Source organism: Bacillus sp. A260 (assembly GCF_009861435.1).
Classification (GTDB): Bacteria; Bacillota; Bacilli; order Bacillales; family Bacillaceae_G; genus Bacillus_A; species Bacillus_A cereus.
Genome location: NZ_CP046398.1, coordinates 4,362,081 through 4,419,751 on the forward strand (window position 1 = coordinate 4,362,081; position 57,671 = coordinate 4,419,751).

Sequence of the window (57,671 nt, forward strand, 5' to 3'; positions counted from 1 at the left end):
TCATTTGTTCTATTTAGTTAAAATTGTAAATAACAAAGTTCTTTTTGTCAATTATAATTGTCATTACGACAATAAAACTTGTCAAAACAGCTATTATTATTTTGCTCATCTTTCTAATATAGGACATACTACTATATATACAAAAGACAATATGCAAATGTTCATATAAAAATATTATATTTTAATATATAATATAAAATGATTTTCTAACATCAAGGAGGATACATATGAAGATGAAGAGGGGCATTACCACTTTATTATCTGTAGCGGTTCTATCTACATCACTTGTAGCATGTTCAGGAACACCAGAGAAAACAGTGGCGAAAGAAGAGAAAGTAAAATTAACAGAACAACAATTAATGGCTGATTTATGGTATCAAACAGCCGGTGAAACGAAAGCACTTTACTACCAAGGGTACAACATTGGTCAATTAAAGCTTGATGCAATTCTTGCAAAAGGGACAGAGAAAAAACCTGCTATCGTCCTTGATTTAGACGAAACTGTTTTAGATAACAGTCCTCATCAGGCAATGAGCGTAAAAACAGGCAAAGGCTATCCTTACAAATGGGATGATTGGATTAAAAAAGCTGAGGCTGAAGCCCTTCCAGGCGCAATTGATTTCTTAAAATATACAGAGTCTAAAGGTGTAGATATTTACTACATCTCAAATCGTAAAACGAATCAACTAGATGCAACAATTAAAAATCTTGAGCGTGTAGGTGCTCCTCAAGCAACGAAAGAACATATATTACTACAAGATCCGAAAGAAAAAGGAAAAGAAAAACGCCGTGAACTCGTTTCTCAAACCCATGATATTGTCTTATTCTTCGGTGATAACTTATCTGATTTCACAGGTTTTGATGGAAAATCTGTAAAAGATCGTAACCAAACAGTAGCAGATTCAAAAGCACAATTTGGTGAGAAATTCATTATTTTCCCGAATCCAATGTATGGCGATTGGGAAGGCGCTTTATATGATTATGATTTCAAAAAATCAGATGCAGAAAAAGATAAAATCCGTCGCGACAACTTAAAATCATTTGATGTAAAATAAAAGAGGATGGCATTCGCCATCCTCTTTTATTTTACTTTCTCTGTTAAAGGCAAGATAAATACTTCCACACGTCTATTCTTTGCCTTTCCTTCTTGTGTATCGTTTGGAGCAATTGAACGGTATTCTCCGTATCCAATCGCACTAAATTTTTCTGGTTGTAATTCTTTATTTTGCAGTAATACTTGCATAAAATTAACTGCCCGCTGCGTACTTAATTCCCAATTCGACGCAAACTGCGCATTGGCAATAGGGACATTATCCGTATGACCCGATACTGTAATTTCACGAGGTGACGCTGAAACAAGTAAGCTAGACATCTCTTTTGCAATCCCTAAAGATTCTAATTTCACATCTGCTTTCCCCGAATCAAACAGTATATTTTCTAATATTGTCACCATTAATCCCTTTTCAGTTAATTTAGTTTGAAAAGAAGAAGATAATTGTTTTTCATTAATATATTGATCAATCTTTTTTTGTAATGCTTTCAATTCATCCATCTCTTTTTTTTCTTTAGCTCTAGCTTCTTCTTGTTTTTTTGCTTGTTCTGCCTCAAGGCTACTTGCTGATAATTCTTTTTCATCATTTGGCTTTTGATCACTTAAAAATTCTTTGTTACCTGTTCCCCCAGCTAATTCACTTCGAAAAGCAACTGCCATCTGTTTAAACTTCGCAGCATCTATACTACTCATTGCGAATAAAACGATAAACAATGCAAATAACAACGTTAACATATCAGAATATGGGATTAACCACGTTTCATCGATATGCTCATCATGTTTTTTCTTTTTGCCTCTTCTATTTTTCTTACTCCGCATTTTTTTCTGCTCCTTTTTCTAGCTTTTTACGCTCAGTTGCAGAAAGTGCACCTAAAATGCGGTTCTTCATAATAAACGGATATGTACCTTCTTGTAACATTAATAAACAATCAATGATTAAACGTTTTTTCTCAATTTCAGCTGAAGATTTTTGCTTTAACTTATTTGCAAATGGATGCCATAATACATAACCTGAAAAAATACCAAAAATCGTTGCAATAAACGCACCCGAAATAGCATGACCTAACTTTTCAATATCAGTTAAGTTACCAAGCGCAGCTACAAGACCGATAACAGCACCTAAAACTCCTAATGTCGGTGCATACGTACCAGCTTGTGAAAAAATAGCAGCTCCCTTTGCATGTCTTTCTTCAATTGCTTCTAATTCAGATTCCAAAATCTGCTCTAAATCTTCTGCGGATACGCCATCAATCACAAATTTCATACCGCGCAAAAGAAATTCATCTTGAATTTTGTCTAATTGTTGCTCTAAAGACAAAATACCGTATTTTCTACTTTCAGATGTCCAATGAACAAATAATTCTAGCAACTGTTCATAACTTAAATCCTTTTTATTTGAACCAAAAAGAACTTTAAATAGTTTTGGAACCCTTTTTAGTTGATTCATCGGAAATGCAATACATACTGCAGCAAATGTACCGATAAAAATAATTAATGCTGCGGCAGGATTTAATAAGGCTGTTACGTCAGCGCCCTTGACGACCATCCCTACTACCACTGCTACAAATCCTAAAATAAGTCCAATAATTGTTGCAAAATCCATTCCCATTCACTCCTAGTCTATACAAGAAGTTCTTTATTCTCGATAATCGCTACATCTTCTTATGTATATATATTACATAAAAAATGCAAATCATGAAAGATAAGAAATGAATTATATAAAAAAATACTACAAATTCACACATTTTCTGACATTTTCTTTGCATTTCTATTACGTTATGACTCTTATATTCCTTTTCCAACAAACTAGATTTATAATAAAAAAACAATACACATTTTATGAAGAAGGGACTGTGATTACAAGGCATCATGAAAAAGATAATAATTATTTCTGCCACTACTATTGTAATCGGGATCACATCTTTCGCTTACTTTGGTTCTAAAACACCACTACATAATGAAGCAAAAGCTGTAGAAAGTCAAAAGCATAATAACCATAAAAAAGAAGAGATTCCTGCTTTTCCAAAAGCTGATCATAATGCAAAGAAAATAGACAATGACTTTTCAGTTGTAACAAATCCAAAATCTAATCTTGTCTTAATTAATAAACATCGAAAACTACCAGATGGATACATTCCTGAAGACTTAACGAGACCAAATGTACCATTTATTAGTCCAAAAGATAAAGAAAAAACATTGCTGCGCAAAGATGCTGCCGAGGCACTTGAAAACATGTTCAAAGCTGCGAAAAAAGAAGGGCTTGATCTTACAGCTGTATCTGGTTATCGTTCATACAAACGCCAAAAATCGTTGCATGATACATACGTTAGACGTCAAGGAAAAGCCGAAGCTAATTCGGTAAGCGCAATTCCTGGTACAAGTGAACACCAAACGGGTTTAGCAATGGATATTAGTTCAAAATCAGCTAAATTTCAATTAGAGCCTATCTTCGGAGAGACAGCAGAAGGAAAATGGGTCGCGGAACATGCTCATGAATTCGGCTTTGTCATTCGTTACTTAGAAGATAAAACAGATACAACAGAATATGCCTATGAACCATGGCACTTACGCTACGTTGGTAATCCATACGCTACATACCTATATAAACATCACTTAACATTAGAAGAAGCGATGGAAGACAAAAAATAAGAGAGCAAATTGCTCTCTTATTTTTCTTTCACTCTATTATTGTAGTAATTTCTTCTTCCATTCTTCAGGCCATGGTTCGCCTCTTCCTGTTTTTTTCGAAGCTTGAACCATCATTCCGCGACCTACTAAACAAACCTCTCCTGCTGCATTCTTCACCATATAATGTAAATCTAAAGAAGAATTCCCGACCGATCCTGCCTTTACATACACCTTCAGCTGTTCATCAAAATATATTTGCTTAATAAAATTACATTGTAAATCCGCAACAACGATCATCGTTTCTGATGATGCATGTGTCCACTCTTGCATAAATCCAAGTTCTTTAAACAACGCAATACGAGCTTCTTCAAAATAAGTAAAAGCAACGACATTATTTACATGTCCAAACATATCTACTTCACCAAAACGAACCTTTACAGGGTTGTAAAACGAAAAACCACTTTCCCATTGCTCAAAGTCTTCAATATAAGAAATCCTCTTCATTGTTATCTCTCCTTTTCACCTTGAAATAAACAGAATAAACAGAAAAATAAAGTTATAAATATTGCCTCTTCGATATGAAGAGGCAATATTTATTAATAGTTATTATCGCTACCAAAGAAATCTTTGAACGATTGAATTGTTGTATCACGGTTTAATGCCGCAATTGAAGTTGTTAAAGGAATACCCTTCGGACATGATTGCACACAGTTTTGAGAGTTACCACAGTTTGCTAGTCCTCCATCTCCCATAATTGCACGTAAGCGATCTGCTTTATGCATTTCACCCGTTGGATGTGAGTTGAATAAGCGAGCTTGTGATAACGGTGCTGGTCCAATAAAGTCAGACTTACTGTTTACGTTTGGACATGATTCTAAGCAAACACCACATGTCATACATTTTGAAAGCTCATAAGCCCATTGACGCTTTTTCTCAGGCATTCTTGGTCCTGGACCTAGGTCATACGTACCATCAATTGGAATCCACGCTTTAACGCGTTTTAGAGCATTAAACATGCGACTACGATCAACTTGTAAGTCACGTACAACCGGGAATGTCTTCATCGGTTTTAAGCGAATTGGTTGCTCTAATTGATCGATAAGTGCCGTACATGATTGACGTGGTTTTCCGTTAATCACCATCGAACATGCACCACATACTTCCTCTAAGCAGTTCATATCCCAGGCAATCGGAGTTGTTTGGTTCCCTTTTGAATCAACAGGATTACGACGGATTTCCATAAGTGCTGAGATAATATTCATATTCGGACGATATGGAATTTCAAACTCTTGGTCAAACGCTTGCGCATCTGGCCCGTCTTGTCTCGTAATGATGAGGCGGATTGTTTTCTCAGACATGTTGTTTATCCCCCTTCTCTTCACCCTTAGCAGCTACATCGTGTTTTGAAGAATAATCACGTTTACGCGGTTTAATTAACGAAATATCAACGTCCTCGTAATGGAATGCTGGTGCATTTCCTTCTCCCTCAAATTTTGCCATCGTAGTTTTTAAGAAGTTTGCATCATCACGATTTGGGAATTCAGGTTTGTAATGCGCCCCACGGCTCTCATTACGGTTATATGCGCCAATTGTAATAACACGTGCTAACTCAAACATATTTGCAAGTTGGCGTGTAAATGAAGCACCTTGGTTACTCCATCTTGCTGTATCGTTAATGTTAATACGTTTGTAACGAGCCATTAATTCTTCAATTTTCGCATCTGTTTCTAATAATTTTTTATTTTCACGAACTACTGTAACGTTATCTGTCATCCATTCTCCAAGCTCTTTATGAAGAACATACGCATTTTCGTTACCATCCATCGTTAAAATATTGTTAAATTTCTCTGTTTCGATTAATTCATTTTGCTCATATACAGTAGATGAAACAGCATCAGATGATTTAGAAAGACCTTTCATATACTCAATTGCGTTTGGTCCTGCTACCATACCACCATAAATTGCTGATAATAGTGAGTTCGCACCAAGACGGTTACCACCGTGCATAGAATAATCACACTCACCTGCTGCAAATAAACCTGGAATGTTTGTCATCTGTTTATAATCAACCCATAGTCCGCCCATTGAATAGTGAACAGCTGGGAAGATTTTCATCGGTAGTTTACGAGGATCATCCCCTGTAAATTTCTCATAGATTTCAATAATTCCACCTAGTTTAATATCTAGTTCTTTTGGATCTTTATGAGAAAGATCTAAGTACACCATGTTTTCACCGTTAATACCTAGTTTTTGCTCTACGCAAACATCAAAGATTTCACGCGTTGCGATGTCACGAGGTACAAGGTTTCCGTAAGCCGGATATTTTTCTTCTAAGAAGTACCATGGTTTACCATCTTTATATGTCCAAACACGTCCACCTTCACCACGTGCAGATTCACTCATAAGACGTAATTTATCGTCTCCAGGAATTGCCGTTGGGTGAATTTGAATGAACTCACCGTTTGCATAATATGCGCCTTGTTGATATACAGCAGAAGCTGCTGTACCTGTATTGATAATGGAGTTTGTTGATTTTCCGAAAATGATACCAGGGCCCCCTGTTGCCATAATCACGGCATCTGCTCCGAAACTTCTAATCTCCATAGTTTGTAAGTCTTGTGCAACGATTCCTCGGCACACACCTTCATCATCAACAACAGCTCGTAAGAAATCCCAACCTTCATATTTCGTTACAAGTCCTGCTACTTCGTGACGACGTACTTGCTCATCTAATGCGTAAAGTAATTGCTGTCCAGTTGTTGCACCAGCAAATGCTGTACGGTGATGTTGCGTTCCACCAAATCGACGGAAATCAAGAAGTCCTTCTTCCGTACGGTTGAACATAACACCCATACGGTCCATTAAATGAATGATACCAGGTGCTGCTTCACACATTGCTTTAACTGGTGGTTGGTTCGCTAAGAAGTCCCCACCATAAATTGTATCGTCAAAGTGGATCCATGGAGAATCCCCTTCACCTTTCGTATTTACGGCACCGTTAATTCCGCCCTGAGCACATACAGAATGTGAACGTTTTACTGGTACTAAAGAAAACAGTTCAACATTTACTCCTGCTTCTGCCGCTTTAATCGTTGCCATTAAGCCAGCCAAGCCACCGCCGACTACTATAAGTTTCCCTTTCATGCTCTCCCACTCCTTACTGGTTTGCTAGCTGTGGATCGATGAACGCTAATAATGCACTCACACCTACATAAGATAAACCTAAGAAAATAGCTAATGTTACATAAGTAGAGATTCTTTGTGAACGTGGAGATACTGTAATTCCCCAGCTGATGCAGAATGTCCATAGTCCATTTGCAAAGTGGAAAATTGTTGAAACAACACCAACTAAGTAGAATGCAAACATAGCTGGATTGTTTAAAATATCTGCCATCATATCATAGTTTACCTCTTTACCTAACATTGCTTGAATACGAGTTTCCCAGACGTGCCAAGAAATGAAGATCAGCGTAACGATACCTGAAATTCTTTGGAAGACGAACATCCAGTTACGGAAATAACCGTAAGAAACCGCATTGTTCTTAGCTGTAAATGCAATATATAAGCCATATATAGCATGGTACAGTATCGGTAAAAAGATGATGAAAATTTCTAGCGCATACCGGAATGGAAGGAGCTCCATAAAGCCTGCAGCTTTGTTAAAAGCCTCTGCTCCTCGTGTTGCAAAGTTGTTTACAATTAAATGTTGCGTCAAAAAGACACCAACCGGGATGACCCCCATTAATGAGTGCCACTTACGAAACGTATACTCGCGGCCTTTCATGTCCCCATTACCCCCCTTGAATGTTTGACTGCTGTTTTCAGATTAGTTTATGACAATAATGTTTTTTCACTATTGGCATAAGAAAAACTGAAAAAATTATTCGAAATATTTCAGCATAATTTGATACCAAGTTCATTTTACTCCTATTTTTGTCGAAGCGTCAAGAAAACGTATACATAATTTGCATATAATTTGCCAATTCTTTTTTTCTTCTTATATATTCAGATTTTCCTAAAGAAAAATCTGTTTTTATAAATGTGAAATGTTATATAATAATCCCTATAGAAAGAGGGGAATATTGTGAGTAAAAATACAATCGATACAACATCTTTAGAAGATGTTTCATTGAACGCCTTCGCTTATGAATTGCTACGTGAAGAATTACTACCTGATTTAATCGGCAACGATTTAGATGGTATTTTATACTGGTCTGGTAGAAACCTTGCAAGAAAATATCCGCTAGAAACAATTGAAGAAGTCATTCAGTTCTTTGAAAAGGCTGGCTGGGGCACTTTAAGCATTGTTGAACATAAGCGTCGTGAAATGCAGTTCCAACTTAAAGGCACACTCATCGCAGAACGTCAAAAACAAAAACGACATTCTTCTTATCAACTAGAAGCCGGATTCATCGCTGAACAAATCCAAAAGCAACGGAACGTCGTTGCAGAGTCATACGAAGAAAAGAAAAAACGTTCTGACTCTATTACATTTCTTGTAAAATGGGATATAAAAGATCTCATTGAAGTGTAAGCATTACCTACAGTCAACTAGACATATCAGTTTAGTTGACTTTTTTGTATTTTCATTCAGATGAGTTTATTTTAAATCTTCAGAAATTATACCAAAAAACAGAAGACGTTGTAAACTACAACGTCTTCTTATCTGTTAAATACGTATAAATCGTCTCCGCGACATTTTTCGGCATACCCGCTTCGACAAATTCCTCTATAGAAGCTTCTTTCATCTTCTTTAATGAACCAAAATGTTTTAACAATACCTTTTTCCGTTTATCACCGATTCCTGGAATATCATCCAATGCTGATTGAATGACAGATTTCCCATGTAATTGACGATGGAATGTAATCGCAAATCGATGCACCTCATCTTGAATACGCTGCAATAAATAAAATTCTTGGCTATTTCTCTCAAGCATCACAGGTTCCGGTGGATCCCCAATAATTAAATGGGAGGTTTTATGTTTATCATCTTTTACAAGACCTGCCATCGGAATATATAATCCGAGCTCATTCTCTAAAATATCACTTGCAGCCGCTAGATGGCCTTTTCCTCCATCAATAATAATCAAATCAGGTAAAGGTGAATTTTCTTTAAGCGCCCTTGTATAACGGCGCCTCACAACTTCCCTCATAGACTCATAATCATCTGGCCCTTGAACCGTTTTAATTTTATATTTTCGATACTCTTTCTTCGCCGGTTTCCCATCGATAAAAGCAATCATTGCAGAAACGGGATTTGTTCCTTGAATATTTGAGTTATCAAACGCTTCAATACGATACGGCGTTTCAATCCCAAGCTGCTTCCCTAAATGATCTACCGCTTTAATCGTTCGTTCTTCATCACGTTCAATTAAGTAAAACTTCTCTTCAAGAGCAATCTTCGCATTTTTATTTGCCAATTCTACAAGGTCTTTTTTCTTACCACGTTTCGGCTGCGTCGCTTCCACTTCTAAAAAGCGCTCTACTAATTCCGAGTCTATACTTCCTGGAACGACAATTTCCTTCGGCTTAAAATGACTACTGTTTTCATAAAATTGGCCGATAAACGTTAAAAAACCCTCTTCTGGTTCATCGTAAATTGGAAACATAGAAACATCACGTTCAATTAGCTTTCCTTTTCGAACGAAGAAAACTTGAACACACATCCATCCTTTATCCACTGCATATCCAAACACATCACGATCTACTAAGTCACTCATAATCATCTTTTGTTTTTCCATAATCGCATCAATATGAGCAATTTGATCACGCAACTCTTTTGCACGTTCAAACTCTAGTTTCTCTGAGGCCTCATACATTTTTATTTCTAGTTCTGAACGAACTTCTTTATGTCCACCATTTAAAAACTTAATAATTTCATCTACAATTTCTTTATTTTGTTCTTCCGTCACTTCTTTCACACAAGGCGCTAAACATTGACCCATATGATAATACAAACAAACTTTATCTGGCATATTCGTGCATTTCCGAAGTGGATACATACGATCTAGCAGTTTTTTCGTTTCATGAGCAGATTGTGCATTTGGATAAGGACCAAAATATTTCCCTTTATCCTTTTTTACGTTTCGAGTAATGAGTAAGCGCGGTTGCTTCTCCGCCGTAATTTTAATAAAAGGATATGTTTTATCATCTTTTAATTGAATATTATATTTCGGATCATATTTTTTAATTAGATTTAACTCTAAAATAAGTGCTTCTAAATTCGAAGAGGTTACAATATATTCAAAATCAACAATTTCTCCTACAAGCCGCAGTGTTTTCCCATCATGTGAACCAGTAAAGTACGAGCGCACACGATTTTTAAGCACTTTTGCCTTTCCGACATATATAACCGTTCCTTGCTTATCTTTCATCAAATAACAACCAGGTTGATCTGGTAAAATAGCCAACTTCTCTTTCAAATGTTCGTGCACTCGTCTCCCTCCATTTCTACATACTTAGCATTTTTATTTTCCCTTGAAAACATACTATGCCCAAACACCCAACATACGTTCTTTTATTGTAACGGAAAGACTGTAAAAAAGAAAATAAAAAAAGCTACCAAATGGTAGCTTTTTTTATTTTAGAAGTGTTTAGAAACTAATTCTACTAACGCTTCTTTCGGTTTGTAACCTAACGCTTGATCAACTACTTTACCGTCTTTTAATACGAAAAGAGCTGGAATGCTCATTACTTCGAATTGACGAGCAGTTTCTTGGTTTTCATCAACGTCTACTTTTACTACTTTTACTTTTTCGCCTAGTTCTGCATCAATTTCCTCTAATACAGGAGCGATCATTTTACAAGGTCCACACCAAGGTGCCCAGAAATCTAATAATACAACACCTTCGCTAGTTTCTGCTGCGAAGCTTTGGTCATTTGCGTTTACAATTGCCATTTTATTTCCTCCTTCAAGTATATTCTACCAAGAGTATATCATTAACTTATATACGTGGCGAATAATATGTATCGTTATGTATTGTAACAAAAAAATGTTCCTTTATACTATATAAAAATACGGATTAAATACTAAAAAGATGAGAGACAGGGGATCTCTCACCTTTTTCTATATATAGGGGTACTTCACTTGGAACTCAAGGGTACTTAAATCATGAATGTACTTTTAACTTTTTAAACTCTTCTGTTAAAAGAGGTACAACTTCGAATAAGTCACCGACAATACCATAGTCAGCTACTTTAAAGATACTTGCTTCTGGATCTTTATTAATCGCAACGATTATTTTTGAGTTAGACATACCTGCTAAATGCTGAATCGCACCAGAAATACCACATGCAATGTATAAGTCTGGCGTAACAACTTTACCAGTTTGACCAATTTGTAATGAGTAATCACAGTATTCAGCGTCACAAGCACCACGAGATGCCCCAACAGCACCGCCTAGTACGTCTGCTAACTCTTTTAATGGCTTAAAGCCTTCTTCACTCTTCACACCACGTCCGCCAGCGATAATAACTTTTGCTTCAGAAAGATCCACACCTTCTGCTGTTTTACGGACAACATCTTGAATGATTGTACGTAAATCTTTCACATCAACTGTAATAGAAGATACGTCACCGCTGCGAGACTCATCTTTTTCCAGAGTTGCAATATTATTTGGACGCACTGTCGCAAATAAGATGCCGTCTGTTACAATCTTCTTCTCGAATGCTTTACCAGAGTAAATTGGACGAGTGAAGATAACATTTCCACCTTCAACCTCTAAAGCAGTTACGTCAGAAACTAAACCAGCTTCAAGCTTCGCTGCTAATTTTGGTGATAAATCTTTACCAAGTGCTGTATGTCCAAAAACGATACCTTCTGGATTTTCTTCAGCATGTACAGCTAAAAACGCTTGTGCATAACCATCAGATGTATATGATTTTAATTTATCATTTTCAACTGTCACAACGCGATCTGCACCGTAATGAATCAATTCATTTGCAAAAGAGGCAACGCTGTCTCCAATTAGAAGACCTACTACTTCACCGCCTTCTGCAATTGTTTTTGCTGCTGCTACCGCTTCAAAAGAAACGTTACGTAGCGATCCATCACGAACTTCACCCATTACTAATACTTTACGAGCCATAGATTTTCCCTCCTGCATATATAATTTCGTATTTTATTAGATTACTTTCGCTTCTGTATGGAGCAACGATACAAGTTCTTTTACTTGATCTTGCAGCTCGCCTTGTAACACTTTTCCTGCATCTTTCTGAGGAGGCAAATAGATTTCAATTGTTTTTGTCTTTGCTTCCACATCATCTTCTTCTAAATCTAAATCATCTAATTCTAATTCTTCTAGCGGCTTTTTCTTCGCTTTCATAATACCTGGAAGCGATGGATAACGCGGTTCATTTAAACCTTGCTGTGCTGTTACTAAAACTGGTAATGAAGTTGCAATCACTTCTGTATCACCTTCAACATCACGCTCAATCTTCACATTTGTACCGTCAATTTCAAGTTTTGTAATTGTCGTTACATACGGAATATTTAACGCTTCAGCTACGCGTGGTCCTACTTGTCCAGATGCACCATCAATTGCAACGTTTCCGCCTAAAATTAAATCTGCATCTTTATCTTTTAAATATTCAGCAAGCACTTTTGCTGTCGTGAACTGGTCACCATTTTCTACATCATCTTCAATATTAATTAATACCGCTTTATCACAGCCCATTGCTAATGCAGTACGAAGTTCTTTCTCACTATCTTCGCCACCGACTGTTACAACTGTAACTTCTCCACCTTGTGCGTCTCTTACTTGAATTGCTTCTTCAATTGCATATTCATCGTAAGGGTTGATGATGAATTCCGCTTCGCCATCGTAAATTGCACCGTTTTTAATTACGATTTTTTCTTCTGTATCAAATGTTCGTTTCATGAGTACGTAGATGTTCATTCCATTTACCCCCTTGTTTTTCAGAAAGATTCTATCAATTTTAATTTTCTGTTAATTTATATTAAAAAAATAATTGAACTACCTGCCACTAAATGAAGGTTTACGCTTTTCTAAAAATGCGGCTACACCTTCTCTTCCATCTTCACTCGTAAATACTTCACCAAAAATTTGTGATTCACGTTGTACACCTTCATAGTAATGAGACGATTTTGTCGTTTGCAATAACTCTAGTACAGCACGAGTTGTTGCTGGACTTTTTCCAGCAATTTGTTTTGCAACTTTAAGCGTATCATCTAAAAGAGATTCTTCAGAGAACAATCCGTTAACAAGTCCCCACTTTAATGCTTCTGCACCAGTAATTGGTGTACTTGTTAACATCATTTCACAAGCTTTCGCTTTCCCAACATAACGTGGTAAGCGCTGTGTACCTGCAAAGCCAGGAATTAATCCAAGTGTTAATTCAGGTAAACCAAGTTTTGCACTTTCAGTTGCAAAGCGCATGTGGCAAGACATAGCAAACTCAAGGCCGCCGCCCAGTGCCGCTCCATGAATTGCCGCAATAACTGGTTTTGAACATTTTTCAACACGCTCAAACGTAACTTGTCCAAGCTGTGCTAATTCTGTTGCTTGCTTCGCTTCAGTAACAGATGTAAATTCTTTAATATCTGCTCCTGCTGAGAAGAAACGTCCTTCACCGTGAATAACAACAACACGAATGTTATCATCCTTTTCCACTTGATCAATTAATTCAGTAACGTCATGCATAACTTGTGAAGACATCGCATTCGCTGGTGCGTGATTTAACGTCGCCACCGCGATATGATCTTCAACTCTTACAGATAGGAATTTCAACATGATCCCTCCCATTATTGACGATAACCACAAGCTGCAATAAGTAGCCCGTGTACCGTTTTTGAAAGTGCGACCAGATCATACTTATGATCGCTCATTACCCAATTGGTCACAACTTCATCTACTGTTCCAAAGATCATTTGTCTTGCCACGCGAACATTTAAATCTGCTTGAAATTCACCTTGTTTTATACCAGTCTCTAAAATCTCATCCATAACTTGTAAGTAGCCTTTTAATACTTCATTTATTTTAAGGCGCAAGTCTTGATTGGACTGCCTTAGCTCTAATTGCGTAACGATAGCAAGCGGATCATTTTGCGACAACAGCAAGAAGTGCGTTTCTACCAACATGAATAACTTCGATACAGCGCTTTCAATTCCTGCTGTTTTTTGACGAATTGTTTCGACAAATTCTCCCATCTTCTCTTGGAATAAGGATATTAATATATCTTCTTTATTTTTAAAATATAAATAAATCGTGCCATCAGCTACCCCAGCTTGCTTTGCGATTTTAGAAACTTGCGCTTGGTGGTACCCATTCTCCGCAATCACAATGACTGCCGCATCAATAATTTGATTGTATTTCGGTCTATTTTTCTTCACTTTACTGTCCCCTTCAAGAAGATGACTGAATGAATAGTCATTCATATTCTTATAATACTGACTATTTAGAAAAGTGTCAATCCTATTTTTTCAAAAAGAAAGGGCCTTAGCCCGTTTGCTCATCCTCATTCTTTCTCTTCTCTTCATCTATTAGAACACGGCGTAAAATTTTCCCTACTGTCGTTTTTGGCAATTCATCTCTAAACTCATATACTTTCGGCACTTTATAAGCCGCTAAATATTTACGTGCAAACTGATTTAATTCTTCCTCAGAGCACTCCGTACCTTCTTTTAACACAACAAATGCTTTAACCGTCTCTCCTCGGTACGGATCTGGAACTCCAATTGTCACTACTTCTTGCACTTTTTCATGCTCATATAATACTTCTTCAACTTCACGAGGATACACATTAAATCCACTCGCAACAATCATATCTTTCTTGCGATCTTTTACATAGAAGAATCCATCTTCATCCATGTAGCCAACATCACCTGTATGGAGCCAGCCATCTTGCAATACAGCCGCTGTTTCCTCTGGCTTATTCCAATATCCTTTCATAATTTGAGGGCCTTTCACTACAATTTCACCTATTTCTCCTGGCGGTAATGCCTCACCAGTTTCAAGCGACATAATGATTGCTTCTGTATCTGGCCACGGAACTCCGATGCTACCTGGCACTCGCTTTTCCCATAAAAAATTACTATGTGTAACCGGAGAGGATTCTGTTAAACCATATCCCTCTACTAGTTTACCACCTGTAACTTTTTCGAACTTTTCCTGTACTTCTACTGGCAGTGGTGCTGATCCACTAATACAAGCACGAATAGAAGAAATATCGTATTCTTTTAAAAGCGGACTATTTAAAAGAGCGATATAAATAGTTGGTGCCCCTGGAAACAATGTCACTTTATGCTTCTTAATCGCTTCAAAAACCATTTTCATATCAAACTTTGGAATAAGGACCATTTTGTATCCTTGCATAATACTTAAATTCATAACAGCTGTCATACCATAAACATGGAAAAATGGAAGAACCCCAAGAACGACTTCTTCTCCTTCTTTGCAATTATATAACCATTGAACTCCCATTAACGTGTTAGAGACGAGGTTTTTATGCGTTAACATAACTCCTTTCGGAAATCCGGTTGTTCCTCCTGTGTACTGTAAAAGAGCTAGATCATTTTCAGGATCACAAGGCACCTCAACATTCGTATTCACTTCTTTTTCTACTGAATTCCAAAGATGAATCGTTTCACTCTCTGATACTTTCACAACTAAATTCGACTGTTTTTTCTGCACAAATGGATACAATAGATTTTTAGGGAATGGTAAAAAGTCTGCAATACGAGTTACGATAATATGCTCAATTTTTGTAGCAGATTGAACATTCGTTACTCTTGGAAACACTAAATCGAGACAAAGAATTACTTTTGCTCCCGAGTCATGAAGCTGATATTCTAATTCCCTTTCTGTATACAGTGGATTGGTTTGTACTACGATACCTCCCGCAAGTAATGTACCGTAATAACCAATTACAGCTTGCGGACAATTCGGCAACATAATAGCAACTCGATCACCCTTTTCCACACCGAGCTTTTGAAGATAATTTGCAAACCGCTTCACCTTATCATGGAAGTCCGAAAACGTAATATCCTTCCCTAAAAAGTGAAGCGCTTTCTTTTCTGGGTAGCGAGAATCCATCTGTTCTACATATCTATGAAGCGGCTGAATATCATAAGAAACCGTACTCGGAATTTCCTCTGGATAACTTTTCAACCATGGTTTTTCCACCTTCATTCCCCCTTCAAATACATAAAAAATAAATGAATGTTCATTCATGATGGTTATTTTCATTATATTATAGTCACCATAGCGTTACAATCATAATATTCTGACTTTTATATGACTATGCTTTACTTCATTAACTTCTTATTATATGTAGAAACTCTCTTAATCTTAAAAGAGTAAGAGAGTTTGTCATTAACTTAATCTTATAATTGTTAATACCGCTCCTGGGGTAGTTGTTGATAATGTTGCGACAGCTAACAAACCAAATAATTGTAAGCTAATAGCATCTCCTGCTGCAAGAGTTGTAATAATTGTTGCACTAAATGATGTGGTTGCTACCGCAGGAGAATTTATTGTCCCAGCAAGTGCCCCTCCATTAATTGTAATCCGTGAACTGACTAATAATGAAGCCGTTATATTAATTGTATATGAAATATAATAATTACCAGCATTTGCAACCGTAAATACTGTGTTTCCACCAGAAACAGTAATTCCTGGACCGATGTTTTGATTATTTGGAAGCGGGACATTCGTTCCACCAAGAACTACCGATATCGCTGTTCCTGACGTATTATTTGCAAATGCATATGTCGCCGTGATACTTGTACCTGTAGCCCCGGTTGAACCCGTTGAGCCCGTCGCTCCTGTTGCTCCTGTTGCTCCTGTCGGACCGGTTGAACCCGTCGTTCCCGTTGGACCTGTTGAGCCTGTTGCTCCCGTTGGGCCTGTCACTCCTGTTGAACCCGTTGCTCCCGTTGCCCCTGTTGCTCCCGTCGGACCCGTTGCTCCTGTTATTCCTGTCGCTCCCGTCGGACCTGTTGAACCTGTCGCTCCCGTTGGACCTGTTGAACCCGTCGCTCCCGTTGCCCCGGTTGAACCTGTCGCTCCTGTTGGGCCTGTTGGACCCGTTGCCCCTGTTATTCCTGTCGCCCCCGTTGGGCCTGTTGCCCCTGTTATTCCTGTCGCTCCTGTTGGACCCGTTGCCCCTGTTATTCCTGTCGCTCCCGTTGGGCCTGTTGCTCCTGTTATTCCTGTCGCTCCCGTTGGACCTGTGTCGCCTGTTACTCCTGTCGCCCCCATTGGGCCTGTGCCACCTGTTGCTCCTGTTGCTCCCGTTGGGCCTGTGCCACCTGTTGCTCCTGTTGCCCCCGTCGGACCGGTTGGACCAACCTTAGGAACTGTCCCATCGCAACTAAAACAGCATGAATCAACATGTACACCATTTTGATTATTACACCCACAATATCCATTTACGTTATTGCTCCATGAAGACATGTTGATCACTTCCTTTACATTCGATCTTTTTAGCGCAATCACCGACTTAAAAAACACCTATCTAAATAACAAAGAAATACTTTGCCTAGTCGGGGATGAAACACAGATTTCCTCCATACATTCTAGTAATTATTACATGCGATTCACTCTCCTTTTGCTTGTACTTTCGCCTTATCTCCACAGACTATTAACAATACACATTACACTATCGTACACAGCCACTTTCCCATTTAAACTTTCCACATTCGCCAATATTTTTAGTAAAGAGGCTTATTCTTCATAAATAGCGACTATAATATATAAAAATCCGTATAATTCGTTATTTTTCGTCAAAATTTTAAAAATATATTGACACTTAAAATACCCTCATAGTATGATTTGGGTGTTGTAATTGATAACCATTTTCACTTATGGTACTAGTTACAAAAAACACTTAATTTGGGGGCAGAAGATGAAGAAAATTCTCAGTATTTTCATAGTAGTTCTTCTATTCGCTGTTGGATGCGGACAGCAAAAAGAGGAGAAAAAAGAAACAAAAGCGGACAATAAAAATCAAGCTATAACAATTAAACACGCTGAAGGGGAAACGAAGTTAAATAAACCAGCGAAAAAAGTAGTTGTACTTGAGTGGGTATATTCAGAAGACTTATTAACACTTGGTGTTCAGCCAGTAGGGATGGCAGACATTAAGAATTATAATAAATGGGTAAATACAAAAACAAAACCGAGTAAAGATGTTGTAGATGTAGGGACACGTCAACAACCAAACTTAGAAGAAATTAGCCGTTTAAAGCCAGACTTAATTATTACAGCTTCATTCCGTGGTAAAGCAATTAAAAATGAATTAGAGCAAATTGCACCAACAGTTATGTTTGATCCATCAACAAGTAATAACGATCACTTTGCTGAAATGACAGAAACATTTAAACAAATTGCAAAAGCAGTTGGAAAAGAAGAAGAAGGTAAAAAAGTATTAGCTGATATGGATAAAGCATTCGCTGATGCAAAAGCAAAAATTGAGAAAGCAGACTTAAAAGATAAAAACATCGCAATGGCACAAGCATTTACTGCTAAAAACGTACCAACATTCCGTATCTTAACTGACAATTCTTTAGCTTTACAAGTTACAAAAAAATTAGGTTTAACAAATACTTTTGAAGCAGGAAAATCTGAGCCAGATGGTTTCAAACAAACAACTGTAGAATCATTACAAAGTGTACAAGATTCAAACTTCATTTACATTGTAGCGGATGAAGATAACATTTTTGACACGCAACTAAAAGGCAACCCTGCTTGGGAAGAATTAAAGTTCAAAAAAGAAAACAAAATGTATAAATTAAAAGGCGACACTTGGATTTTCGGTGGTCCTGAGTCTGCAACATCTTTAGCAACACAAGTAGCAGATGTAATGACAGCGAAGAAGTGATTACACAATGAATAGCTTACAACATACACTTCGAGCAAGTCTTGTATTCGGAGGAGGAGCAGCTCTCTTGCTCCTCCTTTTCTTTATTCATATCGGACAAGGTCAAGCAAACATTTCCTATAGTATGATTATTGATGCTCTTATCTCACCGAACCAATCGCTAGAACATCAAACTTTAATCATGCTTCGATTACCTAGAGCTGTAATTGCCATTTTAGCTGGAGGCGCTCTTGCTGCATCAGGGGTTATTTTACAAACGTTAACGAAAAATCCACTTGCTGAATCCAGTACAATGGGTATTCACTCTGGCGCATATTTCTTTCTAGTAGCGGCTACAATTTTCTTACCGAAAGGTTTACAAATTAATTCTCTTCTGTTCACATTTATCGGCGGTGCTATTACTGCTTTATTTGTATACCGTATTTCTGGTGGAAAAAAGGGAACCCCACTTAGAATGGCATTAGCTGGTATGGTCGTTACATTAATGCTCTCTGCCTTTACCGGAACGATGCAGCTTTTCTATGAAAATGAAACAGCTGGTTTATTTTTATGGGGAGCTGGCTCTCTTATTCAAAATAACTGGGATGGCGTTCAATTTGCTTTTCCATTTATCATTATTTCTTTCCTAGTTTTACTATTTATGTCTCGTAAACTCAACATTCTCTTACTTGGTGATGATGTTGCTATTTCTCTTGGTGAAAAAACAGCAGTAACACGTCTTATCGCCTTCATTGCTGCAATCTTTTTAACAGCAGTAATTGTTACTGTTGTTGGACCAATTGGCTTTGTCGGCTTAGTTGCACCTCATTTAATGCGCCTTATCGGATACCGTCAACACTTTACTCTTCTTCTCTCTTCTTTCTTATGGGGGGCAGTATTATTGCTTGGAGCAGATGTTGTCGGTAGATTAATAGATTCAACCGGTGCAGAACTTCCTGTTGGGGCAGTCACAGCAATGATTGGATCTCCTTGGCTTATTTACTTAGTGTATCGAATGATGAAGTCGAAACAATATATGAATGATAACGGTGCGAATGCAGCTGGAGCTAGTTCCCGCTATTACTCTTATAAAAAGGTAATCATTATATCTATCACACTTTGTATTGTGACGATTGCTCTTGGTGTTACAATCGGTAGTAACGCTTATATCGAAAGCATTACTAATGTTATATCAGGTCAATTAACACAATTTGACAAAAATATGATGATGAATCTTCGTTTACCAAGAATGCTCGTTGCTGCTATTGCTGGCGCATGCCTTGCAATAAGTGGGCTTGTTTTCCAAAGTATATTACGAAACCCACTTGCCGATCCTTCTATTATTGGTATTTCATCGGGAGCTGGTGTCGGTGCTTTAACGATTATGTATGTCTTTCCTGCACTTCCTGGTTTCTTCCTACCAATTGGTGCATTTATTGGCGGACTACTTGCAGTTGGAATTGTCCTCTTCTTCTCTTGGAAATCAGGATTTAGTCCAACAGCTCTCGCTTTAATAGGGATTGGTATTTCTGCGCTTGGCTCAGCAATTATTCAAATCTTTATCGTTAGAGCCAATTTGAATGTTGCCGCTGCTTTAACATGGTTATCTGGCAGTACGTATGCAAGAGGGTGGAATCACTTAGAAAATATCATTCTATATCCATCTCTAATTCTTGTATTCATTATCTTTTTCTTAATAAAACAACTTGACGTTCTCGTACTGGGAGACGATTTAGCAACTGGACTTGGGCAACCAGTAAATAAAACACGTCTTGCTCTAATTGTGCTAGCGACACTACTTGCGTCAGTAAATATCGCTGCTGTCGGTACAATTGCCTTTTTAGGCCTTGTCGCACCTCACTTAGCAAGAATTGTTGTTGGTATGAACCATCAAAGACTATTCGTTTGCTCAGCACTGTTTGGAGCAATTCTTCTTTCCATTGCTGACTTACTCGGCCGAACAATTGCATATCCGAAAGAAATTCCTTCTGGTCTTGTCGTCGCTGTACTTGGAGCACCTTATTTCTTATGGTTGATGAGGAAGAGTGGGAAGAAAGTTAATTAAAAAGGAGGCTTCTTGTTAGAAGCCTCCTTTTTATATACTAAATAAAGTGAAACTTTAATTAGTGGGGGGGTTCTTCATCCCCACTGATTATTAACCCAAACCAATTGGGCTTTTATGAGCAGTGGATCTCCCACCTAACTTCTTTGCTCCAGCCGAATCTTGAGGTGGGAATTTTACTGCAGGTGAATAGCGGGATAAATTACTCTGATCTCACTAATTTCACAGATTCAGTACTCCCCATAAACTCATGATATACAGTTAATGTGTTCTCCTCAATTTTCAAATCAGCCTTATGCTTTATTTCCCCCACTAAAAATACAAGCTCTACAGAAATAATCCCTTGGTCCACACTTAATATTCGAAAGTCTCCTATAGTAGTCCCTTTCCCAAAAATATTATGTTCCATAAATTCTCCGCCTGTTTTCTCACTATTAATAGATTCTATTTCCAACCCAACTGGCCTGTCTGTACTTTCTGATGACATCCAAGACCCCTTTAACTTTCCAATATCAGCCTCTTTTTTCTTTTCATTTTTTAACTCTTCCTCTTTTTTCTTAACTTCTGCTTGTTGAGTTAGTAAGCCATCTATTTGCTTATTCAGCTCTTCGGCCCGTTGATTTTCCGAAATAAATTGTTGATTTTGGCCAGTATCGTTAACAATTTTATTTACTATCCCTTTAGCCTCTTCATACTTTTTATCATTCTTTAACTTCTCTGCCTTTTCCAATTGACCTATATATTGACCTTTTAACTCTTTATGCTCTATGAGCGAATCTTTTTGTTCTTTCGCTTGACTTTGAAGGATTGCGGAACCATCTTTCATCTTTTCTACTTCTTGAAACAAACCTATTGCTTGTTCTATATTTCCACTCGATTTCTCTTTTATCGAACTTATCATCTTAGTAGTTTGGTCTTTTAATACCTTTGCTTCTTTATCATCCTTTTTCTCTTCTAATGCTAGCTCAAATGATGCTACTGCCGTGTCATATTCTTTACTCGCTAACGCCAATTTCCCTTGATCCATTGCTTTTTTATAGGTTTCATTGCTACATCCTACCATTAAAAATAAAATTATGATTCCTAAAATCAATCTTTTCATAATATCCCCCTGAATTAATATAATTCTATATACACTCAATAGTATCATAAAATTTATATATAAAATTTTAAATACCATTATTAAAACATAAAGGGAACTTGTCATTTCTTCTCGAACTTAATCTATGAACATAAGTAGAGGGGGATAACAATAATGTACCAAACAATTGAAGGCTTCTTGCAATCATGGACATACGAAGCAGAGTCTACTCAGAAAATGCTTGATTCATTAACCGATGCATCTTTATCACAAGAAATTGCACCTGGACATTGGACGTTAGGAAGAGTCGCTTGGCATATCGTGACGGCAATTCCTGTTATACTATCTGGCACAGGGCTAAAGTTTGAAGGAGAAACGAAAGATTATCCTGTCCCAACTTCTGCAAAAACAATTGCAGATGAGTACCGTAAAGTGAATGCGGCTTTTGTTGAAGCACTTCAAAGTAAATGGACTAATAAAGATTTAGCAACTATTAATGACTTCTTTGGTCGCCCTATGCCGAATTCTATATTTTTAATGACACTTATTAATCATCAAAATCATCACCGCGGGCAAATGACGGTTTTAATGCGACAAGCCGGCTTAACAGTTCCTGGCGTATATGGCCCCGCAAAAGAAGAATGGGCTGCGGCTGGAATGGAAGCTCCTAAAATGTAACGACAAAAAAGACAAGGTGTTTACACATCTTGTCTTTTTCTGTAACTTGTTTCATGTGAAACTATTTTTTCTAAATGGTTGTTTTATGGAATATATAGGTTAAAATGAATACATATTACGAAGAGGGGTAACCAAATTGAATACAAAAAATAAAAAAATAGCTATGGGAACTATTTTACTAACTTCTATTATTGGAGTTATTAGTGTATCTCTTTATTTCACCTATTATGGTACCCCTTGGGGAAAACAAACAGCAATTACGGAATCAAAAGAGTATATTACAAAATATTTTAATCTAGATGCAGAAGTCAAAAACACTTCTTACGATGCTAAAATGAATAGCTATGCAATCGCCTTTGAAACAAATAAAGACGGAGAGTTTACTATCGAATATAAAAGTCCTAATAACTTTAATATTTCTCCAGAAGTACAAGCGTATTTAAGCAAACACTCCAAATTTACAGAGTAGTAACGAAGCATACATATACAAAAAAGGAGTTAGTATAACACCAACTCCTTTTACGTATTCTTATCATACTGCTATATCTTCCTTCTCTATATTTTTAATGCCGTAATACGCAATCACAACTCCAATTGCTGCGAGTGCTAGTTGAAGGGGAAGAAAAGTTGCTGTAGAAAACTCTGGGTTGCCATTCATTGCAATTGTGACAACGATAAGAGATGAAACAATTGTAGTTGGCACGGAGCGTTTACGCATTCCGAAATATAATGGGATTAAACTCATCCCCGCAGTTGCAATGGCTAAAGGAACTAGTTTTATTCCTTCTTGCATCAATTGATCTACTGTAAATGAATTAGGAAGAATTGAAAAATAGCTATCTATACCAAAGAAAACTCCTACTACTAAAATGTTAGATACAATAACTGTTATAAATGTTACTATCGCTGTAATAGCCAACTTACTAGCCATCATTTTCTTCCGATTAATAGGGTAAGAAAACATAAGTAGTATTGTTTTATTTTTATATTCACCAATTATTAGCCTTGCGATTAATACACTACCAAAAACAATAAACGTTGCTCTTACTATTGTGCTAGCCATTAACAATATCGTCTCTGGATTCCTTATTTCTGCATCACCTTCTACTTGAGCAATGATGCTCACAAAGATCATTAATGCCAGTATAACAATATTTGCAATAATTGCTCTCTTCACGTACCAACCAAGCTTAAACTTTTTCAATTCTAGCTTCATTAAATGTAGCATGATAGTGTCCTCCTTCCTCCTAAGATTTAATCAATATAAATGACTCCTGTTTCACTTAAAATCTTCGCTTCATTTTTTGCATCACCAATCGTTCCTACTTTTATTTTTTCTGTATTTTTATCTTTCTTAAGTCCTTTTAAATCCACTATTACGTCAGCCGAATTACTTTTAGCCATAAGCTTCAATGATGCCGGGACACCTTTATACCGTACGCCAATATCCCCTGATTTTGTTTCTATAAATAATGATTTTCCTTCTGTCATATCTTTCAGCAATACTTCCCCAAATGTTGAAATGATGTTCATATTTGAGTTACTTACATTTGTTATATAGTTATCACCAGTCGTAGACTTTATATTTAATTCTTGTACTGAACTATCTTTTACAACTAACTCTCCACTTTGCGATATGAATTCACCTTTCTCGGCTGATAGTCCTACAATCATTCCATCCCCAGATTTGCCTTTCGTCACGATACTTTTTACTACTATATCTCTTATTTTCACATCACCTGATTTATTATTTAATACAATTTTATCTATTTCTTTCTTCGGAATAGCTATACATATACTATTCTTCTTCCTAAACGTAAAACCATTAAAAAATTTGTTCGCCTCTTGTTTTTGCTTAACCATAATTTTATTTTCATCATTTTCTATTTTGACGGGATCTATCTCTTTATCTGCTTGTTCACCTTGAGCGGAAATTATTATTTTATTAGCGTCTGTACTTTTAAATTCAAGATTCCAGTTTTCATTGTCTACTTCTATTTCTTTTATATTATTTATCTCAAAAGACTTTTCTTTCTTAAAATCTTTCCCCTGAAATATCTTAAAACCAAAAACCGCACTAGCAATTGTAATGAATAATATTGCAATTACTATTATTTTTTTCACTATTCATACCCCAGTTCGTTTTCGTTTTAAGCTTGCTTCACGCCACATCGATCTTGTCGATTTTACGAAACGATAGATAACTAATGAAAATTCCTAATAAACAGAGCACGATTGGGATAGCTATAAAATCAAACATACTTACTTGACCGTTTCCAGGACCATAGTTACCACTAATCAGCAAGCCAATTATTACTGCTGAAGTAATCGTTGTCGGTGTCGATTTCTTTCTCATTCCAAAAAATAAAGGAATTAAACTTATACCAGATATCATAAATGCACTTATAATAGTACCTGGAACCATAGCTATTATTTCACCTATCGTAGCAGGTGTTTCAATCAGTCCCATCATTGGACTCACAAAATATACGAGCAAGCTAATAATGAAAGTCGCGATAATCGTGCTCACAAAACAAAAACAGAAAACAATTGTTAATTTCGCACTCATTAGCATTTTCCTTTGTAGCGGATACATAAATGATAGTTGTATCGTTTTGTTCTTATACTCATCAATTACTAAACGTGATAAAATGACTGAACTAAAAATAATGAATGTTATCCTAATAAAAATATTTACTAAAGCCATGTTCTGTGTGAAGTCAAAGAAGAGCACGTCTCCCTCGGCTTTCATTCCCCATGCCATAAGGCTTACTGCAGCGAAAATTGCTATAATACAAATTGCTACACTTTTAAAGTAACTAGATAATTGATGTTTCTTCCATTCGAGCTTCATTAATTTAAACATATAAACCACGCCTCCATTCTTTATATACCTGTCTCTACGCTGCTAACATTCTAATTCCAGCAGTAACGAAGCTTAACATTCCTATCACTAGTAGGATTAACAACCATTTCCGCTCTGGTTTTCTATAATATAAAATTCCACTTACTAGCATTACGATAAATCCACTTACCAGGTTCAGCCACAGTCCATTAAGCATGAATGCCCTCTCCATCCATTACATTTAAGAAATATTCTTCTAAGGAACTATGTTTCTTATTAATACTTTCAATTTCCACATCGTTCATAATAAGTGCTTTGGAAATGGCTTGCTGTGTCACCGCCACTTCATAAACCCGAATCATGTTTCCACTCATTATTTTGTAGTTTTTTATACCAAGTTTATCTTCTAAAATATAAGCTGCACGCTTCACATCAGGAACAGTAATTTCAATGTACTCTGTTTGTTTTCCGTTAATACTCTTCATTGAAACTTCTTTTATTAGTTTTCCATTTTGAATGACACCAATTGTATCCGCCATTAATTCCATCTCACCTAAAATATGGCTAGAAACTAATAATGTAATGCCATATTCTTTGCAGAGCATTTTAAATAAGTCTCTTAATTCTTTAATACCAATTGGATCTAAACCGTTAATGGGTTCATCTAAAATGAGTAATTCTGGCTTTGTTACGATTGCCCTTGCAATACCGAGTCGTTGTTTCATTCCTAATGAAAAATCTTTTACTTTTTTATTATCTATACCTTGCAGCTTCACTAAATGTAAAGCATGGTCAATTTCATTTTTATCGTAATAGCCCATATATTCACAATGTAATTCTAAGTTTTCTTTCGCCGTTAATTTATCATAAAAGATTGGATATTCAATAATCGTCCCCATTCTCTTTAATACTTCATAAGATGTATCTGTTAACTTCTCACCGAAAATTTCAATCTCACCGCTCGTCGGTTTTATTAAATTTGTAATCATTTTCATAATCGTTGTTTTACCAGCACCGTTTGGTCCTAAAAAACCGTAAATTTCTCCTTTTTTCACATGCATGTTAACACCGGAAATAACTTCTTTCCCTTTAAACACTTTCGTTAACTGATTTGTTTTTAATATATATGTCATGTTACTTTCCCCTTTCGCAATACTCTATATTTCTATAATAGACAACGGAAATCTCTTTTTTCTTACCCGTTTCTTACAAATTCCTTACGCTGAAAAAAAGCTTGTAGAATCTACTGCTCTACAAGCTAAAACTGTATCTTTGTTAATACAATTGTAAAAATTGTTTTTTCATACGGTTTACTAGAAAGATGGATTTTTCCATCCATCGCTTCCACCAGTCTTTTCGTAATCGTTAACCCTAAACCGCTTCCTTGGTACAATCTATTTCTCGAATCTTCAAGTGTGTACATACGCTCAAACACTTTATCAATATGAGATTCATCAATCCCTTTTCCTGTATCCCATACGTCTATATACACATTCGTTTCATCATCTCTTAACGTCATACCCAGTATCTTTCCATCGTCTCCATATGTAATTGCATTTGATATTAAATTGTTCAATACCCTACCTAATACTTCTACATTTCCAAGTGCATATATATTTCTTTCTGGTATATCAATATGAACTTGAAACCCTTTCGCCGTCACTAAATCATAAAAAGATAAAATCTTCTCACGACAAACTTCATTCATATTTACTTTTGTCATCTCGATTGCCTTGTCACCAGATTCTAGTTTTGCTAAATCAAAAAACTTATGAATCAGTTCCATTACTTCTAGTGTTTTCACATGCACCTTTTCAAGTAATATTTGCTGTTCTTCTTTATTCATCGTTTTATCCTTATTTAACATTTCTGTATATCCAAGAATAACTGTTAGTGGCGTCTTTAAATCATGTGAAATATTTGAAAGCATTTTTCTCATCGAAATTTCTACTTTTGCATGATCTGCATTCGTTTTCTGTTTTGCATCTAATAATTGATTAATTGCCACTAATAATTTTTGCAATTCTAGATCATCTGTCATAACGAGTAGCGTCTCGCCCGTTTGTAAATTTACAATATTTTCTAATTTTTCATATGTGTATCGTAAATTTTTACTACTATTTTTTCTCATTTTATATTGTATGTAAATGACACATAACAATATAAAAATAATACTTATTAACAAATTGACCATATTACATCACTTCCAACTTATAGCCGATACCCCATAACGTTTTAATATATTCTGGATTAGATGGATCACTTTCGATTTTCTCACGCAACCTTCTCATATGAACATTAATAACGTTATCGTCACCGTAATACTCTTCGTTCCAAATTAGTGTATATATTTGTGCTTTTGTAAATACACGATTTTGATTTTTTACAAACAATTTTAGAATCTCAAATTCTTTTAAAGTAAGTTTGAGAGGCTTCCCGTTTTTTTCCACAGTAAAATTAATTGGATCAATCGTTAAATCACCAATTTGAATCATCTTTTCTGTTGTTTCTGTAGCCGAATATTTCGTAGATCTTCGAATACCTGCCTTTACACGTGCAGCTAATTCAATCATAGAAAATGGCTTACAAATGTAATCATCTGCTCCAAGTCCTAATCCAACAGCTTTATCAACATCTGTATCTTTTGCCGACATCATTAAAATCGGAACAGCACTTTTTTCTCGAATGATTCGTACAACCTCTAAGCCATCTAGCTTCGGCATCATAATGTCGAGGATAATCAAATCAAATGAACCTTTTAAATATGTGTTCACGCCTTCTTCTCCATCAGACGCAATTGTTACTTGAAAGCCCTCTTTTATCAAATACTTTTCCACCATCTCTTGAATTGAGAGATCATCTTCAACTAATAAAATATGATGTGACATATGTCTATCCCCTTTTTACAAACGTTAACAACTCAATTGTATCGTAACTACTACAGACTTGAAACAAATATATGAATTTTCAAACCAACTTCCCTTCCTTCCTTAACAATGATATGATGAAATTCACTACGATTGTTCATAATTAACTTTATATAAAGGAGACTTATCATGTCAGAAAACAAAAAAGTAAGCTTAGCTGATTTAATGCGCGAACAACTTGCTAAGAAAAAGCAAGGAAATGGAAATGGTCAAAATGCAAAAAATCAAAGCCAAGAAACGAAAAAATTACAAAACCAACAAACAAAGAAAACAAACAACCAACGTAGACGTACAGGTGTGTAAATGAACGGACAAAAACGTTCTAATATCGCGCCCGGTCTTGAAGTTGATATTGTATTAAAACAAGATCAACGAACAGGCAAATTAACACGTGGAATTGTAAAAGATATTTTAACAAACTCCCCTTCCCATCCGCATGGCATTAAAGTGCGATTGCAGGACGGACAAGTCGGTAGAGTACAAAATATCGTTCAATAAGAAAAGGAGCTCAAGTAAACTCGAGCTCCTTTTCTTTATTAACCTTTAATTTTCTCGATGAAAACTACTTTTAAGTAGTCTCCTTCTTTAAATTGATCAATGGTACGGAAATCTTCTGGTAAAGAATGTTCTTCTAATATTTTATATTTGCCATTCATTTCTTTAAAGGCTGTATCGATAAAGCCTTTAAACTTTTTCATATCGAATGCGCTACAATTTGTAGAAGCAACGATAATACCGTTATTTTCTGTAATAGCAATTGTTTCTTTTAATAAATTTTTATAATCTTTTGCTGCACTAAATGTATATTTTTTTGAGCGGGCGAAGCTTGGAGGATCAAGTACGACCATATCAAATTTCATCTTTTTCTTAGCTGCATATTTGAAGTAAAGAAATACATCTTCTACAATAATATCTTGTGCTTCATAATCAACTTCATTTACACTAAACTGCTCAATCGTTTTACTTAAACTACGATTTGCAAGGTCAACACTCGTCGTTTTACTTGCTCCGCCAAGCGCTGCAAATACAGAGAAAGCACCTGTATAAGAGAACATATTTAACACTGTTCTTCCCTTTGCATATTTATCACGAATTTGTTTTCGAACGTTACGTTGATCTAAAAATACACCAACCATTGCCCCATCATTTAAATAAACCGCAAAGTTCACACCGTTCTCTTTTACGATAAGTGGGAACTCGCCGCGCTCTCCTGCTACGAAATCATCACCCTCAATATATTTCCCTTTCGTATCAAAACGCTTTTTCTCATAAATACCTTTAAAGTTTGCTACTTTTTGAAGAGCGGCTATAATCTCATCTCTGAAAGTGTAAATCCCTTCACTATACCAACTTACTACGTAGTAGCCATCATAATAATCGATAATTAGTCCTCCAAGACCATCACCTTCACCATTCACCACACGGAATGCTGTCGTATCACTTGATTTATAAAATTGCTTTCGTTTATGTAGGGCAGATTTGATTTTACTTTCAAAGAAAGATTGATTAATTTGTTCACTCTCTTTTCTCGTTAAAATCCAGCCGTATCCTTTATTTTGCTTTCCATAATAACCTTTTCCGACAAAGTTGTTCTTCTCATCTACTACTTTGATGATTGTTCCTTCTTCACGAACATCATTTAAATTTTGAATCGCATCTTTTAAAATAAGCGGATATCCACTTTTAATTTCTTTTATAAATTTCGGTTTTATTTTTACAGTTACTTCTAATCGCATATAATAACTTCCTTTCCATTTGCATGCTTTCTCTACAGGAAGCATTTGAAAAACGAGACTGAAAAAACAGCCTCGTTTCACTATACCATATTATTGCTTTGCTAGTACAACTAGCTCATTCTCGCACTTAACCGCCACATATTTACTATGTTTTGAAATGAAAATCTCACTGTCCAAAATAATAGAAAAAAACTTATATATTTCACATTTACCATTGACAATGATAATGATTTTCATTATCATTTGATGTATATGAGTTCTTGAAAATATAGCTACATTTATAGGAGGAATAAACATGATTATTGTTACAAATACAGCTAAAATTACAAAGGGAAATGGGCATAAATTAATTGAGCGTTTTAATAAAGTAGGTAAAGTTGAAACGATGCCAGGCTTTTTAGGTCTAGAAGTTCTTTTAACACAAAATACAGTTGATTATGATGAAGTAACAATTAGCACTCGCTGGAATGCAAAAGAAGATTTCCAAGGTTGGACAAAGAGCGCTGCATTTAAAGATGCTCACTCACATCAAGGCGGAATGCCAGAATATATTCTTGATAATAAAATTGCTTACTATGATGTAAAAGTTGTACGTATGCCAATGGCTGCAGCACAGTAAGAACAGTCCTTTTTTAAAGTATAGAATATGAGAAGCGTTATCTATCACTTCTCATATTCTATACTTTTTTCTTTAATTTCTTTTTACTAATTTTGCGTGTACAACTAGCCTTCCAGCCTCTGGATCAAGAGCATAATCACAAGTAGAAAGTGTTACGATTTCATCATTAGCCGTCAATTCCGTATCCGTTTTGTACAGTGATTTTTCTTGAATTTCCTTTAAGAACGATGCATATGCCGCATCATTTCCAAAATCCGTTTCAATGTAATAAAAGTCCGTTGTTGTCGTGTATACTGAAAAAACTTCAACGTCGTATCCTTCAAATAATGTATCGTAATATAATTTACGATGAGACATAAAAAAGTCTTCATCCAACATTTTTTTTAAACTACCAAACATAGAACCATCTTTCATACGATGGCCATATAAAATCGTATTTCGATTTTGAGATTTCACATCATTACGATGGTCCATAAAAATGCTTCCCGCTCTCATATCTTCACCTTTATAATTACGAAATAAATAGTAATCATTATCTTTTGCTTGAACGATTGGATAATTAATTTGTGTATCATCCATCGTAATCCATCCGACTATCTCTGGATTAATTTTCTGGAGATCCTGAAACTGTTTACGTACCTCTCCATTTTCTGATTTTTCTTCCATTGGACTTCTTTTATAAATATGTTGTGCCTCAGCCATTACTTTACGATTTTCATAATAATCCATGAAAATCCCGCCCAACTCATACATTGAATAGAAAAAGATTCCTAAAAACACAATTGTAAGTATGCGTTGAAAAAAAGAATTCTTTTTCCGTCCTTTCTTACTATTCAAATTATCACCTCAAAACGGATTATGCTCAGCCTTTAGATTCCCATAGGTACCATGTACAATCCGGTATCTTCATCCTGCTTTACAATGACATCTACACCATATATTGCTTTAACCATTTCTTCTGTTATTACATCATTAGGAATACCTTTCGTAATGATTTCTCCATCTTTCATAACGATAATATGGTCGCTATAACGAATGGCTTGATTAATATCATGTAATACCATTACAATCGTTAGTCCATGCACTTCATTTAACTCTTTCACTAACTCTAATATTTCTAACTGATAGTAAATATCTAAATATGTGGTCGGCTCATCTAAGAAGAGCATTGGTGTATTTTGAGCTAATGTCATCGCGATCCAAACTCGCTGCCTCTCTCCACCAGATAAAGCATAAATTGGCTTATCACGCTTACTTTGTAAATTCGTACATACTAGTGCACGCTCAATCGCTTCTCTATCTTCATCTGTTTGCGGAGAGAATATATTTTTATATGGCATACGCCCGAAGCTTATTAGCTTTTCCACTGTAATATCTGCTGGAGCCTCATTTTGTTGATGGACAACTGCTAGCTTTCTAGCAAACTCTTTCGGTTTATATTCACCAATCGCTTTCCCATCAAGTATTACTTCTCCACTGCTAGGAGCGTGGTTTCTAGACATGACACTAAGTAATGTTGATTTCCCACATCCATTCGGTCCAATGATTGTTGTAATTTTCCCAATTTCTATTTCACTACTAACAGACTTTAAACGATTTGTTACGTTATCGTATGAAAAGGTTACATTTTTAATTTCCATGAACTTTATCACTCTTTCTAAGCAAAAATATTAAGAATGGACCACCAATAACCGCCATAATTGTTGCTGCTGGAATTTCGTTAGGTGGCACAATTAACCTTCCAATTGTATCTGCCGTCAAAATTAATAACGCCCCTGCAAGCGCAGAAAATGGAATTAATACTTTATGGTCTGAACCGACTAATTGTCTTGAAATATGCGGAACTAGTAATCCTACAAAAGCAATAACACCTGCAATCGCTGTTGATACTGCCGCTAAGAGTACTGCAATGGCAGAAATAATAAGACGAACTCTCGTCACGTGCAAGCCTAAGTTTTTCGCAGTCTTATCTTGTAGCGATAATAAGTTACACCAAGCTCCTACGAACAGAGCAAGAATAAGACCAATCGTTCCATAAGTCACCATTATTTCTACATCGCCCCACGTCTTCATTGTTATATTAGAAGTCGTCGTTTGCTTAATACTCTTAATAAAATACCCACAAATCGTAACGAATGATTCATTTAATCCAGTAAACATTGCATTAATGGCAATACCAATTAAAATAATGCGAAGCGGGCTTAATCCTGATTTCCATGAAAACGAATACACGAGATAACATGCAAGCGCACCACCTAAAAAGGCGAATACGGGTGTCCAGAAAAAGAATTGCGGAAACAACGTAATAATAACGAGTGTCATAAAACTTGCTCCTGAAGATATACCGATTACCCCAGCATCGGCGAGTGGATTTTTCATAACAGCTTGAAAAAGCACACCTGAAACAGCGAGAGCCGCTCCAGTGAACAACGCAATAATAATACGCGGGAAACGTAAATCTTTAATGACTTCAACATCTTCATTTCCACCTGTAAATATCCCTTGTACAAGTTCAACAATACCTACTTCTAAACTCCCTTTCATCGCTGACAATGATGTCATAACAATAAGCAATGCAGTAACAATGAGGAAACTCCAAGTTTTTTTATTCATTCTACTCTTCCTTTATATTAAAATGCATCACGGATACATCATTTTTTTCAATTCATCTAACGCTTCAATTGCTGCTAAATTGCCTGTCGTTCCAAATAAACACTCTTCTAAATCGTAAACACGGTTATTTTTAACCGCAGCAAAGTGTTTCCAAATATCATTTGTTTTAAATTCTTTATCAAACATTTTTACAACTTCATCAGGCATACCATGAGCTGCTCGTAAAATAATATCTGGATCAGCTTTCTTTAAATACTCTGTATTAGAAGCTAAATATTCTACTTGTTCATCTTGCACAATATTTTTACCACCTAGTTGTTTCACTAAATCTCCAATATAAGAATGCTCTGTTGCTACTAAATAACTTCCCGGCACACCTAATAAAATAAGTACTGTCGGTTCTTTCTTTCCTTTTACTTCTTTTTGAATGCTAGCAACCTTTTTATCTAATTTAGTTACTACTGCTTCGGCCTGTTTTTCACGCCCATATTTCTTACCTAAATGGCTAATAGAACTTTGCATATTTTTCAAACTCGTTAAATCTAAAAAGTTTGCTTTCATACCCACACCATCAAAAACTGGCTTTAATTCATATTCAAGTGTTGTCACAGATAACACTTCTGAAGGCTTTAATGACTTTACCTTTTCCATATCTGGACTCATTGGATTCCCAACTTCAGGTAAACCTTTATATCGCTTCGGTAAAGTTTTAGAGCTTGTTGGAACGCCAACTAAATCTACTTCTAACGCATCCATAATTTCAGTAACAGCCACTGTTGTTGCAACAACGCGCTCTTTACTCTCACTCTTTACCTGCTTTGCTGTTTCTTTTTTTGGTGATGAGCACCCAGCTATACTCATTAACAAAATGATAGCCATTAGTACACTTGCAATTTTCTTCACTCTCAATCACCACTCCTTTCCATACAATATGAAACAAGTCTTGATGCACGCGAATATGCATCAAGACTCCAAAAATTACAATCTACCTGCTCTATATTTACGAACTAGTAAAGCAAGTGAACCTAGCAGTAACACCATATATAAACCAAGTTGTGCTGTATCTGCAGTTTTTGAGTTTTTCTCTTTTTTCGAATCATTTTTTGTATCTTCTTTTTTCTTCTGACCATCTGCATTTCGGTTAAAATCAGGAGTACCTACTGTTTTTACATTATCTACTTTCGGTGTAGTCACTGGATTTTTCGGTTCATTTTTCGGTTCCTCTTTAAGAGTTCCTAACGCGCCAATATTATTTGTATCAAATTGAATTTGCACATCGTAGAAATGATGGTAGTTCATCTCATCGATGTCTACCTTTACTTTTGCGTTTAATTTTTTAAATAGATCTTCTACTTCAAACTGTACTACTCGCGTATTTACATTTTTATCTTCGCTTACTACTTTCGCATCAGCGAATAGTTCATTGTTTTCCGTTTGGAATTTCGTAATCCACGCACTATTTTTCAGCGTCATCTCAATATATTTTTTACCATCTTTTACGATTAATTTCGCTGGATTTACAACATAGTCATTCATCTTTGAAATCTCATCTGTTTTATCTTTTAATACTTTAAATGTAATATCATATTGGCCATCTACTAAATTTTTCGGATCAACTATTACTTTCGGGTTATTATTTCCACCTTGGTTGTTGTTTCCGCCTTGGTTGTTGTTTCCGCCTTGGTTGTTGTTTCCGCCTTGGTTGTCGTTTCCGCCTTGGTTGTTGTTTCCGCCTTGGTTGTCGTTTCCGCCTTGGTTCCCTAAGGCTTTAATACTGTCTTGATCAAATACAAATTGAACATCATAAAAATGGTGATAATTCATTGAATCAATATCTACTTTTACTTTTGCATTTAATTTTTTAGACAAATCGTTTACTTCTACTTCTACTACTCTTGTATTTTGTTCTTTATTTTCACTTAACACTTTTGCATTAACGAAAGAACCATTTTTCTCAAATTCAAATTTCGTAATCCATGTACTATTTGTTAATGTAAACGATACGTATTTCTTACCATCTTTTACTTTTAATACACCTGGGCTTTTTGTGTATGTGTTCATCATTGAGATTTCATCTGTTTGATCTTTTAACACTTTAAAGCCAATTCTGTATTCACCATCTTTAAGAGCTTTTGGATCAATTGTTGTGCTATTATCTTGGTTATCATTTCCACCTTGGTTGTTGTTTTCACCTTGGTTGTTGTTTCCACCTTGGTTGTTGTTTTCACCTTGGTTGTTGTTTCCACCTTGGTTGTTGTTTTCACCTTGGTTGTTGTTTCCACCTTGGTTGTTGTTTTCACCTTGGTTATCTAACGACTTAATGCTACCTTTATCAAATGCAAATTGAATATCGTAAAAATGGTGATAATTCATTGAATCGATATCTACTTTTACTTTTGCATTTAACTTTTTCGATAAATCTGGTACTTCTACTTCCACTACGCGTGTATCAGTTTTTTTATCTTCACTTATTACATTTGCATCAACAAACGAACTATTTTTCTCAAATTCAAATTTTGTAATCCAAGAACTGTTCGTTAACGTAAATGATACATACTTCTTACCATCTTTTACTTTTAGCACACCTGGACTTTTTGTATATGTGTTCATCATTGAAATTTCGTCTGTTTGATCTTTTAATGCCTTAAAATTGATGCTGTATTCACCATCTTTAATTGTTTCAGCATCTGGTTTTTTATTTTCATCTGGTTTTTCTACTTCTGGTTTTTCTACTTCCGGTTTTTCTACTTCTGGTTTTTCTGCTTCCGGTTTTTCTGCCTCCGGTTTTTCTACTTCTGGTTGTTTCTCTTCATTTTTAATTTGTTCAAGTTTATCTTGTTCAAATAAAAGTTGTACATCATGCATTTGCTTATAATTTCTTGATGCCATTTCGATAAATACTTTTGTATTTAGTTTTTTAGATAAATCGTTTACTTCAAACTCTACTACTCTTGTATCTTTTTCCTTATCCTCACTCACTACTTTTGCATCAACAAATGCGCCATCTTTTTCCGTTTGGAAATTTTTAATTAATGAGCTACTTTTTAGTGTTACAATTGCTTTTTTCTTACCGTTTTCTACTTTTAATACTCCTGGATTTACCATGTAACTATTCATCTTAGATTCTTCATCTGTTTGATCTTTTAACACTTTAAATGGAATGCTGTACGCACCATCTGTAATTGTGTTAGAATTTGGTTGTTGATCTGGGTCAGGCTTTTGGTCGGGCTTCTGACCTGGATCGGTAGTTTCATTTGGATCTGGCTTATTAGCTGGGTCCTCTTTTTCATTTGGTTTTTCTACATGAATTGGTGTAATGCTATTTTGATCAAATGCAATACGAACGTCGTACTCATGATGATAATTTAAAAAATCAATATCTACTTTTACTTTTGCATTTAATACCTTCTCTACATCTTCTACATCAAATTCTACTACTCTTGTATCTTTTTCTTTATCTTCACTAATTACATTTGTCGCAACTAGCTTACCTGCTTTTTCTGTTTCAAATTTCGTAATCCATGAACTATTTGTTAATGTAAAGGATACTTTCTTTTTCCCATCCTTCACTTTTAAAGTTCCCGGACTTACTGAATATTGATTCATCATCGATTCTTCATCTGATGTATCTTTTAAAACTTTGAAGCCAATTGAATATTCACCGTCAGCCAACTTGGTAGCTGCTTGAACTGCAAGTGGTTGTAATGTTGATACGAATGTAAATATCATTAAAAACATAGCAACAATAATTTTTGTATACCTGTTCAATGGAACGACTCTCCCTTTTGAAAATTATTTAATACTGTTCCCATCAAATACAAAGCGAATATCATACGAAGCATTATAATTAATAATTGGAATATTAATTTTCACCTTGCCATTTAGTTTTTTTGACAAGTCAGCAACTTCAAATTCTACAACTCTAGTATTATCTTTTTTGTTTTCACTTAACACGGTTGTTTCTACAAATTGACCATCTTTTTCTACTTGGAAACTTTTAATAGAAGCACTATCTTTCACTTTAAATGAAACATATTGTTTTCCATTTTTAACTGTTAATGTTGCTGGGCTTTCAAAATAACTATTCATTCTAGACGATTCATCTTTATCGCCTTTCCATACAGTAAAAGCAATATTATATTTTCCATCAGCTAGTTTTGTAGCAGCCTTTGCATCTTGTAAACCTAGTGTTGCGATAAATGTAAATAAAACAGCAAATACGGCAATAATCATTTTAAATTGTTTAAACATATATTCATCACCCTTCAAAAGATTTATTTACTCAATTTCACTTTACGAATTAAGAAAGCACCTGAAATAAGAATTAACGCTGCAAACAATCCAATACGTGCTTCATCGCCTGTTTTTGGGTTATCTGTTTTTTCAGCTTTTCCATTTTCATTTTTTGTTTCTTTATTCACTTCTTTAGCTGTTTCCTTACTCTCTACTTTTGTTTTCTCTTCTTTTACTTGTGTATCTGTTTTCGCTTGATCATTATTTTTTGTTGTAGCAGCTACGCCATTATCGCCACCTACAGCTTTTACATTTGCATCAAAAGCAAAACGAATTGTGTAGTGGTGGTCATAGTTTGCACTTGGTACAACAACATGAATTTTTACAGCTGCCGGTTTGGATAAATCATCTACTTTAAACTCTACTGTTCTTTTATCTGCCGATTCATCTTTACTAACAACTTTCGCATCAACAAAATTTCCGTTCTCTGGTGCTTTAAATTCTGTAATCCAAGCACTATGATTCATCGGAACTTGTACTCTCATCTCACCGTTTTTCACTATTAATTTTGCCGGCTTTTCAAAATAGTCATTTGCCATTGAAGCTGAATCATTTTCCGCTTTTTGAATTACGTAATTAATATCGTAAGTACCATCAGCTAGTTTTGCTGAAGCATTCCCGTATGGCATTACAAGAAAAGCTAGCATACATACGAACGTTATAATAAAAGCGGGTAATACAGAAACCTTTTTCATTTTTCTTGTTTCCTCCTTGGTTATCTTTCATTTCACTTTTTCTGAAAATGATAATTATTCTCAATTCACAAGAAAAAAATAATCTCTTCTACCTATTATTTAATTAGCATTCTTTTATGTAACATAAGCGTTATTGATTATCATTCTCATTCGATATTAAAAATAATATCTCACCCTATTCCTTATACGAAGGCATAGAAACTGAGAAAAAATTATAAAACGTATTTATTGATTATCATTCTCAATGTAAGTCGAAAAAATAAACTTTCTCTTCTCCTCTTCTCCTCTTTCACCTCTTCCCATAACAACACTATAGTTATAGAAACCCCGTTTCCCTCACTTCCCTTCCAATATTTCCACAACTAAGTCAATCTTAGCCTACTCATAAATTTTTTGTCAACTATATTACGTATAAAATTTTTAATATCTAAATTTCTCTATATGCGGCTTTTTTTACAAAAAAAGAGACTTTCTATTATAGAAAGCCTCTTTTCTCTATTTTTCTACAGCAATTTCCTGCTTTCGAAACTTAGAAACTATATAACCAAATCCTATACCGATTATGCCTGGAACTAACCAACCAATCCCTACACTATATAATGGAATCTTATCTAAAATAGGTGCTAGCGCTGCAATTTGAAGGTTTGCATTGTGTAACCCATCAAAGAAACTTATTGCAAATGCTCCTACAATCCCGCCCACATACATCGCTAATGGAAGACGAACGTAGTTTTCAACAAGTGATAATACGATAAGTACGATTCCAATTGGATAAATTGCGATTAAGATTGGTAATGCTAATGCATTTAACTGAGTTAACCCAAGGTTTGCTACCATAAATGCTAATACACAGAAAATGAAAACGACTTTTTGATAAGAAAGCTTTGGTAATAAAGAAGAGAAGTAATCACCACAAGCTGCAACAATACCTACAGAAGTTGTTAAACATGCTGCTGTAATTGCGATCCCTAGTAATAAAGTTCCGTAGCTACCAAATAAATGATTCACGACATTTGTTAAAATAATTCCTCCGTTTGCGCCCATTCCAAGTGACACACTAGAAGCTCCAAGATAAGCAAGTGCTAAATACACAAGTAGTAGACCAAGCGCTGCAATAAATCCTGCAAAGATTGTTACTTTTGCAATACTGTTTTTATTTGTAATGCCTTTTTCTTTTAACGCATGAATTACAACATTTCCGAATACCAGTGCTGCAAGTCCATCTAAAGTTAAATATCCATCAATAAATCCTTTGAAGAGAGGAGCACTATACGCTTCTGTCGGTGCACCAAATTCTCCAATTGGTGTAATAAGTGCTTTACCTACGATAATTGCAATAACAGCTAATAATATTGGAGTTAGCACTTTACCAATACGACCCACTAATTTCGAAGGATTTAAAGCTAAATAGAAAGTGACTGCAAAGAAAATAAGTGTAAAGATAACAAGTGGATATGACTGACCAGCTATCTCACTTGGTAAAAACGGTGCAATACTCATCTCATAAGCTACTGTTCCTGTACGCGGCACACTTACGAATACGCCTAAACATAAATAAATTGCAGTGATAAAAACAAGTGCGAATATAGGATGTACACGTCCTGCTAGCTCATTAATATCTCCCTTTAAAGCTATAACAATTACTCCTAATAAAGGTAGTCCAACGCCTGTTACGATAAAACCAAACAACGCAATCCATACGTCTGTTCCAGCGCCTTGTCCTAACGCTGGTGGAAAAATCATATTACCCGCACCAAAAAACAGTGCAAATAACATTAAACTTATTGCAAACATCTCTGAAAACTTTAAAGATGATTTCATTTCTACTAACCTCCTAAAATAATAAATTAACAAAATATTCTGAATTAAAATCCGTCACATATCCTCTTTCAAGCATACTTCCCCGTAAAAGAACGCAAAAAACACCCGTCCCTAATAAAGGGACGAGTGTTGAAATCGTGGTTCCACCCTTATTCTAATAAAATGAATTTATAACGAAATAAGCTCATTTTATAGCTCGTGTAAATTGATAACGGTTTTATCCGCCAAGAATTACAATGCATCATGTATGCAGTTCACTCTTGAAGTTTAGAGGTGGTAAGCTTGTCTTTTCGTATTAGGAAGCTCACAGCCTAAGGCTTCCCTCTCTGAGAATCGTAAAATACAACTCATGTCCTCATCATTACTTTTATAAAATATCTTGTCGAAACTTGTTGTTTTTTATTATATGGGCTATTTTTTAAAAAATCAATAGTTTTATTTTTTCTGACAAAAAAATATAGGGAGAAAATTTTTCCTCCCTATAACTGCCCTATTAAAATTTCTAACTCTTCAGCTGTAACGCTCCGCCACTTTCCAACTTCAAGCTCATTTAGCTCTATATTCATAATGCGTACTCGCTTTAGCTTTATTACAGTAAATCCGAAAGCACGACTCATTCTACGAATTTGCCTGTTCATTCCTTGCGTTAAAACGATACGAAATGTTGATTGATCGACTCTTGTCACTTTGCACGGCTTCGTCATTCCATCTTTAATCTTTACACCGCGGGACATCTCATCAATAAACCAGTCCGTAAAAGGTTTATCGACTGTGACAACATATTCTTTCTCGTGCTCATGATCACCATGTAAAATTTGATTCGCAATGCCGCCGTCATTCGTTAATAAAATAAGTCCTTCTGATGCTTTATCTAATCGCCCAACTGGAAAGATTCGCTCTGGGTAATTGATATAATCAATAATATTATCTTCAATATGATCGGCTGCTGTACAAGTAATTCCGACTGGTTTATGAAATGCGATATACACTTTTTCTTTCTCTTCTTTTACAATAACTTGCCCATCAATCGTTACCCTATCACCATCGCTTACGAGTGCACCGTGCGTACATATTTCGCCGTTAATAGCCACGCGTCCAGCTTTAATGAGACGATCTGTTTCACGTCTGGAGCATAATTTTGCTTCGCTTATGTATTGGTTGATTTTCATGTTCTATTCCTTTTCACATATATTAAAAGCGTCAATCTATGGCAATATCATTCTGCCACGATTGACGCTTTTTCACTTCGCAAAAACAACTAAATAAATAACCCCAATCACCAAAAATATTCCACAACAAGCTAACAATACTTTTGCAAGTTTGTCCATAAACATATAATGGTTTCCCCTTTGTTTCGTTGTTTTCTATTTTAATTCGACAACTGTTACGCCTAGGCCTCCCTCGCCCATGTCACCGTAACGGAAGGTTTTTACACCGCGATGCTTCTTCAAGTAATCTTGTACACCTTGGCGAAGTGCTCCTGTCCCTTTACCGTGAATGATTGATACGCGAGGATAGCTTGCAAGCTGGGCATCGTCTAAGTATTTCTCAACGCGCGCCATTGCATTTTCAAATCGTTCACCACGAAGATCAAGTTCTAATGAAACGTGATAGTCTCTACCTTTTACCGTTGCAACTGCTTTTTTCTCTGTTTGCTTCGGTGTGTTAATGTATTCCATATTAGATTCTTTCACTTTCATCTTCAGAATACCGATTTGTACGCTCCACTCTGTATCGCTTACTTTTTCAAGTAGTTGACCTTTTTGACCGAACGTTAATACTTTCACTTCATCACCTGCACGTAACTGTTGTTTCGGTGCAGTGTTTTTCACATTTACTTTTTGTTTCTTAACAAGCTCTGGCGCTGCGCCTTCTAGACGACTCTTCGCTTCAATTAGCTCGTGGTCTTTCACATTTGCAAGCTGTGCTTTACGCAATTGACGAAGTTCTTGAATAATACCTTCTGCTTCTTTCTTCGCAGCTTCGACTTTTTCTTCCCCTTCTTTTTGCGCTTTTAATAATCGTTCGTCGCGATCTTCGTTAAATTCAATAATTTGACGTTGTAACTCACGATGAAGTTTCTCAGATTGTTTGCGAAGCGCTTCTGCTTCGTTCCAGTCACGCTCTGCGTTCTTCTGGCTTTCTTCTAACTTCGCAATCATATTTTCAATTTTATTCGTATCTGTACTAATGTGGTTACGTGCTTGGTCAATAACGCGATCAGATAATCCAAGACGTTTCGAAATTTCAAAGGCATTACTACGTCCTGGTACACCGATTAATAATTTATACGTTGGGCTTAACGTGTTCACATCAAACTCAACACTCGCATTAATAACTTGCTCACGGTTATATCCGTATGCTTTTAATTCTGGATAATGCGTCGTTGCAACAACGCGAGCACCGCGATTACATACTTCATCTAAAATTGAAATGGCAAGTGCAGCCCCTTCTTGCGGGTCTGTTCCAGCACCTAATTCATCGAATAAAACTAAACTTTCAAAATCAGCTTTTTCTAAAATATCAACGATGTTCACCATATGTGAGGAGAACGTACTTAAACTTTGTTCAATCGATTGCTCATCACCGATATCAGCAAAGATATTTTTGAATACACAAATCTCTGACTCATCCATTACTGGAATGTGAAGGCCAGATTGCGCCATTAACACACAAATACCAACTGTTTTCAGCGTAACTGTTTTACCACCTGTATTCGGTCCTGTAATAACAATTGTCGTGAAATCTTTACCTAACATAATGTTATTTGGCACGATTATTTCTGGATCGATAAGCGGATGGCGTGCTTGTCTTAAGTCCATGTAACGCTCGTTATTTACAATCGGCTTTGTCGCTTTAATTCGCTTCGCATAAAAAGCTTTCGCAAAGATGAAATCAAGATTTGCAACTACTTCTACGTTTGATAAAACGATATCGGCTTCTACTGCTACTTCTTCTGTTAACATCAATAAGATGCGTTCAATTTCTTGTTTTTCTTTCACACGTGCTTCTTGTAGTGCATTATTTAATTCTACAATTACTTGTGGTTCAATAAATAACGTTTGTCCAGAAGCAGATTGATCGTGAACAATACCGCCATATACGCCGCGATATTCTTGCTTTACTGGGATTACGTAACGTTCGTTACGAATCGTTACAATCGAATCAGACAGCATCTTTTGCGCGTTTGAAGAGCGCGTCATATTTTCTAACTTTTCACGAATACGGCTTTCCGCAGTACGAATTTGAGTACGAATACCACGCAGTTTATCACTTGCGCTATCGACTACTTCACCGCCGTCACCGATGCAATTTGTAATTTTCTTTTCTAAATCATATAAAGATACAATTTGAGCGACGTGAGTTTCTAAAATCGGAAGCTCGACACCGTTATCAGCCATATCTTCAATGAAACGTTTCATATTACGACTACCATACATCGTATTCGCAATATCAAGTAATTCATTTGGACTTAACATACTCCCAATTTTTGCACGCTTCACATTTGAGCGAATATCCGTAATACCACCTAATGGTGCACTACCTTTTAAACGAATAACTTTCGCTGCTTCATCCGTTGTATCTTGCATTTCTACAATTTCTTCAAAATCAGTGCTCGGCACTAAATGCTTCACTTTGTCACGACCAAGTGAAGATGCTGTATGTTCAAGTAATTGTTCTTTTACTTTATTGTATTCTAATACACGCAACGTTCTTTCTAACATGTTGCAGGTCCCCCTTGTATTACTTATTACGTTTAATATAGTCTAATAAACGTTCAATATCCCACGTGTTAATCACGTTATCTTTTTGAATCCAACCTTTACGTGCTGCTGCTACACCTGTTTCCATATCTTCTAACATTTCAAGCGTATGAGCATCCGTATTAATCGCTACTTTCACACCAGCATCTTGTGCTTGTTTTAATAATTTCGCGCTTAAATCTAGACGGTTCGGATTCGCATTTAATTCTAAAACTGTATTTGTCTCTTTTGCTAGTTCAATTAATAAATCTGTATCTACATCATAACCCTCACGACGCCCGAGAAGACGTCCTGTAGGATGGGCAATCATTGTGACATGTTTATTCTCAAGTGCAGTACGTAGACGCTTCATAATCGTTTCACGGTCTTGTGAGAAGCTAGAGTGAATCGCTCCAATGACATAATCTAATTCTGCTAATACTTCATCATCAAAATCAAGCGAGGCATCTGGTAAAATGTCCATTTCAATTCCGCGTAAAATTGTAATGTCTGGATACTTTTCATTCATACGTTCAATTTCTTTCGCTTGCTCACGAAGACGCTCTTTCGTTAAACCGTTCGCCACTTTCAAATATTGCGAGTGATCAGTAATCGCCATAAACTTATATCCACGAGCACGGCACGCTTGTACCATTTCTTCAATAGAAAAAGCACCGTCACTCCAAGTTGTATGCATATGTAAATCACCTTGTATATCGGAAAACTGAATTAAGTTCGGATACTCTTTAATTAATTCAATTTCTTTTCCATCTTCACGCACTTCTGGCGGAATAAATGGCAAACCGAAATGAGCAAAGAAGTCTTCTTCAGTCTCAAATGTTTTCACTTCACCTGTTTCCAAGTTCTCTACACCGTACTCACTAATTTTCTCGCCTTTATCTTTTGCGATTTGACGCATTTTCACATTATGGTCTTTTGATCCTGTGAAATGGTGAAGAGTTGTAATAAACTCTTCTGGTTTTACTAAACGGAAATCAATTGAAATATCATATTCATATTGAAGACGGACAGAAACTTTCGTATCTCCACTTGCTATTACTTCAATCATATTATCAAATTGTAGTAAATGCTCACGTACCGCTGCTGGTTCTGTTGTTGCAATGATAAAATCTAAATCTTTCACTGTTTCACGAACACGGCGCAAACTACCAGCGCGAGAGAAACGAATTACTTCAGCAATATTCGACAATTTCTCCTCTATTTCCCCGGCAATAGGCAATACCATCGCAATTGGTAAACGCTCTGGACGAGAGCCTACTTGATCGATTGCTTCTAATATTTTCTCTTCTGTCTTCTTACCGAAACCTGCTAAAGCTTGTACTTTATTTTCCTCACAAACAGCTTTTAGCGATTCCATATCAACAACACCAAGTTCTTTGTATAACTTAGCTACCTTCTTACCACCAAGACCTGGTAGTTTTAATAACGGCAATAAGCTACTTGGTACTTCTTTTTCAAGTTCTTGTAATACTTCAGATGTTCCCGATTCTATATATTCTTGAATAACTGCTGCTGTTCCTTTTCCGATGCCCGGAATCTTCGTGAAATCTTCAATCTCAGAAAGACTACGATCATCACTTTCTAATGCTGCTGCCGCTTTACGAAATGCAGATATTTTAAATGGATTCGCGCCCTTTAATTCCATAAAAAGCCCGATTGTCTCTAATAATTTGATCACTTGTTTTTTATTTACTTTCATCATTGCCCCGCCTTTCTTTCATAGAAAAAAACTTCTCTTTCCGAAAAAAGAGAAGTTATACTCTGCTACCTGTCTGCCATAGTTCCTTCACCTTTTCAGATAGAATCGGTGTATCGTCTACAATTATTTTGCTAATTGATGATTTTTGTAATGGTGTTTGTACTTGTTCAATCGGAAGAATGTTTCCAATGATAATTAAGACAAACAAAATAATATATACTTCTAAAAATCCGAGGATTGCCCCCGCAAACGCATTTACTTGCTTTAAAACCGGTATTTCTGCAAACATATTTAACAAATTACCAAGTAATGAAAGTGCAATTTTAGTAATAATAAACAATATGATAAACGCAAGCGCTTGATAAAATACTGTCTCAATATTATTTGCATCAATCCATTCTGGAACAGATACGTTTTTATCAAATGGATACGGAATAAATTTCGCAAGTGCTGGCGCTAAATCTTTACAGTACCAGTATGCAACAAGGTATGCGATAATAAAGCTTGTTAACTTTACAAGTTGCAGAATAAACCCTCTGCGTAAGCCGAGGAAAAATCCCATAACAAGCAGTAAAATGATAATAATATCAATCATGTTATTCCATTCCTTTTTTTGTCATACTTTCTTTCAATTTCTCATGTTCTTCTTTTAATTTTATGTAATCGTGTATGACGTTTACCGCCGTCAATACCGCTAGTCTACTCGTGTCAAGCGAAGGATTCTTGGCATTGAGTTCGCGCATTTTATCATCCACAATCGCTGCTACCATGCGGATATGACTTGTACTTTCATCGCCAACAACTGAATATTGCTGACCATAGATTTCTACATTAATTCGACTTTTCTTTCCCTTTTGTTGTGACAACTCACCGGCCTCCAATCACGTACAGAATCCTAAAGTTTATCATACCATGAACCTTCATAATATGGAAACAGAAAGAACAATCCGATATGATAAAAATAACAATATAAAAAAAGGGGCGACCATTATGTCAAATTCTATCGTAATTCAAACAAATTCTACAGTAATTGAAGACATGAAACAACAATATAAACATTCGCTTAGCCCAAAAACTCCGCAAGGCGGGATCTTCATGGCAAAGGTACCATCTTGCACGATTACAGCGTATAAATCTGGAAAAGTAATGTTCCAAGGAGGCCGCGCTGAAGCAGAAGCTTCTCGTTGGCAAACTGTCTCTCAAACACCGAAAACAGCTGTAAAAAAATCTGTCGATTCCCATCGTTATGCGCCTCCTGCTTCCATCGGTACAATGTCTATTGTAGGGTCTGATGAAGTTGGTACGGGAGATTTCTTTGGACCGATGACAGTCGTTGCTGTATATGTGGATGCAAAGCAAATTCCACTACTAAAAGAACTTGGTGTAAAAGACTCTAAAAACTTAAATGACGATCAAATTACTGCCATTGCGAAACAACTTCTACACGTTGTTCCTTATAGCTCTCTTGTCCTTCATAACGAAAAATATAACGAGCTATTTGATAAAGGAAACAACCAAGGTAAGTTAAAAGCTTTACTACACAATAAAGCTATTACAAACTTATTAGCTAAAATGGCACCTACAAAACCTGAAGGCGTCTTAATCGATCAATTCACACAACCTGATACATACTATAAATATTTAGCAAAACAAAAACAGGTACAGCGTGAAAATGTTTACTTCGCTACGAAAGGTGAAAGTGTTCATTTAGCTGTTGCCGCCGCTTCCATTTTAGCTCGCTACTCATTCGTAAAACAGTTTGACGAACTAAGTAAAAAAGCTGGTATGCCACTTCCAAAAGGTGCTGGTAAACAAGTTGATATCGCTGCTGCTAAATTAATTCAAAAGCTTGGTAAAGAACGATTACCTGAGTTTGTGAAACTGCATTTCGCTAATACGGAGAAGGCGATTCGCTTATTAAAATAGTATCGACAAAAACAGGAGCCTACAAACTCCTGTTTTTTGTTTCACCCTACTATTGTCCTTATAGTTTTGTTATAATTATAATATACAGATTATTATAAAATAGGAGGAGATCCCCATTGCTACTTCTACAAATGATTCTAAATATTTTACTAGGCGATCCACACGAAAGACAGTTTGAAATTAGGGAAAACATTCAGCTACTAAGTGAACAACGAGCGTTCAACGATTTAATAGAGCGTTATGGTCGCTCTTTCTTATTAAACTTTCGGATTCGAAGATTTATCGGGAAACACGATGCTCGCTCGTTAATACATAATCCAGCAAAACTACAACACTTCTGTGAGGAACTTGAATGTATGATTAGAAAAAGGAGGTTTTTCATATGAACGCTGTAAAAGTTAAAAAGATATTATATATTTTCGTACACCTCGTAGGCCCACTTTCTTACTTCACTATTTCTACCATTTGAGGAGCTTTTTTCACTACTAAATCCACATTCGAAAATATATCTGATAATCTTGGCGTGATGGCCATCTATTACGTGTTCATGAGTTTACTGTGGTTTTTCTATTTAGATCGATTAGGCAAAGACATAAATAAGATTACAAAAGAAATTAACGATAAGAAGATGTAATACATGAAAAAAGGAGAGTCGCCAAGACTCTCCTTTTTTATGTTAGCTTCGTTTCTGCTTCTTATTTGATGAAGGTACTTTATGTGAACCTGTTTCATGTGTCGTCGTTCCTTGTCCTTCTACTTCTGGAGAACCTAGGCCCGATCTTGAATGATCTTTTTTCACTTTTTTACTCATTTATATTCACCCCTTCGCGTTACTTTTTGCTACAGGGTAATAAACTATGCAAAAGAAAAAGCGAGAGGAAATCCTCTCGCTTTTTTCACATTTTAGAACTCAGAAGAACCTGGAGTTCTTGGGAATGGAATTACGTCACGGATGTTAGCCATGCCAGTGATGTACATTAGGAAGCGCTCGAAACCTAGACCGAATCCAGCGTGTTTTGTACCGCCGTATTTTCTAAGTTCTAAGTACCACCAGTAATCCTCTTCGTTCATACCTAATTCTTTAATTCTGTCTACTAAAACGTCCATTCTTTCTTCACGTTGGCTTCCGCCGATTAATTCGCCGATGCCAGGAACTAGAAGGTCAGTAGCAGCTACTGTTTTACCGTCTTCATTTAAACGCATGTAGAATGCTTTAATGTCTTTCGGATAGTCAGTTACGAATACAGGGCGTTTGAAGATTTCTTCTGATAAGTATCTTTCGTGCTCTGTTTGTAAGTCAATTCCCCATTCTACTGGGTATTTGAAATCAGCACCTGATTCTTGAAGCACTTTAATTGCTTCTGTATAAGTGATGCGACCGAAGTCAGAGTTAATTACGTTGTTCATGCGCTCAAGAACTGTTTTATCAACGAAGCTGTTGAAGAATTCCATTTCTTCTGGTGCATGCTCTAATACGTATTTCATTGCATATTTCAGCATATCTTCTGTAAGGTTCATTACGTCCCCTAGTTCAGCGAATGCAATCTCAGGCTCAACCATCCAGAACTCAGCAGCGTGGCGAGTTGTGTTTGAGTTTTCCGCACGGAATGTAGGTCCGAATGTGTATACATCACGGAATGCTAATGCATAAGCTTCAGCGTTCAGCTGTCCACTTACTGTTAAGTTTGTTTCTTTACCGAAGAAGTCTTTTGACTCATCAACTTTTCCGTCTTCACCTTTTGGTAGGTTATTTAAATCTTGCGTTGTTACGCGGAACATTTCGCCAGCACCTTCTGTATCACTACCAGTGATGATAGGTGTATGAACATGTACGAATCCACGCTCTTGGAAGAATTGGTGAATCGCAAATGCTGCGATAGAACGTACGCGGAACGTTGCAGAGAATGCATTTGTTCTTGGACGTAAGTGAGCGATTGTACGTAAGTATTCAAATGTATGACGCTTCTTTTGAAGTGGGTAATCAGAATCTGATAAGCCCTCGATATCAATTTTTTCTGCTTTAATTTCAAATGGTTGCTTCGCTCCAGGCGTTGCAATTACTTTACCTTCTACTTTAACTGAAGAGCTAAGTGGAAGTTTTGCAATTTCTTTGAAGTTCTCTAATTCTGTATCGAAAACGATTTGAACGCTTTTGAAGAAGCTACCGTCGTTTAATTCGATGAAACCAAATGCTTTTGAATCACGTAAGTTACGAATCCACCCTGATACTTGTACTGTTTGATCTGCATACTTTTCTGTATCTCTATACAGACTTTTTACTAATGTGTTTTCCATAGTGAAATTCTCCTTTGCTCATATATTTAAATACAAAAAAACCTTTCATCCATAAAGGGACGAAAGGTTAAACTTCGCGGTACCACCCAATTTGTCATAAAGACCAACTTTAACTCGTATGTAATACATACTTCCCGGTTTGTAACAGGCCGGATTCCCGTCTAAGTCTACTCTTGAATACAAGATTCAATTTCGGTTAGCAACTCCAAGGTGTTCTTCACATATACCGCCTCATCAGGCTCTCACCGTCCCTGACTCGCTTTGGATTATAGTATATACTACTTTTCCTTATCATCGTCTTTCATTTTGTTAAACTAAAATTAATGTACTACATTCGAGAGAAAGATGCAAGGTGTCGGAAAATATATGAGCGATTTTTGTAATATATCGACTTACCGACAGTGTCCGACAACTAACCCAATAAAAAAATTGCCGGAATATATCCGGCAATTTTCTAATTACTTACGTAACTCCGCACCGAATTTCTCTTCTACCGTTGTTAGTACACGGTTATGTGCTTCTGTTACTTCTTCGTCTGTTAATGTACGTTCTGCATCGAAGTAAGTCATAGAGAATGCAAGTGATTTCTTGCCTTCTTCCATTTTTTCACCTTCGTATAAGTCGAATAGTGTTACGTCTTTCAGAAGTTCTCCGCCAGCTTCAGCAATGACTTGCTTCATTTCACCAGCTTTTGTTTCTTTTGTTACTACAACAGCCATGTCACGTGTCATAGATGGGAAACGTGGAATTGCTGCGTAGTAAGTTTCTTCAGCGTCTGCACCGAATACTTTTACAAGAGATAATTCAAATACGAATGTATTTTTCACATCTAATTGTTTTTCTGCTTCTGGGTGCAATTGACCGATGAAACCAATTACTTCGCCATCTAATACGATGTCAGCTGTACGGCCTGGGTGCATACCTTCGCGTTTTGCTGGTGCATATGTGATTTGGTTTGCAACGCCAAGTACGTCGAATAGTCCTTCTAGTACACCTTTCACAACGAAGAAGTCTACTACTTTCTTCTCACCTTGCCATGCATGGTGAAGAGCAAGACCTGTCATAACACCTGCAAGATGTTGTTCTTCTTTCGGAAGTTCTCCTTCTTCTGTCGGTAAGAAGATAGAACCTACTTCGTATAAAGCAACGCTGTCGTTTTTACGAGCGACATTGTATGAAACTGCTTCTAGTAATTGCGGTACTAAGCTTAAACGAAGTTGGCTACGTTCTTCACTCATTGGAAGCGCAAGACCTACAGGCGCCTTTTCGTTTGGCTCAACCATATATTGTTTCGCTTTGTCAGCGCTTGTTAATGAATACGTGATTGCTTCATATAAACCAGCACCCTCTAAGAAGCGGCGTACTTTACGACGTTTCGTTTGTGCTGATGTTAATTTACCACGAGTCATCGTTCCAGAAGGTAATGTAACTGGAATGTGGTCATAACCGTATAGACGGCCCACTTCTTCTACTAAGTCTTCTGAAATTGTAATATCAGGACGACGTGCTGGTACATTCACGTGGAATGTTCCTTCTACTTCTGTGAATGGGAATTTCAAGTTTGTGAACATTGTACCCATTTCACTCGCAGAAATATTTGTACCTAATACACGGTTTACTTTTTCAGCAGTAACAGATACTGTACGCTCTTGTACTTGTAAGTTGTCAGCTTCTACTACACCTTCAAGTGCTTCACCGCCAGCATATTTCGCCATTAAAGCAGCTGCGTGTTGAATTGCTTCAAATGTACGTGTTGGGTCGATTCCTTTTTCGAAACGTGCACTTGATTCACTACGAAGACCTAAGTCTTTTGATGTACGACGTACTGTTTGACCTGCAAAATATGCAGACTCAATTAGAACGTTTACTGTCTCATTTGTAACTTCAGAATCCGCCCCGCCCATTACACCAGCAACAGCTAAAGCTTTCGTGCCGTTTGTAATTACAAGGTGGTGGCTTTGTAATGTACGCTCTTGATCATCTAACGTTTCAATTTTTTCGCCTTCTTTTGCAAGACGAACAACGATTTCTTTTGAACCTAATTTATCGTAATCGAATGCATGTAACGGTTGACCGTATTCCATTAAAATGTAGTTTGTAATATCAACTACGTTGCTAATTGGACGAATGCCAGCTGCCATAAGACGAGTTTGCATCCACATTGGTGATGGACCAATCTTTACGTTTTTAACCATTTTTGCAATGTATAATGGGTTTTCTTCTTTCGCTTCTACACTTACAGAAATATAATCAGAAGTTTTTTCTGCTGTTTCTTGTAAGTCGATAGCTGGAAGCTTTACTTCGCGGCCATAAATAGCAGCTACTTCGTAAGCAACACCTAACATGTTTAAGCAATCTGCACGGTTTGGTGTTAAGCCAAGCTCAAGTACTTCATCGTGTAAGTTTAAAATTTCAAGTGCATCTGCACCAACTTCAGCGTCACTTGGGAAGATGAAGATACCATCTGCGTATTCTTTTGAAACTAACTTTCCATCAATACCAAGCTCTTGAAGAGCACAAACCATACCGTGAGAAGCTTCACCGCGTAGTTTTGCTTTTTTGATTTTGAAGTTACCAGGAAGTACAGCTCCAACTTTTGCAACTGGTACTTTTAAACCTTTTGCAATGTTAGCAGCTCCACAAATAATTTGAACTGGCTCTTCTTCACCGATATCGATTAAGCATTTGCTTAATTTATCAGCTTCTGGGTGTTTTTCACATTCTAATACGTGACCAACTACAACACCTTTTACACCTTTATTTAATACTTCAACGCCTTCTACTTCAATACCACTTTTCGTGATTTTATCTGCTAGTTCTTGTGCTGTTACATCTTTAATATCTACATACTCTTGTAACCAACGATATGATACGAACATACTTATCCTCTCCTTCCCTTACGCTCGTTTGAATTGTTGTAAGAAACGTACATCATTTGTATAGAAATGACGAATGTCATCTACTCCGTATTTCAACATTGCGATACGCTCTGCGCCCATACCGAATGCGAAACCTTGATATTCTTTTGAATCATAACCAGCCATTTCAAGTACGTTCGGGTGAACCATACCTGCGCCTAGAATTTCAATCCAGCCAGTTCCTTTACAAGTGCCGCAGCCTTTGCCATGACACATCATACAAGAAATATCCATCTCTACAGATGGCTCTGTGAATGGGAAGAAACTTGGACGAAGACGGATTTCACGATCTTCACCGAACATCTTTTTCACGAATACTTGCAGTGTACCTTTTAAGTCACTCATACGAATGTTTTTATCAATTACAAGACCTTCAATTTGCATGAACTGATGTGAATGCGTCGCATCGTCGTCATCACGGCGATACACTTTACCAGGACAAATAATTTTAATTGGGCCTTTTTCTTTATTATTTTCCATCGTACGTGCTTGCACAGAAGATGTATGTGTACGTAGTAACGTTTCTTCTGTGATGTAGAATGTATCTTGCATATCACGCGCTGGGTGATCTTTCGGTAAGTTTAGTGCTTCGAAGTTGTAGTAGTCTTTTTCTACTTCTGTTCCTTCAGCTACTTCATAACCCATACCGATGAATACATCTTCAATTTGCTCAACAACAGCCGTTAACGGATGGTGACAACCTGTTTCAACAGGACGACCTGGCAATGTAACATCAATTGTTTCAGTAGCTAATTTCGCTTCAATTACTGCTTTTTCTAAGTTACTAATTTTGTCGTCTAGACGCGTTTGAATCGCTTCACGTACTTCATTTACTAATGCTCCCATACGTGGACGCTCTTCTGCTGATAATTTTCCCATGCCGCGTAATACTTCTGTAATTGGACCTTTTTTTCCTAAATACGCTACGCGTACGTCGTTTAAGCCTTTCAGCTCTTTCGCTTCTTCAATAAGCTCTAACGCTTTTTGCTTTAGCTCTTTTAAACGTGCTTCCATTTTGGAACCCTCCTAATTTTAAAAATAAAAAAACCTCGCTCCCAAAAAGGGACGAGGTAAATTCGCGGTACCACCCTAAATTGACAGAACATGTCTGCCCACTCATTAGTTATAACGATCAATTCTGACCGGAACGCCTTTACATATACATGGTCCTGGCGTCAACTCCAGAGGTGAATTCACTTTCGTCTACCATAAGAATGCTTTCAGTCTACGACATTCTCTCCCTATATGGCGATTTTGTAAGCTACTCTTCTCTATCAACGTTTTTCGTTATTTAACTTTTAATATAATGTACTTCAACTTATTATAAGAAGTTTTTTATTTGTTCGCAACCGGGCTTTGCAAATAATACGTTAAAATCCCTGCTGCAACCGCAACATTTAATGATTCTGCCCCGCCGTAAATCGGAATATACAAGTTTTGATCCGTTTTTGCAAGAATTTCTTGGCGTACGCCATTTCCTTCATTTCCTACAATTAATGCAAAACTGCCAGCCGGCGTTACTTCACCATACGGAACTCCATTTTCAAGAGCTGTTCCATATACAGGAACGTTATATTCTTTTAACTTGTCTACCCATTCTTCTAAGTTCCCTTTTACAATTGGTAAGTGGAAAATAGAGCCTTGTGTAGAGCGGAGTACTTTACTATTGTAAACATCAACACAACCTTCTCCAAGCACAACGGCGTGAATACCAGCTGCATCAGCTGTACGAATAATTGTTCCTAAATTACCTGGGTCTTGCAGGCCATCTAATAAAAGGAATTTCCCATCAGTAAGAGCTACTTCTTTCTCATGCTTCTCACAAACAGCAAATACACCTTGCGTCGTTTCTGTTTCACGAAGTATTTTTACAATCGCCTCAGGTACGATGTACATTTCCACATCATTAACTGTCCAATCTTTCGGAAGGTCTGTCTGATCTGAAACGATAAGTTCTGTTACAATTCCTGTCTTCAAAGCTTCCTCGACTAAGTGGAATCCTTCTACAAAAAATAAACCTTTTTTATCGCGTTCTTTTTTCGTTTGCAGCTTTTTCCACTGCTTTACACGCGGATTTTGTACTGAATCAATGTTTTTCATAATATGTATTTCCCTCTCTTCTTGTCTTATCATTATAGCCTATTTTTCATACATATTTACATAAAAAAGAACAAAAACTAACGTCAGTTTCAATTCTGAAGAAGAGGTGAAAGCAATGAGTTTTAATTTACGCGGTGCCGTATTAGCGAATGTATCTGGAAATTCACAAGATCAATTACAAGAAACAATCGTCGATGCAATTCAAAGCGGTGAAGAAAAAATGCTTCCAGGTCTTGGCGTTTTATTTGAAGTCATTTGGAAAAACGCTGATGAAAATGAAAAGCACGAAATGTTAGAAACACTAGAGCAAGGATTAAAAAAATAAGCAATTTGAAAATCACCTTTGCATAAGCTAAGGTGATTTTTTTGCAGAAAAATTTTTTCTTCTCCTAAACATTTCTACTTTACTAACGAACTATGATGGAGTACAATGTTCAAAATACATTTAAACCGATCGATTTTTCTTCATATACACCATAAGATAAAAGGAGTGAATGTTTTATGCACCGTATTACGCTTGAACAAATTTTTAAACACCACATTACACAAAAATACGTAAACCGTTCTGGAATGGTCCACGCGATCGCTGTCGCTTACCATGCGTTTCACCTAGCCAAAAAGCATCACGCCTCAGTCGATGCTGCCACAAAAGCTGGCTTCCTTCATGATATCGGACATCATACGTGGTACACAGGCGGCGAATGGGATTATGACTTATATAAAAAGAATGATATCCATGCAATTAAAGGCGCTGAAAGAGCACATAAATTACTTATTAGATTAGGAGAACATCCAAAACTAGCAAAAGAAATTTCTATTGCAATTCTTCTTCATACAGATTCTTTCTTAGTGGAACAAGAAATTGAAAGAACATCTCTTCAAAATATTATTAAATGGGCAGACGAAGCAGATGAAGAACCGGGCGGAGCGCATCATTATCGAACAATTTCTTATGAAAAAGCACTTAAAGCAATTCAGCAATTAGATCGATTGGTAGAGCGTGAATTGCAAATAGAGCAAGCAAAATTGAATAACAAGACAGAACATAGTTATCAATGAGAAAGAGGCATCACTACAGGGTGATACCTCTTTTATTATTTTATGGAAAATACACCTTTATCCCGCATTAACGAGCAGTAAGACCCCCACCTCGAAATTCAGCAAAGACGAGGAAGTTAGGTGGAGAATCAACTGCCCGTAAAAGCCCGATTGGTGAGGGCTGATAATCAGTGGGGGATGAACCTCCCCAATGATTAAAGTTTCACTTTATATGTAATATTTAAATGTTACATTCAAAAACATCTTACTTTATAATTAAATATGCAAATATAAAAGAGGTGATTTTACAAATGCAACCCGCTACACAGCTTTCTAATGAACAAAAACACTCGATGTCATGGGGACAATTTATTAGCTCTGTTTTATTCGCCTTTTTTGGAACTGGACTTATTACTATGTTCCTCGCAATGCCATTAACAATTTATACAGCAGGTCTTACAGATAAAAAACAAGTTGCCCTGTATGAATCTATTGCAAATACTGCAAGTACCGTATTACAACTAGCTGTATTGTTATTCTTCATTTTTAAATTCGAACCCGCAAAAAAATTACTACTAAAATCTTTTAACTTTAAAACACTGAAAGAATGGCGCACATACGTATACTTACTTCTTTTCTTCGTTATCAACATCATACTCAATTACATCTTGTTAAATTATGTGTTCCAAGACGCAACAAAGCAGCAATCTTCCGCACTAAGCTTAGACGTCTTTAAGCAATATCAAATATTATTACTTCTCAGCTTTGCAATACTCACACCCATTTTTGAAGAACTTATTTTCCGTGGTTTTATACTTCGCTTCTTCTCAGAACGCTTTCCATTTTGGATTGCAGCCATCGTAACAAGTTTCTTCTTCGGTATCGCTCATACATACTCACTTGGGGTAATGGTAATTACTTTCTTTATGGGATTATTAATGGCCATTTTATGTAAAAAAACAAAGTCCATTATTCCAGCTATGTTATTTCATATTATGAATAACATGTTGGCATTCTTGAGTTAAAAAGAGGTATCATCGCGATACCTCTCTTTACTCTTTTATCATAACTTCAAACTCTTCTGCGGTTAGCGTTTTTGATAATCCGTATCGTTATTACCCATTTCCTTCAATTTATATATACTCATTAATAATATCCAAAATAAACCTCATGTAGTAAAATATAACTTAATTCACATAAAGGAGTTTACATATGTTCAGTATTATTTGGATGCTTTTCACGCCACTTCTCTTACTATGCGGGATTGCTGGTGGTATTTTTTTAATAGTAACGGGGATTAAATATCGGAAATTACTCGTTGGTTTAATGGGGCTACTTAGCCTATCCTTTGTCACACTACCTTTTGTTCTTTTAAGTGTAGGGATTCATATCGATACAATTTTCCCGATTCCAACTGCTCTTTACTGGACCCTATTTTCTTTAACTGGATTATTAGCAGGGGTAAGTGGAGTACAAGCCAAAATTAAAAGTATACGTAATATGGGATTCATTATTTTTACCATTGGAATATTAGGTGTTATCTTCTGGGAGCTCATGTCTGTAGGTGATTCATTCTATATATAATATTTTTTAGCAACCTACAAATCGGAGGTAATACAGAAGTGTTTGGAATATTAACTTGGATGATTTTAGCTCTTACTTTAATGTTATGCGCATTTATCGTTGGTATTTTTTTAATTATTTATGGTATTAAATATCATAAATCACTCACTATTATAGCTGGTTTAATTAGCATATTACTTATCGTTGTTCCTATCGTTTGTATAGGTTCTGGAATAGATTTAGAGGGGATGGTTCCAATTTCGGGAACTTTATATTGGTGCTTCTTCTCTTTAGCTGGACTATTAGCTATTATAAGCGGCAGGCAAATATCGAGTATTTGTTCTATGGGGATAATTTTGTTTCTAGCAGGGCTGTGCTCCGTAACTGGTTATCATTTTTTATATCTCACTCTTTAAAAAGACAAAAAAGCAGGGAAATTAATTCCCTGCTTTTCTATTTGGTTTATTGCCTGATTGTAAGAAGAACGATAACACCCAAG

Annotated in this window: 59 protein-coding genes, 1 pseudogene and 3 other annotated features (1 of these 63 only partly in view); of the genes and pseudogenes, 18 read left to right on the forward strand and 42 right to left on the reverse strand. The window is 36.3% G+C overall.

The genetic code is table 11. The annotated features are described in order from the left end of the window. The first annotated feature begins 227 nt into the window (after positions 1-227). Entirely contained in the window at positions 228-1,055 is an 828-nt protein-coding gene (locus GD442_RS22130) for a 5'-nucleotidase, lipoprotein e(P4) family (RefSeq protein WP_000782764.1), read from the forward strand. 26 nt (positions 1,056-1,081) lie between these two features. Here the strand turns inward: GD442_RS22130 and motB are convergent, their stop codons facing one another. Together motB and motA are read right to left on the reverse strand one after the other, a co-directional pair. Further along, positions 1,082-1,870 carry a flagellar motor protein MotB gene (gene motB / locus GD442_RS22135; protein ID WP_001256734.1) on the reverse strand — a complete coding sequence of 263 codons (789 nt, stop codon included), beginning with the start codon at positions 1,868-1,870 and terminating at the stop codon, positions 1,082-1,084. Beyond that, the gene (gene motA / locus GD442_RS22140) at positions 1,860-2,654 is read right to left on the reverse strand and encodes a flagellar motor stator protein MotA (protein ID WP_000344859.1); all 795 of its coding nucleotides are present in this window, start codon (positions 2,652-2,654) and stop codon (positions 1,860-1,862) included. The genes motB and motA overlap by 11 nt, the downstream gene beginning before the upstream one ends. Positions 2,655-2,920: 266 nt before the next feature. On the opposite strand from motA, the gene GD442_RS22145 reads away from it, so the two are divergent. Further along, positions 2,921-3,700, forward strand: coding sequence for a M15 family metallopeptidase (locus GD442_RS22145; RefSeq protein ID WP_000720201.1), 780 nt, complete (start codon positions 2,921-2,923; stop codon positions 3,698-3,700). Between the two features lie 36 nt (positions 3,701-3,736). Here the strand turns inward: GD442_RS22145 and GD442_RS22150 are convergent, their stop codons facing one another. The 4 genes from GD442_RS22150 to sdhC all read right to left on the reverse strand — a co-directional run bounded on the left by GD442_RS22150 (position 3,737) and on the right by sdhC (position 7,463). Beyond that, positions 3,737-4,183, reverse strand: a complete 447-nt coding sequence (locus tag GD442_RS22150; protein WP_000822734.1) for an acyl-CoA thioesterase — start codon at positions 4,181-4,183, stop codon at positions 3,737-3,739. A 92-nt stretch (positions 4,184-4,275) separates the two neighbouring features. After that, positions 4,276-5,037, reverse strand: coding sequence for a succinate dehydrogenase iron-sulfur subunit (gene sdhB, locus GD442_RS22155; RefSeq protein ID WP_001291827.1), 762 nt, complete (start codon positions 5,035-5,037; stop codon positions 4,276-4,278). Next, the gene (gene sdhA, locus GD442_RS22160; protein WP_000676750.1) at positions 5,030-6,823 is read right to left on the reverse strand and encodes a succinate dehydrogenase flavoprotein subunit; all 1,794 of its coding nucleotides are present in this window, start codon (positions 6,821-6,823) and stop codon (positions 5,030-5,032) included. Before sdhA ends, sdhB begins: the two co-directional genes overlap by 8 nt. 13 nt (positions 6,824-6,836) lie before the next feature. Continuing rightward, positions 6,837-7,463 (reverse strand): succinate dehydrogenase cytochrome B558, encoded by a 627-nt coding sequence (gene sdhC, locus GD442_RS22165; protein WP_000678354.1) that lies wholly within the window; start codon positions 7,461-7,463, stop codon positions 6,837-6,839. Between the two features lie 300 nt (positions 7,464-7,763). Here sdhC and GD442_RS22170 point away from each other — a divergent pair, with 300 nt between their 5' ends. Further along, entirely contained in the window at positions 7,764-8,213 is a 450-nt protein-coding gene (locus GD442_RS22170) for a YslB family protein (RefSeq protein WP_000042226.1), read from the forward strand. 115 nt (positions 8,214-8,328) lie between these two features. On the opposite strand, the gene uvrC is transcribed toward GD442_RS22170, so the two are convergent. From uvrC to GD442_RS22210, 8 genes are all read right to left on the reverse strand, one after another. After that, positions 8,329-10,113 carry an excinuclease ABC subunit C gene (gene uvrC / locus GD442_RS22175; protein ID WP_000544296.1) on the reverse strand — a complete coding sequence of 595 codons (1,785 nt, stop codon included), beginning with the start codon at positions 10,111-10,113 and terminating at the stop codon, positions 8,329-8,331. Positions 10,114-10,262: 149 nt separating this feature from the next. Continuing rightward, positions 10,263-10,577: a thioredoxin gene (trxA, locus tag GD442_RS22180; protein WP_001018943.1), complete on the reverse strand. Its 315-nt coding sequence runs from the start codon at positions 10,575-10,577 to the stop codon at positions 10,263-10,265. 211 nt (positions 10,578-10,788) lie between these two features. Further along, entirely contained in the window at positions 10,789-11,766 is a 978-nt protein-coding gene (gene etfA, locus GD442_RS22185) for an electron transfer flavoprotein subunit alpha (protein ID WP_000101945.1), read from the reverse strand. A gap of 36 nt (positions 11,767-11,802) precedes the next feature. Further along, a complete protein-coding gene (gene etfB / locus GD442_RS22190; protein ID WP_001029029.1) occupies positions 11,803-12,576 on the reverse strand; it encodes an electron transfer flavoprotein subunit beta in 774 nt (257 codons plus the stop codon). Positions 12,577-12,654: 78 nt separating this feature from the next. Next, positions 12,655-13,431 carry an enoyl-CoA hydratase gene (locus GD442_RS22195; RefSeq protein WP_000911292.1) on the reverse strand — a complete coding sequence of 259 codons (777 nt, stop codon included), beginning with the start codon at positions 13,429-13,431 and terminating at the stop codon, positions 12,655-12,657. An 11-nt stretch (positions 13,432-13,442) separates the two neighbouring features. After that, on the reverse strand, positions 13,443-14,030 hold the full coding sequence (locus tag GD442_RS22200) for a fatty acid metabolism transcriptional regulator FadR (protein ID WP_000742223.1): 588 nt from the start codon (positions 14,028-14,030) through the stop codon (positions 13,443-13,445). Between the two features lie 106 nt (positions 14,031-14,136). Further along, positions 14,137-15,822: a long-chain-fatty-acid--CoA ligase gene (locus GD442_RS22205; RefSeq protein ID WP_140348565.1), complete on the reverse strand. Its 1,686-nt coding sequence runs from the start codon at positions 15,820-15,822 to the stop codon at positions 14,137-14,139. Positions 15,823-16,011: 189 nt separating this feature from the next. After that, entirely contained in the window at positions 16,012-17,094 is a 1,083-nt protein-coding gene (locus tag GD442_RS22210; protein WP_140348567.1) for a BclA C-terminal domain-containing protein, read from the reverse strand. A gap of 451 nt (positions 17,095-17,545) precedes the next feature. On the opposite strand from GD442_RS22210, the gene GD442_RS22215 reads away from it, so the two are divergent. Further along, a complete protein-coding gene (locus GD442_RS22215; protein ID WP_000722825.1) occupies positions 17,546-18,520 on the forward strand; it encodes an ABC transporter substrate-binding protein in 975 nt (324 codons plus the stop codon). 7 nt (positions 18,521-18,527) lie between these two features. Then, positions 18,528-20,564 (forward strand): Fe(3+)-hydroxamate ABC transporter permease FhuB, encoded by a 2,037-nt coding sequence (gene fhuB / locus GD442_RS22220; protein WP_001087092.1) that lies wholly within the window; start codon positions 18,528-18,530, stop codon positions 20,562-20,564. Between the two features lie 199 nt (positions 20,565-20,763). Here the strand turns inward: fhuB and GD442_RS22225 are convergent, their stop codons facing one another. Beyond that, positions 20,764-21,663, reverse strand: coding sequence for a tetratricopeptide repeat protein (locus tag GD442_RS22225; protein WP_000825580.1), 900 nt, complete (start codon positions 21,661-21,663; stop codon positions 20,764-20,766). A 153-nt stretch (positions 21,664-21,816) separates the two neighbouring features. On the opposite strand from GD442_RS22225, the gene GD442_RS22230 reads away from it, so the two are divergent. Then, a complete protein-coding gene (locus GD442_RS22230; RefSeq protein ID WP_000284980.1) occupies positions 21,817-22,320 on the forward strand; it encodes a DinB family protein in 504 nt (167 codons plus the stop codon). Positions 22,321-22,456: 136 nt separating this feature from the next. Next, entirely contained in the window at positions 22,457-22,789 is a 333-nt protein-coding gene (locus GD442_RS22235; protein ID WP_001093296.1) for a YfjL-like protein, read from the forward strand. 63 nt (positions 22,790-22,852) lie between these two features. On the opposite strand, the gene GD442_RS22240 is transcribed toward GD442_RS22235, so the two are convergent. The 7 genes from GD442_RS22240 to GD442_RS22265 all read right to left on the reverse strand — a co-directional run bounded on the left by GD442_RS22240 (position 22,853) and on the right by GD442_RS22265 (position 28,053). Further along, on the reverse strand, positions 22,853-23,548 hold the full coding sequence (locus GD442_RS22240; protein ID WP_000902926.1) for an ABC transporter permease: 696 nt from the start codon (positions 23,546-23,548) through the stop codon (positions 22,853-22,855). A 26-nt stretch (positions 23,549-23,574) separates the two neighbouring features. After that, complete coding sequence (locus GD442_RS22245; protein ID WP_000720987.1) at positions 23,575-24,444, reverse strand: DUF4097 family beta strand repeat-containing protein; 870 nt, start codon at positions 24,442-24,444, stop codon at positions 23,575-23,577. A gap of 37 nt (positions 24,445-24,481) precedes the next feature. After that, positions 24,482-25,186, reverse strand: a complete 705-nt coding sequence (locus GD442_RS22250; protein ID WP_000475552.1) for an ABC transporter permease — start codon at positions 25,184-25,186, stop codon at positions 24,482-24,484. A 34-nt stretch (positions 25,187-25,220) separates the two neighbouring features. After that, on the reverse strand, positions 25,221-25,382 hold the full coding sequence (locus GD442_RS27885) for a hypothetical protein (protein ID WP_000931817.1): 162 nt from the start codon (positions 25,380-25,382) through the stop codon (positions 25,221-25,223). Then, positions 25,375-26,298, reverse strand: coding sequence for an ABC transporter ATP-binding protein (locus tag GD442_RS22255; RefSeq protein ID WP_000221069.1), 924 nt, complete (start codon positions 26,296-26,298; stop codon positions 25,375-25,377). The genes GD442_RS27885 and GD442_RS22255 overlap by 8 nt, the downstream gene beginning before the upstream one ends. Positions 26,299-26,423: 125 nt before the next feature. Then, positions 26,424-27,359, reverse strand: coding sequence for a HAMP domain-containing histidine kinase (locus GD442_RS22260; protein ID WP_000247684.1), 936 nt, complete (start codon positions 27,357-27,359; stop codon positions 26,424-26,426). Between the two features lies 1 nt (position 27,360). Then, positions 27,361-28,053 carry a response regulator transcription factor gene (locus tag GD442_RS22265; protein WP_000018056.1) on the reverse strand — a complete coding sequence of 231 codons (693 nt, stop codon included), beginning with the start codon at positions 28,051-28,053 and terminating at the stop codon, positions 27,361-27,363. Positions 28,054-28,221: 168 nt separating this feature from the next. On the opposite strand from GD442_RS22265, the gene GD442_RS27890 reads away from it, so the two are divergent. Next, the gene (locus GD442_RS27890; RefSeq protein WP_001293578.1) at positions 28,222-28,395 is read left to right on the forward strand and encodes a hypothetical protein; all 174 of its coding nucleotides are present in this window, start codon (positions 28,222-28,224) and stop codon (positions 28,393-28,395) included. Then, the gene (locus GD442_RS22270; RefSeq protein WP_001014310.1) at positions 28,396-28,590 is read left to right on the forward strand and encodes a YwbE family protein; all 195 of its coding nucleotides are present in this window, start codon (positions 28,396-28,398) and stop codon (positions 28,588-28,590) included. A gap of 38 nt (positions 28,591-28,628) precedes the next feature. Here GD442_RS22270 and GD442_RS22275 read toward each other — a convergent pair whose 3' ends face one another. Continuing rightward, complete coding sequence (locus GD442_RS22275) at positions 28,629-29,828, reverse strand: class I SAM-dependent rRNA methyltransferase (RefSeq protein WP_001235507.1); 1,200 nt, start codon at positions 29,826-29,828, stop codon at positions 28,629-28,631. A gap of 295 nt (positions 29,829-30,123) precedes the next feature. Here GD442_RS22275 and isdG point away from each other — a divergent pair, with 295 nt between their 5' ends. Then, the gene (gene isdG / locus GD442_RS22280) at positions 30,124-30,447 is read left to right on the forward strand and encodes a heme oxygenase (RefSeq protein ID WP_000587818.1); all 324 of its coding nucleotides are present in this window, start codon (positions 30,124-30,126) and stop codon (positions 30,445-30,447) included. Positions 30,448-30,519: 72 nt separating this feature from the next. Here the strand turns inward: isdG and srtB are convergent, their stop codons facing one another. The 13 genes from srtB to zapA form a co-directional block, all read right to left on the reverse strand. Beyond that, entirely contained in the window at positions 30,520-31,284 is a 765-nt protein-coding gene (gene srtB / locus GD442_RS22285) for a class B sortase (protein ID WP_001086126.1), read from the reverse strand. Positions 31,285-31,316: 32 nt separating this feature from the next. Then, complete coding sequence (locus tag GD442_RS22290) at positions 31,317-32,087, reverse strand: ABC transporter ATP-binding protein (RefSeq protein WP_000403758.1); 771 nt, start codon at positions 32,085-32,087, stop codon at positions 31,317-31,319. After that, on the reverse strand, positions 32,077-33,060 hold the full coding sequence (locus GD442_RS22295; RefSeq protein WP_001036848.1) for a FecCD family ABC transporter permease: 984 nt from the start codon (positions 33,058-33,060) through the stop codon (positions 32,077-32,079). Before GD442_RS22295 ends, GD442_RS22290 begins: the two co-directional genes overlap by 11 nt. A gap of 27 nt (positions 33,061-33,087) precedes the next feature. Continuing rightward, entirely contained in the window at positions 33,088-33,969 is an 882-nt protein-coding gene (gene isdE / locus GD442_RS22300; protein ID WP_159365206.1) for a heme ABC transporter substrate-binding protein IsdE, read from the reverse strand. Positions 33,970-34,038: 69 nt separating this feature from the next. Then, the gene (locus tag GD442_RS22305; protein ID WP_086407796.1) at positions 34,039-36,828 is read right to left on the reverse strand and encodes an NEAT domain-containing protein; all 2,790 of its coding nucleotides are present in this window, start codon (positions 36,826-36,828) and stop codon (positions 34,039-34,041) included. A gap of 24 nt (positions 36,829-36,852) precedes the next feature. Next, positions 36,853-37,311 carry an NEAT domain-containing protein gene (locus tag GD442_RS22310; RefSeq protein ID WP_000476164.1) on the reverse strand — a complete coding sequence of 153 codons (459 nt, stop codon included), beginning with the start codon at positions 37,309-37,311 and terminating at the stop codon, positions 36,853-36,855. Positions 37,312-37,334: 23 nt separating this feature from the next. After that, positions 37,335-38,048: a heme uptake protein IsdC gene (gene isdC / locus GD442_RS22315; protein WP_000757953.1), complete on the reverse strand. Its 714-nt coding sequence runs from the start codon at positions 38,046-38,048 to the stop codon at positions 37,335-37,337. Between the two features lie 495 nt (positions 38,049-38,543). Then, complete coding sequence (gene brnQ6, locus GD442_RS22320) at positions 38,544-39,869, reverse strand: branched-chain amino acid transport system II carrier protein BrnQ6 (RefSeq protein ID WP_000842636.1); 1,326 nt, start codon at positions 39,867-39,869, stop codon at positions 38,544-38,546. A 115-nt stretch (positions 39,870-39,984) separates the two neighbouring features. Further along, positions 39,985-40,240 (reverse strand) — a binding site (T-box leader). A 108-nt stretch (positions 40,241-40,348) separates the two neighbouring features. Next, on the reverse strand, positions 40,349-41,038 hold the full coding sequence (locus GD442_RS22325) for a 23S rRNA pseudouridine(2604) synthase RluF (protein ID WP_000700716.1): 690 nt from the start codon (positions 41,036-41,038) through the stop codon (positions 40,349-40,351). Positions 41,039-41,233: 195 nt separating this feature from the next. Then, complete coding sequence (locus tag GD442_RS22330) at positions 41,234-43,594, reverse strand: endonuclease MutS2 (protein ID WP_000893713.1); 2,361 nt, start codon at positions 43,592-43,594, stop codon at positions 41,234-41,236. Between the two features lie 19 nt (positions 43,595-43,613). Continuing rightward, positions 43,614-45,332 carry a DNA polymerase/3'-5' exonuclease PolX gene (gene polX / locus GD442_RS22335; protein ID WP_000867532.1) on the reverse strand — a complete coding sequence of 573 codons (1,719 nt, stop codon included), beginning with the start codon at positions 45,330-45,332 and terminating at the stop codon, positions 43,614-43,616. Between the two features lie 55 nt (positions 45,333-45,387). Further along, a complete protein-coding gene (locus GD442_RS22340) occupies positions 45,388-45,927 on the reverse strand; it encodes a CvpA family protein (protein ID WP_000565409.1) in 540 nt (179 codons plus the stop codon). A 1-nt stretch (position 45,928) separates the two neighbouring features. After that, positions 45,929-46,198, reverse strand: a complete 270-nt coding sequence (zapA, locus tag GD442_RS22345) for a cell division protein ZapA (RefSeq protein WP_000082701.1) — start codon at positions 46,196-46,198, stop codon at positions 45,929-45,931. 124 nt (positions 46,199-46,322) lie between these two features. Here zapA and rnhC point away from each other — a divergent pair, with 124 nt between their 5' ends. The 3 genes and pseudogenes from rnhC (at position 46,323) to GD442_RS22360 (ending at position 47,892) form a co-directional block, all read left to right on the forward strand. Further along, complete coding sequence (gene rnhC, locus GD442_RS22350) at positions 46,323-47,258, forward strand: ribonuclease HIII (protein ID WP_000071590.1); 936 nt, start codon at positions 46,323-46,325, stop codon at positions 47,256-47,258. A 116-nt stretch (positions 47,259-47,374) separates the two neighbouring features. After that, a complete protein-coding gene (locus tag GD442_RS22355; protein ID WP_000925539.1) occupies positions 47,375-47,644 on the forward strand; it encodes a hypothetical protein in 270 nt (89 codons plus the stop codon). Continuing rightward, positions 47,641-47,892 (forward strand): annotated as a pseudogene (locus tag GD442_RS22360) (hypothetical protein). Before GD442_RS22355 ends, GD442_RS22360 begins: the two are co-directional and overlap by 4 nt. Before the next feature lie 42 nt (positions 47,893-47,934). Here the strand turns inward: GD442_RS22360 and GD442_RS22365 are convergent. From GD442_RS22365 to GD442_RS22385, 5 genes are all read right to left on the reverse strand, one after another. After that, a complete protein-coding gene (locus GD442_RS22365; protein WP_000039588.1) occupies positions 47,935-48,069 on the reverse strand; it encodes a YuzL family protein in 135 nt (44 codons plus the stop codon). Between the two features lie 92 nt (positions 48,070-48,161). Next, positions 48,162-49,553 carry an asparagine--tRNA ligase gene (asnS, locus tag GD442_RS22370; RefSeq protein WP_000432177.1) on the reverse strand — a complete coding sequence of 464 codons (1,392 nt, stop codon included), beginning with the start codon at positions 49,551-49,553 and terminating at the stop codon, positions 48,162-48,164. Between the two features lie 52 nt (positions 49,554-49,605). Beyond that, positions 49,606-49,857: a binding site (T-box leader), on the reverse strand. A 154-nt stretch (positions 49,858-50,011) separates the two neighbouring features. After that, positions 50,012-52,432, reverse strand: coding sequence for a phenylalanine--tRNA ligase subunit beta (pheT, locus tag GD442_RS22375; RefSeq protein WP_000498186.1), 2,421 nt, complete (start codon positions 52,430-52,432; stop codon positions 50,012-50,014). Between the two features lie 18 nt (positions 52,433-52,450). Further along, positions 52,451-53,485 (reverse strand): phenylalanine--tRNA ligase subunit alpha, encoded by a 1,035-nt coding sequence (gene pheS, locus GD442_RS22380; RefSeq protein WP_000388219.1) that lies wholly within the window; start codon positions 53,483-53,485, stop codon positions 52,451-52,453. A gap of 44 nt (positions 53,486-53,529) precedes the next feature. Next, positions 53,530-53,758: a binding site (T-box leader), on the reverse strand. Positions 53,759-53,806: 48 nt separating this feature from the next. After that, entirely contained in the window at positions 53,807-54,604 is a 798-nt protein-coding gene (locus tag GD442_RS22385; RefSeq protein WP_159365207.1) for a TrmH family RNA methyltransferase, read from the reverse strand. Between the two features lie 82 nt (positions 54,605-54,686). Between GD442_RS22385 and sspI the strand changes: the two genes are divergently transcribed. The 5 genes from sspI to GD442_RS22410 all read left to right on the forward strand — a co-directional run bounded on the left by sspI (position 54,687) and on the right by GD442_RS22410 (position 57,588). Continuing rightward, the gene (gene sspI, locus GD442_RS22390; protein ID WP_000009509.1) at positions 54,687-54,896 is read left to right on the forward strand and encodes a small acid-soluble spore protein SspI; all 210 of its coding nucleotides are present in this window, start codon (positions 54,687-54,689) and stop codon (positions 54,894-54,896) included. A gap of 176 nt (positions 54,897-55,072) precedes the next feature. Further along, positions 55,073-55,630 (forward strand): HD domain-containing protein, encoded by a 558-nt coding sequence (locus GD442_RS22395; protein ID WP_000554786.1) that lies wholly within the window; start codon positions 55,073-55,075, stop codon positions 55,628-55,630. A 290-nt stretch (positions 55,631-55,920) separates the two neighbouring features. Then, a complete protein-coding gene (locus GD442_RS22400) occupies positions 55,921-56,634 on the forward strand; it encodes a CPBP family intramembrane glutamic endopeptidase (protein WP_001182108.1) in 714 nt (237 codons plus the stop codon). Positions 56,635-56,821: 187 nt separating this feature from the next. Further along, complete coding sequence (locus GD442_RS22405) at positions 56,822-57,193, forward strand: hypothetical protein (protein ID WP_000491395.1); 372 nt, start codon at positions 56,822-56,824, stop codon at positions 57,191-57,193. 38 nt (positions 57,194-57,231) lie between these two features. Further along, positions 57,232-57,588 carry a hypothetical protein gene (locus GD442_RS22410; RefSeq protein WP_000467057.1) on the forward strand — a complete coding sequence of 119 codons (357 nt, stop codon included), beginning with the start codon at positions 57,232-57,234 and terminating at the stop codon, positions 57,586-57,588. Positions 57,589-57,609: 21 nt separating this feature from the next. Here the strand turns inward: GD442_RS22410 and GD442_RS22415 are convergent, their stop codons facing one another. Further along, on the reverse strand, positions 57,610-57,671 hold the 3' end of the coding sequence (locus GD442_RS22415; RefSeq protein WP_000095295.1) for a DHA2 family efflux MFS transporter permease subunit. 1,738 nt of this gene lie beyond the right edge of the window; 62 of the gene's 1,800 nt are visible here — the last part of the coding sequence; its start codon lies beyond the right edge, outside the window; the stop codon is at positions 57,610-57,612.

Bases quoted from the DNA above. Each gene is read 5' to 3' on its own strand.
- GD442_RS22215 (WP_000722825.1), top strand. From the start codon at position 17,546: ATGAAGAAAATTCTCAGTATTTTCATAGTAGTTCTTCTATTCGCTGTT.
- GD442_RS22310 (WP_000476164.1), bottom strand. From the start codon at position 37,311: ATGTTTAAACAATTTAAAATGATTATTGCCGTATTTGCTGTTTTATTT.
- GD442_RS22290 (WP_000403758.1), bottom strand. From the start codon at position 32,087: ATGGAAATTAAAAATGTAACCTTTTCATACGATAACGTAACAAATCGT.
- fhuB (WP_001087092.1), top strand. From the start codon at position 18,528: ATGAATAGCTTACAACATACACTTCGAGCAAGTCTTGTATTCGGAGGA.
- GD442_RS22145 (WP_000720201.1), top strand. From the start codon at position 2,921: ATGAAAAAGATAATAATTATTTCTGCCACTACTATTGTAATCGGGATC.
- pheS (WP_000388219.1), bottom strand. From the start codon at position 53,485: ATGGAAGCACGTTTAAAAGAGCTAAAGCAAAAAGCGTTAGAGCTTATT.
- trxA (WP_001018943.1), bottom strand. From the start codon at position 10,577: ATGGCAATTGTAAACGCAAATGACCAAAGCTTCGCAGCAGAAACTAGC.
- GD442_RS22225 (WP_000825580.1), bottom strand. From the start codon at position 21,663: ATGAAAAGATTGATTTTAGGAATCATAATTTTATTTTTAATGGTAGGA.
- GD442_RS22265 (WP_000018056.1), bottom strand. From the start codon at position 28,053: ATGTCACATCATATTTTATTAGTTGAAGATGATCTCTCAATTCAAGAG.
- isdC (WP_000757953.1), bottom strand. From the start codon at position 38,048: ATGAAAAAGGTTTCTGTATTACCCGCTTTTATTATAACGTTCGTATGT.
- sdhA (WP_000676750.1), bottom strand. From the start codon at position 6,823: ATGAAAGGGAAACTTATAGTAGTCGGCGGTGGCTTGGCTGGCTTAATG.
- GD442_RS22385 (WP_159365207.1), bottom strand. From the start codon at position 54,604: ATGATAAGACAAGAAGAGAGGGAAATACATATTATGAAAAACATTGAT.
- motB (WP_001256734.1), bottom strand. From the start codon at position 1,870: ATGCGGAGTAAGAAAAATAGAAGAGGCAAAAAGAAAAAACATGATGAG.
- GD442_RS22275 (WP_001235507.1), bottom strand. From the start codon at position 29,828: ATGCGATTAGAAGTAACTGTAAAAATAAAACCGAAATTTATAAAAGAA.
- GD442_RS22240 (WP_000902926.1), bottom strand. From the start codon at position 23,548: ATGCTACATTTAATGAAGCTAGAATTGAAAAAGTTTAAGCTTGGTTGG.
- GD442_RS22395 (WP_000554786.1), top strand. From the start codon at position 55,073: ATGCACCGTATTACGCTTGAACAAATTTTTAAACACCACATTACACAA.
- GD442_RS22400 (WP_001182108.1), top strand. From the start codon at position 55,921: ATGCAACCCGCTACACAGCTTTCTAATGAACAAAAACACTCGATGTCA.
- GD442_RS22130 (WP_000782764.1), top strand. From the start codon at position 228: ATGAAGATGAAGAGGGGCATTACCACTTTATTATCTGTAGCGGTTCTA.
- GD442_RS22260 (WP_000247684.1), bottom strand. From the start codon at position 27,359: ATGGTCAATTTGTTAATAAGTATTATTTTTATATTGTTATGTGTCATT.
- sdhB (WP_001291827.1), bottom strand. From the start codon at position 5,037: ATGTCTGAGAAAACAATCCGCCTCATCATTACGAGACAAGACGGGCCA.
- GD442_RS22255 (WP_000221069.1), bottom strand. From the start codon at position 26,298: ATGACATATATATTAAAAACAAATCAGTTAACGAAAGTGTTTAAAGGG.
- pheT (WP_000498186.1), bottom strand. From the start codon at position 52,432: ATGTTCGTATCATATCGTTGGTTACAAGAGTATGTAGATATTAAAGAT.
- isdG (WP_000587818.1), top strand. From the start codon at position 30,124: ATGATTATTGTTACAAATACAGCTAAAATTACAAAGGGAAATGGGCAT.
- GD442_RS22330 (WP_000893713.1), bottom strand. From the start codon at position 43,594: ATGTTAGAAAGAACGTTGCGTGTATTAGAATACAATAAAGTAAAAGAA.
- GD442_RS22230 (WP_000284980.1), top strand. From the start codon at position 21,817: ATGTACCAAACAATTGAAGGCTTCTTGCAATCATGGACATACGAAGCA.
- GD442_RS22295 (WP_001036848.1), bottom strand. From the start codon at position 33,060: ATGAATAAAAAAACTTGGAGTTTCCTCATTGTTACTGCATTGCTTATT.
- GD442_RS22250 (WP_000475552.1), bottom strand. From the start codon at position 25,186: ATGTTTAAATTAATGAAGCTCGAATGGAAGAAACATCAATTATCTAGT.
- GD442_RS22340 (WP_000565409.1), bottom strand. From the start codon at position 45,927: ATGATTGATATTATTATCATTTTACTGCTTGTTATGGGATTTTTCCTC.
- asnS (WP_000432177.1), bottom strand. From the start codon at position 49,553: ATGGAAAACACATTAGTAAAAAGTCTGTATAGAGATACAGAAAAGTAT.
- GD442_RS22195 (WP_000911292.1), bottom strand. From the start codon at position 13,431: ATGTTGAAATTCCTATCTGTAAGAGTTGAAGATCATATCGCGGTGGCG.
- GD442_RS22270 (WP_001014310.1), top strand. From the start codon at position 28,396: ATGAACGGACAAAAACGTTCTAATATCGCGCCCGGTCTTGAAGTTGAT.
- GD442_RS27885 (WP_000931817.1), bottom strand. From the start codon at position 25,382: ATGCTTAATGGACTGTGGCTGAACCTGGTAAGTGGATTTATCGTAATG.
- GD442_RS22325 (WP_000700716.1), bottom strand. From the start codon at position 41,038: ATGAAAATCAACCAATACATAAGCGAAGCAAAATTATGCTCCAGACGT.
- GD442_RS22150 (WP_000822734.1), bottom strand. From the start codon at position 4,183: ATGAAGAGGATTTCTTATATTGAAGACTTTGAGCAATGGGAAAGTGGT.
- GD442_RS27890 (WP_001293578.1), top strand. From the start codon at position 28,222: ATGTCAGAAAACAAAAAAGTAAGCTTAGCTGATTTAATGCGCGAACAA.
- sspI (WP_000009509.1), top strand. From the start codon at position 54,687: ATGAGTTTTAATTTACGCGGTGCCGTATTAGCGAATGTATCTGGAAAT.
- GD442_RS22405 (WP_000491395.1), top strand. From the start codon at position 56,822: ATGTTCAGTATTATTTGGATGCTTTTCACGCCACTTCTCTTACTATGC.
- GD442_RS22365 (WP_000039588.1), bottom strand. From the start codon at position 48,069: ATGAGTAAAAAAGTGAAAAAAGATCATTCAAGATCGGGCCTAGGTTCT.
- brnQ6 (WP_000842636.1), bottom strand. From the start codon at position 39,869: ATGAAATCATCTTTAAAGTTTTCAGAGATGTTTGCAATAAGTTTAATG.
- GD442_RS22210 (WP_140348567.1), bottom strand. From the start codon at position 17,094: ATGTCTTCATGGAGCAATAACGTAAATGGATATTGTGGGTGTAATAAT.
- rnhC (WP_000071590.1), top strand. From the start codon at position 46,323: ATGTCAAATTCTATCGTAATTCAAACAAATTCTACAGTAATTGAAGAC.
- polX (WP_000867532.1), bottom strand. From the start codon at position 45,332: ATGAAAGTAAATAAAAAACAAGTGATCAAATTATTAGAGACAATCGGG.
- motA (WP_000344859.1), bottom strand. From the start codon at position 2,654: ATGGATTTTGCAACAATTATTGGACTTATTTTAGGATTTGTAGCAGTG.
- sdhC (WP_000678354.1), bottom strand. From the start codon at position 7,463: ATGAAAGGCCGCGAGTATACGTTTCGTAAGTGGCACTCATTAATGGGG.
- etfB (WP_001029029.1), bottom strand. From the start codon at position 12,576: ATGAACATCTACGTACTCATGAAACGAACATTTGATACAGAAGAAAAA.
- etfA (WP_000101945.1), bottom strand. From the start codon at position 11,766: ATGGCTCGTAAAGTATTAGTAATGGGTGAAGTTCGTGATGGATCGCTA.